49 protein-coding genes, 10 tRNA genes, 2 other RNA genes and 1 riboswitch (1 of these 62 running past the window's edge) are annotated in these 57,671 nt (G+C 49.4%); of the genes, 8 read left to right on the top strand and 53 right to left on the bottom strand.

Features of this window, described 5'->3' with window-relative positions; translation table 11 throughout:
• Positions 1–849: the 3' portion of a glycoside hydrolase family 94 protein gene (locus tag ACAN54_RS27865; RefSeq protein WP_379163470.1), read on the top strand. The gene continues 1,533 nt to the left of window position 1, outside the view; the window shows 849 of its 2,382 coding nt (coding positions 1,534–2,382); the start codon falls outside the window, past its left edge; the stop codon is at positions 847–849.
• A 322-nt stretch (positions 850–1,171) separates the two neighbouring features.
• On the opposite strand, the gene ACAN54_RS27860 is transcribed toward ACAN54_RS27865, so the two are convergent.
• The 3 genes from ACAN54_RS27860 to ssrA (ACAN54_RS29940) form a co-directional block, all read right to left on the bottom strand.
• On the bottom strand, positions 1,172–1,735 hold the full coding sequence (locus ACAN54_RS27860) for an RBBP9/YdeN family alpha/beta hydrolase (protein ID WP_379163468.1): 564 nt from the start codon (positions 1,733–1,735) through the stop codon (positions 1,172–1,174).
• Positions 1,736–2,381: 646 nt separating this feature from the next.
• Positions 2,382–5,948 (bottom strand): SIR2 family NAD-dependent protein deacylase, encoded by a 3,567-nt coding sequence (locus ACAN54_RS27855; protein WP_379163465.1) that lies wholly within the window; start codon positions 5,946–5,948, stop codon positions 2,382–2,384.
• 384 nt (positions 5,949–6,332) lie between these two features.
• Positions 6,333–6,673: a transfer-messenger RNA gene (ssrA, locus tag ACAN54_RS29940) on the bottom strand.
• Here ssrA (ACAN54_RS29940) and ACAN54_RS27850 point away from each other — a divergent pair.
• Complete coding sequence (locus tag ACAN54_RS27850; RefSeq protein ID WP_379163462.1) at positions 6,651–6,887, top strand: hypothetical protein; 237 nt, start codon at positions 6,651–6,653, stop codon at positions 6,885–6,887. The genes ssrA (ACAN54_RS29940) and ACAN54_RS27850 overlap by 23 nt on opposite strands.
• Positions 6,888–6,967: 80 nt before the next feature.
• Here ACAN54_RS27850 and ssrA (ACAN54_RS27845) read toward each other — a convergent pair.
• From ssrA (ACAN54_RS27845) to ACAN54_RS27800, 10 genes are all read right to left on the bottom strand, one after another.
• Positions 6,968–7,332, bottom strand: a transfer-messenger RNA (tmRNA) gene (gene ssrA / locus ACAN54_RS27845).
• 189 nt (positions 7,333–7,521) lie between these two features.
• Positions 7,522–8,001: an SsrA-binding protein SmpB gene (gene smpB, locus ACAN54_RS27840; protein ID WP_074088737.1), complete on the bottom strand. Its 480-nt coding sequence runs from the start codon at positions 7,999–8,001 to the stop codon at positions 7,522–7,524.
• Positions 8,002–8,192: 191 nt separating this feature from the next.
• Positions 8,193–11,072 (bottom strand): ribonuclease R, encoded by a 2,880-nt coding sequence (gene rnr / locus ACAN54_RS27835; protein WP_379163550.1) that lies wholly within the window; start codon positions 11,070–11,072, stop codon positions 8,193–8,195.
• 349 nt (positions 11,073–11,421) lie between these two features.
• On the bottom strand, positions 11,422–11,655 hold the full coding sequence (secG, locus tag ACAN54_RS27830; RefSeq protein ID WP_074088735.1) for a preprotein translocase subunit SecG: 234 nt from the start codon (positions 11,653–11,655) through the stop codon (positions 11,422–11,424).
• 178 nt (positions 11,656–11,833) lie between these two features.
• Positions 11,834–13,120 carry a phosphopyruvate hydratase gene (gene eno, locus ACAN54_RS27825; RefSeq protein ID WP_379163457.1) on the bottom strand — a complete coding sequence of 429 codons (1,287 nt, stop codon included), beginning with the start codon at positions 13,118–13,120 and terminating at the stop codon, positions 11,834–11,836.
• 58 nt (positions 13,121–13,178) lie between these two features.
• Positions 13,179–14,723 carry a 2,3-bisphosphoglycerate-independent phosphoglycerate mutase gene (gene gpmI, locus ACAN54_RS27820; protein WP_379163454.1) on the bottom strand — a complete coding sequence of 515 codons (1,545 nt, stop codon included), beginning with the start codon at positions 14,721–14,723 and terminating at the stop codon, positions 13,179–13,181.
• Positions 14,724–14,725: 2 nt separating this feature from the next.
• The gene (gene tpiA / locus ACAN54_RS27815; protein ID WP_074103415.1) at positions 14,726–15,481 is read right to left on the bottom strand and encodes a triose-phosphate isomerase; all 756 of its coding nucleotides are present in this window, start codon (positions 15,479–15,481) and stop codon (positions 14,726–14,728) included.
• Positions 15,482–15,514: 33 nt separating this feature from the next.
• Positions 15,515–16,696, bottom strand: a complete 1,182-nt coding sequence (locus ACAN54_RS27810) for a phosphoglycerate kinase (protein WP_379163451.1) — start codon at positions 16,694–16,696, stop codon at positions 15,515–15,517.
• Between the two features lie 112 nt (positions 16,697–16,808).
• A complete protein-coding gene (gap, locus tag ACAN54_RS27805) occupies positions 16,809–17,819 on the bottom strand; it encodes a type I glyceraldehyde-3-phosphate dehydrogenase (protein ID WP_379163448.1) in 1,011 nt (336 codons plus the stop codon).
• 116 nt (positions 17,820–17,935) lie between these two features.
• Positions 17,936–18,988, bottom strand: coding sequence for a sugar-binding transcriptional regulator (locus ACAN54_RS27800; RefSeq protein ID WP_379163445.1), 1,053 nt, complete (start codon positions 18,986–18,988; stop codon positions 17,936–17,938).
• A gap of 331 nt (positions 18,989–19,319) precedes the next feature.
• On the opposite strand from ACAN54_RS27800, the gene ACAN54_RS27795 reads away from it, so the two are divergent.
• Together ACAN54_RS27795 and clpP are read left to right on the top strand one after the other, a co-directional pair.
• Positions 19,320–19,394: transfer RNA gene (locus ACAN54_RS27795), tRNA-Arg, on the top strand.
• Positions 19,395–19,586: 192 nt separating this feature from the next.
• On the top strand, positions 19,587–20,183 hold the full coding sequence (gene clpP, locus ACAN54_RS27790) for an ATP-dependent Clp endopeptidase proteolytic subunit ClpP (RefSeq protein WP_379163442.1): 597 nt from the start codon (positions 19,587–19,589) through the stop codon (positions 20,181–20,183).
• A gap of 78 nt (positions 20,184–20,261) precedes the next feature.
• Here the strand turns inward: clpP and ACAN54_RS27785 are convergent, their stop codons facing one another.
• From ACAN54_RS27785 to ACAN54_RS27675, 23 genes are all read right to left on the bottom strand, one after another.
• Positions 20,262–20,900, bottom strand: coding sequence for a GDSL-type esterase/lipase family protein (locus ACAN54_RS27785; protein ID WP_379163438.1), 639 nt, complete (start codon positions 20,898–20,900; stop codon positions 20,262–20,264).
• A 130-nt stretch (positions 20,901–21,030) separates the two neighbouring features.
• Positions 21,031–22,131 (bottom strand): PdaC/SigV domain-containing protein, encoded by a 1,101-nt coding sequence (locus ACAN54_RS27780; protein WP_379163435.1) that lies wholly within the window; start codon positions 22,129–22,131, stop codon positions 21,031–21,033.
• A 232-nt stretch (positions 22,132–22,363) separates the two neighbouring features.
• Entirely contained in the window at positions 22,364–23,122 is a 759-nt protein-coding gene (locus ACAN54_RS27775; RefSeq protein WP_379163432.1) for an SIMPL domain-containing protein, read from the bottom strand.
• A 225-nt stretch (positions 23,123–23,347) separates the two neighbouring features.
• A complete protein-coding gene (locus ACAN54_RS27770) occupies positions 23,348–23,617 on the bottom strand; it encodes an HPr family phosphocarrier protein (RefSeq protein ID WP_019914358.1) in 270 nt (89 codons plus the stop codon).
• Positions 23,618–23,714: 97 nt separating this feature from the next.
• Positions 23,715–24,644 (bottom strand): DNA-binding protein WhiA, encoded by a 930-nt coding sequence (gene whiA / locus ACAN54_RS27765; RefSeq protein WP_379163547.1) that lies wholly within the window; start codon positions 24,642–24,644, stop codon positions 23,715–23,717.
• Positions 24,645–24,679: 35 nt separating this feature from the next.
• Complete coding sequence (locus ACAN54_RS27760) at positions 24,680–25,615, bottom strand: gluconeogenesis factor YvcK family protein (RefSeq protein ID WP_379163544.1); 936 nt, start codon at positions 25,613–25,615, stop codon at positions 24,680–24,682.
• Between the two features lie 56 nt (positions 25,616–25,671).
• Positions 25,672–26,571: an RNase adapter RapZ gene (rapZ, locus tag ACAN54_RS27755; RefSeq protein WP_379163429.1), complete on the bottom strand. Its 900-nt coding sequence runs from the start codon at positions 26,569–26,571 to the stop codon at positions 25,672–25,674.
• A 46-nt stretch (positions 26,572–26,617) separates the two neighbouring features.
• Positions 26,618–27,568 carry an ROK family glucokinase gene (locus ACAN54_RS27750; protein ID WP_379163426.1) on the bottom strand — a complete coding sequence of 317 codons (951 nt, stop codon included), beginning with the start codon at positions 27,566–27,568 and terminating at the stop codon, positions 26,618–26,620.
• 259 nt (positions 27,569–27,827) lie between these two features.
• The gene (locus ACAN54_RS27745) at positions 27,828–29,096 is read right to left on the bottom strand and encodes a DUF438 domain-containing protein (RefSeq protein WP_379163423.1); all 1,269 of its coding nucleotides are present in this window, start codon (positions 29,094–29,096) and stop codon (positions 27,828–27,830) included.
• 42 nt (positions 29,097–29,138) lie between these two features.
• Positions 29,139–29,366: a DUF1858 domain-containing protein gene (locus ACAN54_RS27740; protein ID WP_074107487.1), complete on the bottom strand. Its 228-nt coding sequence runs from the start codon at positions 29,364–29,366 to the stop codon at positions 29,139–29,141.
• Between the two features lie 228 nt (positions 29,367–29,594).
• A complete protein-coding gene (gene thiC, locus ACAN54_RS27735; protein ID WP_379163420.1) occupies positions 29,595–31,289 on the bottom strand; it encodes a phosphomethylpyrimidine synthase ThiC in 1,695 nt (564 codons plus the stop codon).
• A 115-nt stretch (positions 31,290–31,404) separates the two neighbouring features.
• Positions 31,405–31,511: riboswitch (TPP riboswitch) on the bottom strand.
• A 69-nt stretch (positions 31,512–31,580) separates the two neighbouring features.
• Complete coding sequence (trxB, locus tag ACAN54_RS27730) at positions 31,581–32,534, bottom strand: thioredoxin-disulfide reductase (protein ID WP_379163417.1); 954 nt, start codon at positions 32,532–32,534, stop codon at positions 31,581–31,583.
• A gap of 19 nt (positions 32,535–32,553) precedes the next feature.
• Positions 32,554–34,287: a tetratricopeptide repeat protein gene (locus tag ACAN54_RS27725; protein WP_379163414.1), complete on the bottom strand. Its 1,734-nt coding sequence runs from the start codon at positions 34,285–34,287 to the stop codon at positions 32,554–32,556.
• Between the two features lie 211 nt (positions 34,288–34,498).
• Positions 34,499–35,449, bottom strand: coding sequence for a ribose-phosphate diphosphokinase (locus ACAN54_RS27720; RefSeq protein WP_379163411.1), 951 nt, complete (start codon positions 35,447–35,449; stop codon positions 34,499–34,501).
• 23 nt (positions 35,450–35,472) lie between these two features.
• A complete protein-coding gene (gene hisJ / locus ACAN54_RS27715; RefSeq protein WP_379163408.1) occupies positions 35,473–36,300 on the bottom strand; it encodes a histidinol-phosphatase HisJ in 828 nt (275 codons plus the stop codon).
• A 15-nt stretch (positions 36,301–36,315) separates the two neighbouring features.
• Positions 36,316–37,020, bottom strand: a complete 705-nt coding sequence (gene hisIE, locus ACAN54_RS27710; RefSeq protein ID WP_379163405.1) for a bifunctional phosphoribosyl-AMP cyclohydrolase/phosphoribosyl-ATP diphosphatase HisIE — start codon at positions 37,018–37,020, stop codon at positions 36,316–36,318.
• Positions 37,017–37,775, bottom strand: coding sequence for an imidazole glycerol phosphate synthase subunit HisF (gene hisF / locus ACAN54_RS27705; RefSeq protein WP_025707066.1), 759 nt, complete (start codon positions 37,773–37,775; stop codon positions 37,017–37,019). The genes hisIE and hisF overlap by 4 nt, the downstream gene beginning before the upstream one ends.
• 38 nt (positions 37,776–37,813) lie before the next feature.
• Positions 37,814–38,548, bottom strand: coding sequence for a 1-(5-phosphoribosyl)-5-[(5-phosphoribosylamino)methylideneamino]imidazole-4-carboxamide isomerase (hisA, locus tag ACAN54_RS27700; protein ID WP_379163402.1), 735 nt, complete (start codon positions 38,546–38,548; stop codon positions 37,814–37,816).
• Between the two features lie 68 nt (positions 38,549–38,616).
• The gene (gene hisH / locus ACAN54_RS27695; RefSeq protein ID WP_379163399.1) at positions 38,617–39,240 is read right to left on the bottom strand and encodes an imidazole glycerol phosphate synthase subunit HisH; all 624 of its coding nucleotides are present in this window, start codon (positions 39,238–39,240) and stop codon (positions 38,617–38,619) included.
• A gap of 1 nt (position 39,241) precedes the next feature.
• Entirely contained in the window at positions 39,242–39,853 is a 612-nt protein-coding gene (gene hisB, locus ACAN54_RS27690) for an imidazoleglycerol-phosphate dehydratase HisB (RefSeq protein ID WP_379163396.1), read from the bottom strand.
• A complete protein-coding gene (gene hisD, locus ACAN54_RS27685) occupies positions 39,843–41,150 on the bottom strand; it encodes a histidinol dehydrogenase (protein ID WP_379163393.1) in 1,308 nt (435 codons plus the stop codon). Before hisD ends, hisB begins: the two co-directional genes overlap by 11 nt.
• Positions 41,151–41,173: 23 nt before the next feature.
• Entirely contained in the window at positions 41,174–41,830 is a 657-nt protein-coding gene (gene hisG, locus ACAN54_RS27680) for an ATP phosphoribosyltransferase (protein WP_379163390.1), read from the bottom strand.
• Between the two features lie 57 nt (positions 41,831–41,887).
• Entirely contained in the window at positions 41,888–43,105 is a 1,218-nt protein-coding gene (locus ACAN54_RS27675; RefSeq protein WP_379163387.1) for an ATP phosphoribosyltransferase regulatory subunit, read from the bottom strand.
• 354 nt (positions 43,106–43,459) lie between these two features.
• Here ACAN54_RS27675 and gnd point away from each other — a divergent pair, with 354 nt between their 5' ends.
• The 4 genes from gnd (at position 43,460) to gntK (ending at position 48,322) form a co-directional block, all read left to right on the top strand.
• Positions 43,460–44,362, top strand: coding sequence for a phosphogluconate dehydrogenase (NAD(+)-dependent, decarboxylating) (gene gnd / locus ACAN54_RS27670; RefSeq protein WP_379163384.1), 903 nt, complete (start codon positions 43,460–43,462; stop codon positions 44,360–44,362).
• Positions 44,363–44,497: 135 nt separating this feature from the next.
• Positions 44,498–45,169: a GntR family transcriptional regulator gene (locus ACAN54_RS27665; RefSeq protein WP_379163381.1), complete on the top strand. Its 672-nt coding sequence runs from the start codon at positions 44,498–44,500 to the stop codon at positions 45,167–45,169.
• A 127-nt stretch (positions 45,170–45,296) separates the two neighbouring features.
• On the top strand, positions 45,297–46,658 hold the full coding sequence (locus ACAN54_RS27660; RefSeq protein ID WP_379163378.1) for a GntT/GntP/DsdX family permease: 1,362 nt from the start codon (positions 45,297–45,299) through the stop codon (positions 46,656–46,658).
• 134 nt (positions 46,659–46,792) lie between these two features.
• Positions 46,793–48,322 carry a gluconokinase gene (gene gntK, locus ACAN54_RS27655; RefSeq protein WP_379163541.1) on the top strand — a complete coding sequence of 510 codons (1,530 nt, stop codon included), beginning with the start codon at positions 46,793–46,795 and terminating at the stop codon, positions 48,320–48,322.
• Between the two features lie 100 nt (positions 48,323–48,422).
• Here the strand turns inward: gntK and ACAN54_RS27650 are convergent, their stop codons facing one another.
• The 17 genes from ACAN54_RS27650 to ACAN54_RS27570 form a co-directional block, all read right to left on the bottom strand.
• Positions 48,423–49,574 (bottom strand): acyltransferase, encoded by a 1,152-nt coding sequence (locus ACAN54_RS27650; RefSeq protein ID WP_379163375.1) that lies wholly within the window; start codon positions 49,572–49,574, stop codon positions 48,423–48,425.
• A 115-nt stretch (positions 49,575–49,689) separates the two neighbouring features.
• Positions 49,690–50,208, bottom strand: a complete 519-nt coding sequence (locus ACAN54_RS27645; RefSeq protein WP_379163372.1) for an acyltransferase — start codon at positions 50,206–50,208, stop codon at positions 49,690–49,692.
• Positions 50,205–50,858, bottom strand: coding sequence for a pyrophosphatase PpaX (ppaX, locus tag ACAN54_RS27640; RefSeq protein ID WP_379163369.1), 654 nt, complete (start codon positions 50,856–50,858; stop codon positions 50,205–50,207). Before ppaX ends, ACAN54_RS27645 begins: the two co-directional genes overlap by 4 nt.
• A 9-nt stretch (positions 50,859–50,867) precedes the next feature.
• Complete coding sequence (lgt, locus tag ACAN54_RS27635; protein WP_379163366.1) at positions 50,868–51,899, bottom strand: prolipoprotein diacylglyceryl transferase; 1,032 nt, start codon at positions 51,897–51,899, stop codon at positions 50,868–50,870.
• 12 nt (positions 51,900–51,911) lie between these two features.
• Positions 51,912–52,850: an HPr(Ser) kinase/phosphatase gene (hprK, locus tag ACAN54_RS27630; RefSeq protein WP_379163363.1), complete on the bottom strand. Its 939-nt coding sequence runs from the start codon at positions 52,848–52,850 to the stop codon at positions 51,912–51,914.
• Positions 52,851–53,184: 334 nt separating this feature from the next.
• Positions 53,185–54,306: an ABC transporter ATP-binding protein gene (locus ACAN54_RS27625; protein WP_379163360.1), complete on the bottom strand. Its 1,122-nt coding sequence runs from the start codon at positions 54,304–54,306 to the stop codon at positions 53,185–53,187.
• Between the two features lie 109 nt (positions 54,307–54,415).
• Entirely contained in the window at positions 54,416–55,510 is a 1,095-nt protein-coding gene (locus ACAN54_RS27620) for a PucR family transcriptional regulator (protein ID WP_379163357.1), read from the bottom strand.
• Between the two features lie 99 nt (positions 55,511–55,609).
• Positions 55,610–56,560 carry an NAD(P)/FAD-dependent oxidoreductase gene (locus ACAN54_RS27615; RefSeq protein WP_379163354.1) on the bottom strand — a complete coding sequence of 317 codons (951 nt, stop codon included), beginning with the start codon at positions 56,558–56,560 and terminating at the stop codon, positions 55,610–55,612.
• A 143-nt stretch (positions 56,561–56,703) separates the two neighbouring features.
• Positions 56,704–56,776 (bottom strand) — tRNA-Lys (locus ACAN54_RS27610).
• A 20-nt stretch (positions 56,777–56,796) separates the two neighbouring features.
• Positions 56,797–56,869 (bottom strand) — tRNA-Lys (locus ACAN54_RS27605).
• Between the two features lie 7 nt (positions 56,870–56,876).
• Positions 56,877–56,962: transfer RNA gene (locus tag ACAN54_RS27600), tRNA-Tyr, on the bottom strand.
• A 6-nt stretch (positions 56,963–56,968) separates the two neighbouring features.
• A tRNA-Phe gene (locus tag ACAN54_RS27595) sits at positions 56,969–57,044 on the bottom strand.
• Between the two features lie 27 nt (positions 57,045–57,071).
• A tRNA-Asp gene (locus ACAN54_RS27590) sits at positions 57,072–57,149 on the bottom strand.
• Between the two features lie 15 nt (positions 57,150–57,164).
• Positions 57,165–57,240, bottom strand: a tRNA-Thr gene (locus ACAN54_RS27585).
• A 33-nt stretch (positions 57,241–57,273) separates the two neighbouring features.
• Positions 57,274–57,349, bottom strand: a tRNA-Val gene (locus ACAN54_RS27580).
• A gap of 9 nt (positions 57,350–57,358) precedes the next feature.
• Positions 57,359–57,435: transfer RNA gene (locus ACAN54_RS27575), tRNA-Met, on the bottom strand.
• Between the two features lie 26 nt (positions 57,436–57,461).
• A tRNA-Ser gene (locus tag ACAN54_RS27570) sits at positions 57,462–57,553 on the bottom strand.
• Between the last annotated feature and the right edge of the window lie 118 nt (positions 57,554–57,671).

Genomic DNA, 57,671 nt, shown 5'->3' with positions numbered 1-57,671 from the left:
GCACAAAATAAGAGCAAGCCTGACGACGTAGTATGGGCACAGTGCCTGCTCGATGAGCTCGATGAAAACATTCAGAAGCATGCTTGGGAGAACAATCAGTTCGTCCGCGGGTTCACCGAAGACAACTATACCATTGGGTCCTGGGAGAACGATGAGGCAAAAATTTGGCTGAACCCACAAAGCTGGTCCGTACTAAGCGGTGCCGCCCGCCCGGATCAGGCGAAGCTCTCCATGGACAAAGTGTACGAGAATCTGCGTACCGATTATGGCACCATGCTATTCTATCCGCCATTCCGGAAATATGGTTTGCCCGTAGCACTGATGGCCCTTTTCAACCCGTCAACCAAAGAAAATGCCGGCATCTTTAGCCAGCCGCAGGGATGGCTCATCCTGGCGGAGACGATGATCGGCAACGGTGAACGTGCGTTCGAGTATTTCTTGAACTGCAGCCCGGCTAGCATGAACGATAAAGCCGAAATCCGCAAACTTGAGCCTTACGTACATGGTCAGTTCGTTGAGTCTAAAGATAGTCCCTATCAAGGCCGGGCACATGTCCACTGGCTCACCGGAACTGCCTCGACCGTGATGGTCTCTCTAGTAGAGGGCATCATGGGAGTACAACCGCAGATCGATGGCCTTCGGATCAATCCGTGCGTGCCCTCCGACTGGACAGACTTCTCCATGGTGCGGGAATTCCGCGGATTGAAGCTGAACATTCAGGTGGAGAACAAGAACAACGTACAAAAAGGAGTTACCCATATCGTCATTAACGGTGAGGAAATTCAAGGTGACCTAATTCCTCTCACCAAAATGCAGGCAGAAAACACCGTACGGGTTATCATGGGGTAGCAAATTACTGAAACGCAGTTAGTGTACTATCTAGTTTTATGTTACTTATGGCTTGGTCATAAGGGGATGTAAAAGACACCTGAGGGTGTCTTTTACTTTACTCCATATGAGGCTAAGGGTGGGACGTAAAGAGCCATATTCTTCTCTCTCCACAACCGCAGGACGGGAGGTGTGAAATATCGGGTATTAACTTCTAAACCAGAATTAGATCAGTTTGGTCACTGACTTTATGAGTTCGTTTTTTACCATGATTTTTGCAATGTTGAGCTATAACCTCATAATCAGAATCACTGATCATTAAGCACCTTGTTCGTCCACTCTTTCATAGTGTAACTTGCTGGTTTAAGCACACATCGAGAATCCACGGCCATGGACCGTAGCCCGCTTCTACGTTGATGTGACCCATTTTAGGCAACATAACGCAAGGCACCCCTAAATCTAAATATTGAGAAACATCTTCTACCGAACAATAAGGGTCTGTTGAGGATAAAACAAACAGCGCCTTTTCCGCCACCGTTGCAATCTCAGCCAAGTTTTCCGGTACAGGGAAAAACGTCATCACAGGCTCATATTTCAAAAATGGCGAAGGCGGTGCTACCAGAATCGCTCGCTGAATTTTTCGTTTCGGATGTGAAGTCGCATAGTGAAACCACATAATGCACGCTAAACTGTGAGCTACAACGATTACTTCTTCCTCCTGCGGAATTTCTTCAAGAACAGAAGATAAATAGTCAAGCCAAACATCCTTATCTGGCTGATCCTTATCTGGAAAATCAGGAAAATAGACCTGTTCACCTTGCTTCACCAGCTCTTGCTGTAACCATCTTTGCCAATGATCGGGTCCACTGCCGCCGACTCCATACAAAAGAAGAAAACTTCTACTCATGATAACCATACCTCCACAATAGTCGTATAAAATTATGATTGCATTCATATTTACATGAGTACATGCTCATGACATGTACACATGTGACCTCTCCCCCAACTTAACTTTAATCCAGTCTGTGAACTAATAAATAAAGTATCCATAATTGAACAAGAAACAGCTACCGAGAACAGGATTGAGATCGGCACAATTCTCATCGCCGAAGGGAATTGTAATTATCACTGTTTAACGTGGCGGCCAAAGCCTCCCGTCTCCGTATAGGCTCAGTGAAACCCTATTAACAGTAAGCCTCAAAAACCATATCATAGTAAACTTAATAACCGCCACGTATAGTCCAAAACAAACGATAAAACGAAAAAAGACACCCTGAAAGGTGTCTTCTACTTTACTCCATATGGAGCCGAGGGGAGTCGAACCCCTGTCCGAAGATAACAGCACATAAGTTTCCACGAGTGTAGTCACAGTTCTGATGTCACCCGAGTATCGCCCCGTAACCGGCTATACGTTGGGTCAGCCTGATTATCTTCTTCAGCTCACCGCAGGAGGAGATGAGACAGCGTATCCTTCATATATTCTTAAATAATATTCGATTGTGATCAAACAAGAAAATAGCTGCGGATCATCTATTCAAATTAATACTTATATATCATTCAATAGCATTCCGAATCTCAGAGAATTCATCGGGGCTATTGTAAATACTTTCCCATTGTCTTAACACTTCAGGTATTGGTTTACTGCTAGCGCTAAGATATTTTTGAATCATTATATGTGCCAACCGAGCTGATGCAACACGGAGCTCGCCTTTCGGGACAGCCGCAACTATTGCATCAATTTCAGTAAACTTACTATCTTCCTGTAAACAATTTAGACCAGTTAGCAACGAATGTTCAATCTCAGAAGATATGGTTTCAGGGGCAAGTCGAACTACCTCATGCATCACATTGATCGCGGAAACCAAATGCTCGTTATTACGCCATAAAATCTGTTGAGCAATCAAAGTAAGTAACTGACTATTTTCTTCCTGAGTCGTAACCTCTCTCTCTTTATACTCGATCGATAGGATCGCTGTATCATATAAAGCTAGCTTTTGATAAAAGCTTCCCATAAACAGATGGTTAAGTATCGTCTTGTTAACATCGATAGTTACATTGCACTTTTTTGCCCACAAAAACTCCAAACTCGGATGAGTAAGTTGGTTCTCCCGCAATACATCTAAAATCCGCTCCATGATTTCATGTTCTACACTTGAAGGATACCATTCAGTTGAGATAAGTAACAAGCGAGTTATCGTTTTTACAAGCTGAAACATTTGTTTGCGTGCAATACTATCCGCGTTGAAGAAACTGGTCTTCCCAAAATGATGAATGAGACGATTTTGTATAGCTTCACAGATTTGCAAAAGTATAGGTATGTCCTGTATATCGAATATCTCATAAAAAACCCCGCTACTAAATTCGTCTAGCAAGGAATCGCGATCCGAAATAGAGGTCTTTCTTTCGCTCGCACGTTCCTGTAAATCGGTTATCAACAAAACTTTGATAATCTCTTGGGGGTTTATCTGATCAGGATGTGGCAGCGTTAAGCTAATCGTTCGATTAAAATTCGCTGGTGTTACAAACCCATCTTTCCAAAGCAATATGCCCAGCCGCTCGTCCTGTTCTCGCGTTAATATGCCGTTGCGTGAAAGAATGGCAAGGCGGCCAAGCGCTGATAACCGCAACTCAGAGGAAGATGTAGCTTGAACCAAAACGCTCTCCGTTCCAGGAACAGCTTCAGTAACAGGGATAGGCTTCTCAAATGGAACAGACAAAAAACTTAATGGATCAGGAAACTCGCTCACTATTCGAGTTTCCTCAGGGAGAAACGGAAACTTTAAAAAAATAGGGATGCGTTCCGATTGCTGTTCTTTTGAGAATGCACTCACCAATCTCCTGGTCAGCTTGTCTATCTTTTTATAATGCAAGCGATACTCACTCTGATAAATTTCCAGCAGAAATTGAAGTAGCTCATCAAGGACAGAAAGTGTGCACTTACAACAAAGGTGCGATAATAGCAATGGTAATACCTCTGCCGAAAACCCTGCAAAGCTTTTTGGAAAAAAACCATCGTTAGCGTGAAGTTCTCCCATCGTACGACGAAGTGCACCTAGATAACTTTGACATAGCTCGCTTGCTGTTGATGCAGCCATTTTATAGAGAGCTGATCGGGATAAAACAGCTTCAAACGCTTTCACCTCATTTGCGCGTGCGATTGTAACAACCGCCCATGCAAACGAATAAGGTGCGATTCGCTCAACTGCTCCAGTCGCAGCTTTATTTCCGCTAGTGATATTGTGAACCCGGAAAGGATGACCCGTCTCTTCACGGAAACGAAGGAAAGCATATGCGGTAATCCTGTCAGCATCTTCCTTATTAGTAAACGAATGCGTGCGTCGTCCAAAATCAAATGTAGGTTGTTCACCAACTGATTCAAAATCTTGACGAGGCACGGTCAAAAGCAACTGAAATCGTTCGTCCTCTGTAATCCAATCTGTTGTGAATCTTTTATGCATTTGACGGCGTTCGACCTCGGTATCCCGCTGTTCATTCCAAGATTGCCCATAATCCTTCTCAATAGAAATTGACTTTTCAATATGGCCTTTCAATGACATTAAAGAACTCTCATAAGAAAGCAAAAGTAGGCTCTGATCATTACTTTGAAGTTGTCGTCTTACAAGTACAAGCGAATTTTGCAGCAATTCTTGTGCTTGCAACAATTCGTTGCACTCTGCTAATAGCCCTGACTTTCGCAATACCCATTCAGGAGATTGTTCGTTAACATTCCACGCATTAAGATGAAGTTGCAAGTCTTTATAGTTAAAATTAAACATAGAAAACAAACAACGTTCGTAGGAAAAACGATTTAATTGTTCCTCTTTCATAATTACTGACTGAGACTCAATTTGCTTAAAAAGTAAGTTCCAAGCTTCAAAATCGCCACTTTCACGCAAATCACGCAATAGTGAAATTTGTATAGATATACGCATTAGTTGATCGTCAATAGAATTACCAGGGTTACGCTCCAAAATTAGCGAATAAAATCTCAGTTCCCACTGAAAGGGAGGACGTAAACACTTTTCTCGCAACCAATCATATTCGTACAAAAGTGAGAGTTCTACATTTTGCTGTTCCTTTATAACGGATTGCAACAAATCCTCTATTTCTCCTCTTAAAATCAAAGCTCGTTTCCTTGCATCGTAAGGTGGAACCAACCATCCCGGATATTCTTTACGTATCTGTTGAAGAAGTAATATAACCTTTGTAAAAGATATTTGTTCACCCTCGTGGAGACTGTAAATTCCAGGCCAGCTCGGTTGGGCTTTACGAACACTGTCCAAAAGATAATCGAGTAAACCTTCGTACTTTTCGCGGGGATTGCCATCAGCTGCAAATGAAGCAATGTTAAGAACAACTACTTTTTTGCGGTCTAAAAGTTTTCTCTGAGCATGGGGATAATCCTCATGAGAAAAAAGATAAATTTGCGGGGAATTTTCTAGCCCTAAATTATCATGAATCCATCCAACCCACTGATTAAAGTTGGGATCATCTCCCGAAAAACCGATTAAGCAAAGCGTGTTCTCGAGTAATGACTGTTGTACTGTATTAATGAATGGAGCAAACTCTCGTGGATAACGGCGATAATCTTCAGAAGTAATGATAAAAGGTCGATGAGAAGGAAAAGTTCCGTGCAGCTTAACAATGCGAGGAGCATCTGAACTGGAAACCAAGTCTTCTTTACAGTTGATAATATTGAACCGTTTACTTGTGATTTCTTGGCTGGCGCGCTCGAGTAGAGTGTCATAGTTAGTGGTAAATACATCTCTCCAAGGTAGATTAAGCAACTTCGTATGTAGTATAGAGGGGCTATACTGGGCATCAGGTATCCGAGAAACCAGCAGTTGATTTAATACAGAACGTCCATAAGCAGCTTCTACCTGTTCTGCGAGTGTGAGTGGACTAAGGTATTGGGCAGCTTCTGGCTTACATAAATATATTTTTTCATAAAATGTGTCTGCAAGTTCATTCCATGTGGGGAATGTAGGTGCAAAAAGCGATCCACTATCAGCATTTCTACTAAATCCGGCTCCTACGAGTACTGCACAACGATTCGCCTTCAGACTTTCGGCGATTTGTTTAAGATATTGTTCTAACTCTGTTGATGTTTTCTCCGCCATAACACTCTCTCCCCTAGTGTGGTTTTATTTAGGACTAGAACTGCTAAAAGGTCAGGTTCCTCAGTCTTTGGTACCCTTTTTATGTTTGACTCTAAAGAATTCGCTCAGAAATAAATCCTGTTAAATCAAGCTCTTTCGAAGCTAATGATCATCAATACATTCTAATATTTTATCATGTTCCCCAATATTTCCAAGTTAGTTGTTTACTTAAAAAGCATCGTGGTGAAACCATATCTGTTGTATACCGTCCTACAATTTAATAGATGTATTAAATTATTAGGAAAGCTAAGCTTTAAAACTGATTCTTTCTCCTGCTCGATACGAGCATACTAAAACAAAAAAGACACCCTGAAAGGTGTCTACACTGATACTCCATATGGACCCGAGGGGAGTCGAACCCCTGTCCGAAGATAACGGCACATAAGCTTCTACGAGTGTAGTCACAGTTTTGATGTCACCCGAGTATCGCCCCGTAACCGGCTATACGTTGGGTCAGCCTGATTGTCTTCTTCAGCTCACCCCAGGCGGAGATGAGACAGCGTATTCCACTATTAGTTAGCCCCTAGCCTTGTCACACGGACGATGCAGAGTAGAAGCACGCACACAGGTTCTTCAGTGGATTCACAAATGATATATCTTTATAGGGCGACTATTGTTTATTTCATGCTAATGCTTGGTTTGCAATGTACATGGGAGAAGGAGTTGGAAAGCGAACTGAATGCAATGCATCATTTGTATCAAAAAGATCTAACCACATTTGCTCGAAGTTATGCGTCCGATGATGTATTGTTCCATGAAATCAGCACAGGTCAATATTACCTTGTGCATCTGACTTGGAATCAGAACAAGAACGAGAGATTCCCGCAATTCAGTGTCTTTTCCTCGTTTGATGATTTTATTCAATACTGCGAAGCTACCTTTCAGTTCATTGAAGATTGATTAAACTTAGAGGGTGATCACCTCTATGAATAGAGAACAAAACAAAAAGACACCCCTAAAGGTGTCTTCACTGATACTCCATATGGAGCCGAGGGGAGTCGAACCCCTGTCCGAAGATAACGGCACATAAGTTTCTACGAGTGTAGTTACAGTTTTGATGTCACCCGAGTATCGCCCCGTAACCGGCTATACGTTGGGTCAGCCTGATTATCTTCTTCTGCTGACCCCAGGCGGAGACCAGACAGCGTATCCCACTACTTGTTAGCCCCTATCCCTGTCACATGGGCGATGCAGGGTAGAAGCACGCACACAGGTTATTAAGCTGCGAAAGCGTAGTTGTTTTGTTGTTTGCCGTTTAATAGGCTTTAGCGTTGATGAAGCGGACGCGTCCCCACTACTCGCTGCTCATGCTCGAACTACCCCCGTCGAATCCAAGAACGGCCCCTCATTAGAAAAGGGCGCTTCGGATCAAGCGGATCTTCTAGCAAGAGAGATCCAGGCAGCCTCTGTCTAGAGGACTGTCACGAAGCAAAAATCTTACTTACACAGTATAGCACATTTATCAACACTTTAACACGTGGGTTAAAGGAATTGAAGGGTAGATCTGGAACTCCAGGAAGCGCAGCACATCGGCTTATCTGGCGATCTTTTGTTTCTCACGCAGCGCACGTGCGATATCGCGTTGAGCGTCTTTTTTGGCGGCGGTGTCGCGTTTGTCGTATTGCTTCTTCCCTTTACCCAGGCCGATCAATAGCTTCGCGTAACCATTGCGCACATACACCTTCAGCGGCACTATCGAGTAGCCATCCTGTTTGGACAAACCGAGCAGCTTGCTGATCTGCACCTTATGCATGAGCAGCTTGCGTGTGCGGGTCGGGTCTGTCGGGTTGTTGCGGTTCCCCTGTTCAAATGGGCTGATGTGCATGTTATGCACGTGAATCTCGCCGTTTCGAATGGTGGCAAAAGCATCGCCAATGTTAGCACGGCCATTACGCAGTGACTTGATTTCCGTACCGGTCAGTACCAAGCCAGCTTCATAAGTGTCCTCGATAAAATAATCATGGGAAGCTTTTTTGTTCTGGGCGAGCACTTTCCCGTCTGCTTTTTTACCCATGAAAGTCACTCCTTGAATCGAATTTCCCGTTTGCACGGAGTCAAACGTCAGATCTATATTGTATCAAAAGCAATTACGCTAACGCAAGGAAGGATGATCCTCTCCTGTACTGAACCACTGGAAATATCCATCCCTGCCAGCAAAAAGGCGCTGCTTCCTCACACGGAAAGCAGCGCCATATCGTACCCAGCTTACTCTTGCGGTTTTTTCTTCTTCTTGCGGCGGCCGCTGCCTTCAGGACTTCCGCCCTTGTCGCTCTGCTCCACGTTGCCCGGAGTCACGGAAGGGCTTATGAAGACCCCGCCCTTCTTCTTCTTGCGGCGGCTCTTGCCTTCGCCGCCGCTGCTGCGGCCTCCGGCCGCTGGCCCGCTGCCGAGGTCCTCACGGCTGCGGAACCGCGTGCTGGCGTCCACGCCGCGCAGCTCGCTGCCCTGCTCTGCACCGCCAGCTGGGGCGCCGTAGCCGCCCTTGCCGGAGCCGAAGCCGAAGCTGATGCCGCGTCCCCCGGCACCGCCTCCGGCCTCTCCGCCGCGGCCTCGCCCGCCGCTGCGGTCCCGCTCACGCGGCGCGCTGGCCCCGCCAGCCTCGCCGCGGTTCAAGGCCGCGAACGCCCGGCGCGCGGCCTCTGCAGGCCCGCCGCCGCGCTTGCCGCGTCCGCCAGCCGGCGCACCGCCGCTGGCCTCTGCCGCTGCGCGCGGCTCTTCTCCGGCGCGTGCTACCGCGCCGGGCTTGCCCTTGCCGGCGTGTGCTGCGCCGCCGGTTTTACCCTTGCCCGCGCCGCCAGCGCTGCCGGGCTTGCCTTTACCGCCGGTGCGGCCCTTGCCGCCGCCGGCTTTGCCACCAGGCGGCTTGGCGAAGCCGCCGCCACCGTTCCCGCGGCCGCCTTTGCCGCCGCGGCCGCCGCCATAGCTGCGGTGCTCGCCCGCCGCGCGTGGCTTCATGTCGACCAGCTCGAAATCGATCGTATGGTCATCCATATTAACCTTGGCGACACGGATCTTCACCTCGTCACCGATGCGGAACACCTTGGAGGTCCGCTCGCCGATGAGCGCCATATGGGCTTCGTCGAAGTGGTAGTAATCATCGCTGAGCGCGCTAAGGCGGATCAGGCCTTCGACGGTATTCTCCAGCTCGATGAACATACCGAAGCTGGTAACACTGCTGACCATGGCATCGAACTCCTCGCCGACCTTGTCCTGCATGTACTCCGCTTTCTTCAGCTGTTCTGTATCCCGCTCAGCTTCAACGGCTACACGCTCGCGTTCTGAGGATTGCTGGGCAATATCCGGCATCCGACTGGCTAGGTATTCATGACGTTTCTCTGTAAGCGCCCCGCCATTCTCGATGACCTCACGCATGACACGGTGAATGACAAGGTCCGGATAACGACGGATCGGCGACGTGAAGTGGGAGTAGAATTCTGCTGCCAGCCCAAAGTGGCCGGTGCTCTCCGCATCATATTTCGCCTGCTTCATAGAGCGCAGCATCATGGTACTGATGACGGTCTGCTCCTTCGTCCCTTGAATCTGCTCCAGCAGATCCTGCAGGGCGCGGGGGTGTACCGAATTGCCCCGGCCTTTGACATGATAGCCAAAGTTCGCTGCGAAGGCCATGAAGTTCTGAAGCTTCTCCGGGTCCGGGTCTTCGTGAATCCGGTAGAGGAACGGCACCTTCAGCCAGTGGAAATGCTCAGCCACAGTCTCGTTGGCCGCCAGCATGAATTCCTCGATAATCTGTTCGGCCACGGAACGCTCGCGTTTTACGATATCTATGGCCTTGCCGCTCTCATCGACAATAATCTTGCTCTCTTCAAAATCGAAATCAACTGCACCGCGGCGCATCCGGGCATCGCGCAGCTTCATCGCCAGCTCTTTCATCAGTCGGAAGTCGTCAATCAGCGGAGCATAGCGCTCCAGCAGCTCGGGGTCTTCGTCCTCGACGATTTTGCGGACATCAGAATACGTCATTCTTTCTTTGGTGCGGATTACGCTTGTAAAGACATCATGCTTCACGACCTTCATATGCTCGTCGAACTCCATCTCACAGGACATCGTCAGCCGATCCACCTTGGGATTCAAACTGCAGATCCCGTTCGACAGACGATGAGGCAGCATTGGAATTACCCGGTCGACCAGATACACGCTGCAGCCGCGGTCATATGCTTCTTTATCCAGCTCAGAGCCTTCGCGTACGTAATAACCAACGTCAGCGATATGCACGCCCAGCTTGTAATGTCCATTCTCCAGACAAGACACGTTTACTGCATCATCCAAATCTTTGGCGTCCGCACCATCGATGGTAACGATGTTCAGCCCGCGCAGATCCCGGCGTCCCTGCTGAACGATCTCATCCTCCGTAATCGAATCCGGGGCCTGCTCCGCTTCATGCATCACTTCACCCGGGAAGGCCTCCGGCAGCTGGTGCTTGCGGATCACTGACAGAATATCCACTCCCGGGTCATCCTTATGCCCGAGAATCTCAATAATTTCTCCCTCAGCCGCTGCTCGGCCTTCCGGGTAATTCACAATGCGGACTACGACCTTTTCACCGTCAACCGCCCCTTTGAAGGACTGCTTCGGAATAAAAATATCCCGGTTAATCCGCTTGTCATCCGGCAGCACAAAGCCATAGGTTTCCAGACTCTGGAACACACCTACGGTCTGCAGCACCCCTCTTTTGACGATCCGTACGACTTCACCTTCCATCCGCCCGCCAGACGGACTACGCGATGTAATGCGAACCAGCACGATATCACCGTTCATCGCACCCTTCAGATCATTGGCATTGATATAGATATCGGGATGATCGCGGTCATCCGGGATGAGAAAAGCAAACCCCTTCGCGTGTGCCTGCACACGTCCTCGCACCATATCCATACGCTCCGGTACCCCATAGCGGGCATTGCGGGTCAGGATCATTCTTCCGTCTTGCTCCAATGAGAGCAGTAAATCTTCGAATGCTTTGAACGCCTCGCTCTCCTCAATGGCGAAATGACTCACCAGTTCATCATAAGTGAGTGGTTTATAAGCGGTCTCCCGCATGAAATCCAATAATTGTTCCTGTGTTATCAAATTAGTCACCTCGGCCCTCCGCAGCATTCGTGTGCTGCTGGCATATGTATGTCTTGTCCTGTATTGCCTGTGCGTATCCCAGTAAATTTTACCTTTATATACTCATACCCTAGTATACACGAAATCAATCCCCGGCATCCCTTTTATGATCAACCGATGGTTCAAGCAATAGAAAATTCCATCATCGAAAAACCGTATCTTTCAAAACAACCCCGCAAAGTTAAACCTGGGCATTGAAGCATACTCAGGTACTTTGCGGGGCCCCTTTAGACATATACAATCTAAGCTCCATACAAAAAAGCCTCCGCTCCATTCCATAAGAACAGGGCGAAAGCTTGTTGTTAGCAATCTAGTCAACCAGAACGGCCACAAGGATCGACATAATGAAGAATCCCGCTGCCAGTCCAACCGTTACGCGTTGCAGTACTAGCTCCATACCACGCGCTTTGGTCTTACCAAAGAGATGCTCAGCACCGCCGGAGATGGCACCGGAAAGACCTGCGCTTTTCCCCTTTTGCAGAAGAACGACCGCAATCAGACCGACGGAAAAAATCAGGAGCACTACTTTCAAAAAGATATCCATTCACTTCCACCTCCTACGTCCAAGCATCACTATCTATGCTAATTTTAAATTTCACGAATTCATAAACAGCATTTTTATTTTATCATAGGAGAGATTCGAATACAACTGATTGAGAGCAGATAGGCAAAAAAAGCCTGCCGGGTTCGGCAGGCTCTGTATTTATTTTTCTCAAAAGAAATTATCTTTTGAGGTTGTAGAAGGATTTCAGGCCGTTGTATTGAGCCAATTCGCCCAGTTCGTCTTCAATGCGAAGCAATTGGTTGTATTTAGCAACACGGTCTGTACGGGAAGGAGCACCTGTTTTGATCTGACCTGCGTTAGTTGCAACTGCGATGTCAGCGATTGTGCTATCTTCGGATTCACCGGAACGGTGAGAGATAACTGCTGTGTAACCAGCACGTTTAGCCATTTCGATAGCATCGAAGGTTTCAGTCAATGTACCAATTTGGTTAACCTTAACCAGGATGGAGTTACCGATACCTTTTTCGATACCTGTAGCAAGACGCTCAGTGTTAGTAACGAACAAGTCGTCACCAACCAATTGGACTTTATCGCCCAATTTTTCAGTAAGCAATTTCCAACCTTCCCAGTCGTCTTCGGACATACCGTCTTCGATGGTGATGATAGGATACTTCTCAACCCATGAAGCCAGAAGGTCAACATACTCAGCGGAAGTGTAAGATTTACCTTCGCCAGCAAGTGTGTATTTACCATCTTTGTAGAACTCGGTGGAAGCAACGTCCATACCCAGGAATACGTCAACACCTGGTTTGTAGCCGGCTTTTTCGATAGCTTCGATGATTGTAGTGATTGCTTCTTCGTTCGAACCAAGGTTCGGTGCGAAACCACCTTCGTCACCTACAGCAGTGTTCAGGCCTTTGGACTGTAGTACGGATTTCAGGTTGTGGAAGATTTCTGCACCTGTACGAAGAGCTTCTTTGAAGCTTGGAGCACCTACAGGAAGAACCATGAACTCTTGTACGTCGATGTTGTTGTCAGCATGTTCACCACCGTTGATGATGTTCATCATTGGTACTGGAAGAGTTTTAGCATTGAATCCGCCCAGGTATACGTACAAAGGAATATCCAAAGCTGTTGCAGCTGCGCGAGCTACGGCCATAGATACTGCCAGGATTGCGTTAGCGCCCAGCTTGCCTTTGTTAGGAGTTCCGTCCAAAGTGATCATCAGTTTGTCGATGCCCACTTGGTCAAGAGCGTCCATACCGATTACTTCTGGAGCGATAATTTCATTTACGTTCTCAACAGCTTTCAGAACACCTTTACCCATGTAACGGGATTTGTCGCCATCACGAAGCTCTACAGCTTCATGAGCGCCAGTGGAAGCGCCGGAAGGAACGATAGCGCGGCCTTTAGCGCCGGATTCCAGATAAACATCAACCTCTACAGTCGGGTTACCGCGGGAGTCAAGGACTTCGCGTGCATATACGTCAGAAATAATAGTCATGTAAGTTAATCTCCTTTTAAATATGGTTTTGGTATTCATTAATTACTTAAGGTATTACTTATTTGCGGCTGGCAATCATGGACTGTCCGGTCATTTCCGCAGGCTGCGGAAGTCCCATCAGGTCCAGAATAGTCGGTGCCACATCTGCGAGAATACCGGATTCGCGCAGTACAACATTTTCGGTGGTTACAATGAAAGGAACCGGGTTGGTGGTATGTGCCGTGAACGGACGACCATTCTCGTCAAACACCATATCCGCATTACCGTGGTCGGCAATGATGATTGCAACGCCACCTTTGGCTACGACTGCATCCACAACCTTACCCACACATTCATCCGTTACCTCTACTGCCTTGATGGTTGGCTCCAGCATGCCGGAGTGTCCTACCATGTCAGGATTGGCAAAGTTCAGGATAATGGCATCTTGTCTGTCTGCTTCGATCTCCGCTACGCAGGCCGCCGCCACTTCGTATGCGCTCATCTCAGGCTTAAGATCATAGGTTGCCACTTTTGGGGAGTTGATCAGAATACGGGTTTCGCCAGGAAGCTCTTCGTCGCGTCCACCGCTGAAGAAGAAGGTTACGTGCGGATACTTCTCAGTTTCCGCGATACGCAGCTGCTTCTTATTCTGCTGTACGAGCACTTCACCCAGCGTATTGTCCAGGTTCTTCGGCGAATACGCCACATAACCTTGAACCGTTTCGCTGAAAGTAGTCAAACATACAAAATGCAGGTTCTGCGGGAACAATGGACCCCGGTCGAAACCGCGGAAATCTGAATTCGTGAATACCTGGGACAGCTGAATGGCACGGTCCGGGCGGAAGTTGAGGAACACGACGGAATCGCCGCTCTCTACAGTCGCTGTCGGTTTGCCTTCGCTGTCTACAATTACACTAGGTTCAACAAATTCGTCATACACAGAATTCTGGTAAGATCCAGTGATTGCCTGCAGAGCATCAGTGTATTGGGGGCCTTCGCCATAGACCATAGCGCGGTAAGCCTTCTCTACACGTTCCCAGCGTTTGTCACGGTCCATCGCGAAATAACGTCCGGATACCGTAGCAATCTTGCCTACGCCTACTTCCTCAATCTTCGCGATCAGATCCTGAATGAACTTTTGTCCACTGTCAGGAGGTACATCGCGGCCATCCATGAAAGCATGGATATACACTTCGTGCATATCTTCTTTTTTGGCCAGATCGAGCATAGCAAACAAATGTTTGATATGGCTATGCACCCCACCGTCGGATACAAGCGCATACAGGTGAAGCTTCTTGCCAGTTGACTTAGCGCTTCTTACAGCTGCAACCAGTGTTTCGTTCTCAAAAAATTCCCCGTCACGGATCGACTTGTCGATACGGGTCAGGTCCTGATATACAATCCGGCCGGCACCGATGTTAAGGTGACCCACTTCGGAGTTCCCCATCTGTCCTTCCGGCAGTCCCACAGCTTCGCCGCAAGCGGTAAGCGTGGTGTTCGGATACTGTTTCAGGTAACGGTCATAGTTCGGCTTGTTGGCTTGGGCAACAGCATTGCCTTCAGTCGTGTTGCGCAGACCGAAACCATCCATGATGATCAAAGCAACCGGTTTTGGTGCTGACATCCTTACTTCGCCCCCTCAACCAATGAAACAAACGAAGCAGGCTGCAGACTGGCACCGCCGACGAGCGCGCCGTCGATGTCACTTTGACTCATGTACTCCGTAACATTCTCAGGCTTCACACTACCGCCGTATTGAATACGCACGGCTTCAGCAGTCGCTTCATCGTACAGGTCTTTTACAAGTGTACGGATGTAGGCGATAACTTCATTAGCATCCTGGGAAGTAGACGATTTGCCTGTGCCGATAGCCCAGATTGGCTCATAAGCAATAACTACACTTGCAGCCTGTTCCGCACTAAGGCCGGCAAAAGCGCCTTCGGTCTGAACTTTGCATACGTCTTTTGTCTGGTTAGCTTCGCGCTCTTCAAGCTTTTCGCCTACACAGACAATTGGAGTGATGCCGTGGCGGAATGCCGCATGCATCTTCTTGTTCACGATTTCGTCTGTTTCGCCAAAGTATGCACGGCGTTCAGAGTGACCGATGATTACATAATCTACGCCAAGGTCTTTCAGCATTACGCCGCTGATTTCGCCTGTGTAGGCTCCGTTATCTTCAAAGTGCAGGTTCTGTGCACCAATCTTGATGCTGGTACCCTTGGCCGCTGCAACCAGTGCCGGCAGATTCGTGAATGGTGCGCAGATTACAGTTTCTACGCCTTTCACTTCTGCCTGGCCTTTGACTTCAGCGAAAAAGCCTTCCGCTTCGGAAACTGTTTTGAACATCTTCCAGTTACCGGCGATAATAGGTGTTCTGCTCATAGTAATGGATTGCCTCCTTCTACCTTCTACGTCTTACTTGTCGTTCAGTGCTTCTACACCAGGAAGAGCCTTGCCTTCCATGAACTCGAGTGATGCGCCGCCGCCAGTGGAGATGTGATCCATCTGATCAGCCAGGTGGAATTTCTCAGCAGCCGCTGCGGAATCACCACCACCGATAACAGTGTAGCCTTCGGTAGTTGCGCAAGCCTTAGCTACGGCAATTGTACCTTCAGCAAAGATGTCAATTTCGAATACGCCCATAGGTCCGTTCCAAACCACCAGCTTGGAGTTTTTGATAATATCGGCATAAATCTCACGGGTCTTCGGACCGATGTCCAGACCTTCCCAGCCTGCAGGAATATCCGTTACATCTACAACCTTGGTGTTGGCATCTGCACCGAACTTGTCAGCGACTACAACGTCAACCGGAAGCACGAAGTTTTTACCCAGCTTTTTGGCTTTCTCGATGAATCCAAGTGCCGCATCGATTTTATCGTTGTCGACCAGGGAATTCCCAATTTCGTAACCTTGAGCTTTGGTGAACGTGTAAGAAAGGCCGCCGCCGATCAGAACATTGTCAGCCAGATTCAGAAGGTTATCGATAACGTCGATTTTGTCTTTAACTTTAGAACCACCGATAATGGCGGTGAAAGGACGTTCAGGGTTCGACAGAGCTTTACCCAGTACGGACAGTTCTTTCTCCATCAAAAGACCGGATACGGCCGGCAAGAAGTGAGCGATACCTTCAGTGGAAGCATGCGCACGGTGAGCTGCACCGAATGCGTCGTTGACGAACAGATCAGCCAGTTCTGCGAACTGCTTAGCCAGTTCAGGATCGTTCTTTTCTTCGCCCGGGTAGAAACGGACATTTTCAAGCACAAGCACATCGCCATCGTTCATTTCAGCGATCTTTGCCTTTACTGCATCGCCGATAGCTTCGTCAGCTTTTGCTACTGGTTTGCCAAGCAGCTCTGACAGACGTACAGCAGCCGTTGTCAAACGCATGGAATCAACAAATTGGCCTTTAGGACGGCCCATGTGGCTGGCCAGAATGACCTTTGCACCGTTCTCAATCAGGTATTTAATCGTTGGAAGGGTTTCGCGGATACGGGTATCATCAGTGATCTTGCCGTCTTCCACTGGCACGTTGAAATCTACACGTACGAATACGCGCTTGCCTTTTACTTCTACATCACGGACACTTTTTTTGTTCATGATTAAATTTCCTCCACACCCAAAATTGGTACAACCACGAATTCATTTAGAAAGAGCGGAAACAAGGAACTTCTGTTTCCGCTCTATAGATACTGCTTATGGGAAATCGGTATTATTTAGCCAGCTTAGCGAAGTGTTCCAAAGTGCGAACGAGCTGTGCAGTGTAGGACATTTCGTTGTCGTACCAAGCAACAGTTTTAACCAGTTGTTTGTCGCCAACAGTCAGAACCTTAGTCTGTGTAGCATCGAACAGGGAACCGAAAGTCATACCTTTGATATCGGAAGATACGATTTCATCTTCAGTGTAGCCATAAGTGTCTGGATCGGAAGCGGCTTTCATAGCTGCATTCAGTTCTTCAACAGTAACATTCTTTTCAAGAACAGTAACGAGCTCAGTCAGGGAACCAGTAGCAACAGGCACACGTTGTGCAGCGCCGTCCAGTTTGCCTTTCAGTGCTGGGATTACCAGACCGATTGCTTTTGCAGCACCGGTAGTGTTAGGGATGATGTTCTCAGCAGCAGCGCGGGCGCGTCTGAAGTCGCCTTTAGCGTGTGGAGCATCAAGTGTGTTCTGGTCGCCAGTGTAAGCGTGGATAGTAGTCATCAGGCCTTCAACGATTCCGAACTTGTCGTTCAGAACTTTTGCCATAGGAGCCAGGCAGTTAGTTGTGCAAGATGCACCGGAGATTACAGTTTCAGTACCATCAAGGATGTCATGGTTAACGTTGTAAACAACAGTTTTCATGTCGCCTGTAGCTGGAGCGGAGATAACTACTTTCTTAGCTCCACCTTTAAGGTGCTTTTCAGCTGCTTCTTTAGTTGTGAAGAAACCTGTGCATTCCAGAACGATATCTACGCCCAGGTCGCCCCAAGGAAGTTCTTCAGGATTGCGGTTCGCAAGAACCTTAACTTCTTTACCGTTAACTTTGAAGAAGCCGTCATGTACTTCAACGTCCCCTTGGAATTTACCTTGAGTTGTATCATATTTAAGCAAATGAGCAAGCATCTTAGCGTCAGTCAAGTCATTGATTGCTACCACTTCGATACCTTCTACATTTTGAATACGGCGGAATGCAAGGCGTCCAATACGTCCAAAACCGTTAATACCAACTTTTACACTCATTGAATAGTTCCTCCTAGATTTCGTTTTATTTATTCAAGACAGGCCGTGAGGCTCGTCAAGACAACAATGTTAAGTATAATGCATAAACCCTTTGCTTGCTTCCCATATTGTGGAATTTATAGGACTGCCTGGACCTGATTGTCAATTTCTTTACCAATTTCGATAGCCGCCGCCTCATCGGTAACGAGTATATCCTCCTGCCCGAAACGGAGCATCGCATGGATGGCTTTGGACTTTCGTTTGCCTCCGGCGATACCGACAACGACTTCCGTGCGGATAATATCCTCTAGGCGGAGCCCCATAGTCAGCATAGTATGAACAACCTGACCTTCTTCATTGAAATAATAGCCGAACGATTCGGCAACCGCCCCTTCTCCCTGGATTTCTGAGACTGTAGCCTCATCCAGCTTACGGCGGCGGGTCATTTCAATGGCATCCCCAATACCATGCACAATAATTCGCGACCTGCGGATAATTTGTACAATCTCCCCAATGTTCGCATCGAGCCCCAGGGACTGGTAAGCATCCTCACTAAGTAAATCAGGCACATGCAGAAGGCGGTAATTAGCCCCCATCCGTTTGGCCATCTTTGAAGCAATCGTGTTGGCCTGAATCTCCATGCTCTCACCCAATCCCCCGCGCGCCGGGACAACCCAAGCGTTCTTATAGGAAGGAGATAACGGAGGTGTGAGCTGATCAGCCATTTCAGCAAGCGTTGAACCACCCGTCACAGCAATGGTATCATCCGACCGCAGTACACCAAGCAATGCTTTGGCGCCCGCGCGTCCGAGCTCACGCTTCGTGAATGGCGAGGTTTCGCAATCACCAGGGACCACAATAACTTTGTTCAGACCATACGTTGTACGAATTTTCTCTTCCAGATCATCCAGGCCAAACAGGCTCTTGGCGATTGGCTCCAGCAGGTCAAGCAGTCTGCGCCCCGCATCGCTTACGCGCATGCCTACGCTCTCGATCTCAATGAGCCCTTGCGATTTCAGAAGATCCGTCTCGGCGCGCAGCACCCGCTCAGTCATATCGAGCGAAGCGGCAAGCGTTCTGCGCCCAATAATATCGGACAGCATGATCTGATGTAGAATCGTGTAACGTCTCTTAAGGGTTTCCATGAGATCAGGCAGAAGCTGCTTTTGGATTTCTAATAAATTACGCATGCTTTCACTCCTGCAACTTCGTCTTCCTCTTATTCCCTTGTTCATGGTCTTAAAATGTCCCGGGTTAACTTTTTAAGTCCCACCCATATTCTACCCAAATATTACGCGGAGTGCAAGTCTTCCGTGAGTATAATTCTCAACCTCTTTTCATCTTATACATCTGGTGGGTAATGGAAAGTGCTGAAAGTCCCGTGACCCTAAGATAAAAGCCCAGGCTGCCGAATATCCACGCACGTTTGCGGCTGACAATGGAGAAGAAAACAAAGATATTTTGCAGCAACATGATTAGCCGTTGCATTTACAGCCTAAATGGATTATAATAATTTCTGTTGCGCCCGTGGTCCAATGGATATGACGTAGGCCTCCGAAGCCTGAGATCCAAGTTCGATTCTTGGCGGGCGCGCCATTAATTTCATCTTTGTACATAATTTAGCAGCTGTACCTATACTACTTAACCAAAGAGCCACTTGTTGGCTCTTTTTTTATTAACTAAGTTTGACTTTCTTTGACTTTTTGTTTGAATTTGTTTATCATGTGGTTAATACGGTAACAGTAAAAATGAACACATTCGAAGAACCAATTCAAGGAGGTTTTCCACGTGAGTTATATTCCTATGGTAGTAGAACAGAGCAACCGCGGTGAGCGCGCTTATGACATCTATTCCCGCCTGCTGAAGGACCGCATCATTTTCCTCGGAACGGAGGTTAATGACGTGGTAGCCAATTCCATCATCGCACAAATGCTCTTCCTGGCTGCCGAGGATCCGGATAAGGATATTCACCTGTATGTGAACAGCCCTGGCGGTTCCATCACAGCCGGAATGGCTATATTTGATACAATGCAATATATTAAGCCGGATGTCTCCACCATCTGTGTGGGCATGGCCGCTTCCATGGGGGCTTTCCTGCTGAATGCCGGTGCCAAAGGCAAACGATTTGCACTGCCGAACAGTGAAATTATGATCCACCAGCCGCTGGGTGGAGCGCAGGGGCAGGCTACAGACATCGAAATCCGTGCCCGCCGTATCCTTAAGCTTCGCGACAAACTGAACCGTATCTTGTCCGAACGTACTGGCCAACCGCTGGAGCGTATCGAAAAGGATACAGACCGCGACTACTTCATGAGTGCTGCTGATGCAGCTGAATATGGTATCGTCGATAAAGTTATCGAGAAGACGCTGCCTACCGGCGTATAATTCAGAAGAACATACAAAGAGGCTGCCTGGACCATTATGGTCTGAGCAGCCTCTTTTGCATTATATAGTAGCAGTTTGTTACCGCAGCCGGCCGTAACCTAAGGCATCCAGCTTTCCGGCAATTATACGGTAGCCTCTGCCGTTTGGATGCACATGGTCCAGTGACAGCAATCCATACTCATTGCCGGCGAACTCATGATAGATGGAGGCAAACCCGCATACACTGCTGCTATAGCCCGCTACATAGCCGTTAAACTGCCTTACCCAGTCTGTAGCTTCCGTGAACTGAGGATAAGGATTATAAAGTCCAACCATCCGGATGATAAAGGGGCGGCGGCTGCCGTTCTTGAGCTGCCAGAGAGAACCCATAATCCCGCTGAAATTTCTTTTGCACTCACGAAGTGCCCGTTCCAGCGCTGGAGACAGGTCACCTGGACGAAAGGAGACGGCTTTGGCTGCCTTAATCAGGTCGTTCCCGCCTATGGACAATGTAATTATATCTGCATCCCGGATCGCTTGGCGCATTATGGGTGCACTGCCTAGACGCTGCCCCAATGCATCCGTAGTTAGACCATTGATGCCAAGGTTGGCTGCGCCAACTGGTGCACGGAGCCGGCTCTCTGCCATTTTGCGGTATACATGTACAAAACCGTTGCCCGGAAGAGCTCCGAATCCGGTTGTCAGGGAATCGCCAATGGCTGTGTACAGATAACTCATTTCCTTCCCCCCTCTTCATAAGCTAGTTTCTCCTATAGCTTATGAATGTGAGAAGCGCCTGGTCACGGAAAGGTATCCCTACACGACATTAGCGGAGCGGGTTAATCTACTCTTTTATAGTAGACTATCCTTATTTCAGCCCAGCGAATGGGCTGCTTCCATCCGGAAGAAGCTCCTTGAAGGTGAACTCATACTCTGGGAACCCGGAAGCGTAGGCTGTGTATTCGTAGAGCTGGAAGAATACGGCCAACCTCCCGTCCTTCACATAAAAATTCTTCTCTGTATTCAGGCCCGTGAACCCTCCCAGGTAACCGCCCTCTGCCTTAATGAGCTTGGATAACTTCGCATTAAGCTCCTTTTTATAATTTGGGTTGGCTTTCAGCAAATCCCCGATCAGGAGGCGCTTGCCGTCCTTCAGTGAGAATGTGAACGCATTGCGGTAAGTCATCCCGTGAGCACCCCCAAGATAGCTATACTGGTTCGTGATCAGACTGAGTATGCCGTCCTGGTTGTAGGTGATCACATAACCCCCGTCGAATTCATACGGCCGGTCGTCCGAGGATTTATTCGCAATCTCCTTCTCCGCGCCAGCTGCAAACTTGGTGAAGGTCTGCTTTATCGTGTCATTAATCGTCTGCTGGGCCTTGGCATTCGCCAGACCACTGATTTGCGGGTAATCCAGTTTGATGGGTGCATCTTCACGGTCCTTGACGATACTCTCCGTCTTAATGGTGATGGCATTTTGCGCTTTGCTGATGACATTCAGCCTACCTGTAGACGCACTCCAATCACCTTTATACCCCAGAAAATCATTCAGCAGATCTAATGGAACAAACAGACGATTGTTGATGTTCACGGCTTGATATTCATTAATATAAAAGTTATTCACCGAAATTGAAATCTCGTAATCGGTAACAGATAGCTTAACCTTCGATATTCCTTTGCCAATCGTATAAGCTTGTTCTGTCTTATCGTAGGTTAGCTGCATCCCCAGAGAATCCCGTAAAAACGTCACCGGGACCCAAACTTTCCCCTCACGGACAATGCCGGTCTGCGGCGTGATTTTGCCGTTCACCTTCAGCACTACTAGCGAATGTTCTGGATTGGTCTGAACCGTAGCCGAAGCTGCCTGACTCGTCTCTGCCGGCAAAAGCCCTCCGCTTAGCAGAATCCCCGCCGCCATGATCCCTGCGCCCCACACATGGGCTTGTTTCTTCTTGATGTTCTTCATATGATTATCCCCTTCCGCTAGCCTCATTTCCACTCTTCCCATTATAGAGACATCAGGAGCAGCCATTGTTACAAAGCCCTTTACAATTTCTTAAGCTTCGATGGGCTTTTCAGAGCTCCTTATTACATTTCTTTAAACAAAATGAGAGATTTCCACAACCATTTCCCTCAAAAATAAAAAAGGCACTGTTCCCACTGTAGCCAGCAGAAAAAGTGCCTCTTGAGCAAACAAACTATTTCAGCTCATACATTACGCTAAGCTGCGTCGAAACCTTTACTTCCCCCGGTTCAACGGAAGTGCCGCCAGCAGTATCTGCTGCTGCTTTGGACATCACCGCATTCTCCATGTAGACCACAGGATTGTTGCCGTCATCATTCTGCGTGACTGTAACGACCTGGCCCAGACTGCGTTTGGCTGCTTTGGCAATAGCACCAGCTTTTACATCGGCATTGGCCATGGCCTTCTCAATCACCTGCGCTTCGAATGCAGACGGATCTTCAATAGCAAATTGTGCATTCCCAATGTTGTTCGCTCCTGCAGTAGAAACAGCATCCAGTAACTGTCCAACCTTGGCCAGATCACGATAGGTTACCTTCAGCGTATGCTGCGCAATGTAGCCTTTAATCTGCTGACCATCTTTTTCAGTATAGCTGTAGTTCGGTTGTACGCTGAATTGAGTGCTCTGAATGTCTTTATCTGCAATGCCCCAGGTGGTTTTCAGCAGTGCGGTAATCTTGGCTATTTTTGCTCCATTGGTTTTTTGAGCCTCTTCAGCCGTTGCCGCAGTAGTGTTGACCCCGATGGACAGATAGACAACGTCCGGTTTGATGGAAAGTTCTCCTTTACCGATCACATTGACGACGTTTTTCTGCACTTCATCGGCGGCGTAAGCCTTTTCAGGACCCTGGAATGCTCCGCTCAAAGCCATCCCCCCCATCATCAAACTCCCTGCCAGCATTACTACTCCAAGCTTTTTGCTCCATGTATTCATGTCTGCTATCCCCTTTCGCTATTTGTAATTGTTGTTGGTACTCTCTAGACGATGCAGCTTGGCAAAAGTTGCATATTACCTCATTGGATAAGAAAGAAATTATACAAGACTGCCAGAACACCTATCTATACCCTTATCCTTTTCAATGCACATCTATACACAGACAATAAAAAAAGCCCCGGAGGGCTTTTAGTCATGCCATTAAAAAGTAAGGCCTTGCAACAATTACTGGTTCTCAAGCTCTTCTTTGCTAACAAGACTTGTCAAAGCGGTTACAGCTTGGTCCGCATCGGCGCCGTCCGCGCTGATATAAATCTCCGTGCCGGAACTGATCGCCAGGCTCATAATACCCATGATGCTTTTAGCGTTCACTTTTTTATCGTCTTTTTCCACGAAAATCTCCGACGAGAATTTGTTTGCTTCTTGCACGAACAATGCTGCCGGCCGAGCGTGAAGCCCCGTCTTCAACCGTACAACTACCGGGTGCTTTGTCATGAAACGCTTACCCCCTATTTGAGATCTGCCCAAAAATTTCACATTAATTTTATAATATTATATCATTATAACCGCAACCACACTAGAAAAAAAATAATCAGCCGCCCCGGACCTTATCAGCCAGCTCGTCAATTTTGCGCAAACGGTGATTTACTCCTGATTTACTGACTGTGCCCTTCAGCATTTCGCCAACTTCCTTAAGGTTAATGTCCGGGTGTGCCAGTCTGATCTCGGCTACTTCGCGCAGCTTATCCGGCAGACTATCCAGTCCCATCTCCCGCTGCAGCAGCTTGATATTCTCGATCTGCCGTACTGCGGCGCTTATGGTTTTGTTCAGGTTAGCCGTCTCGCAGTTGACGATCCGGTTCACGGAATTACGCATGTCACGCATAATCCGCACGTCCTCGAACTTGAACAATGCTTGATGTGCGCCGATCAGACTCAGAAACTCGATGATCTTCTCGCCTTCCTTGATGTACAGGATGAAGCCTTTTTTGCGTTCAATACAACGGGCATTAAGGTGAAACTCACCTGCCAGATCCACCAGTGCCTTGCAGTGCTCCTCATACATCGAAGCAATCTCCAGATGATAAGACGATCCTTCCGGATTGTTAACCGATCCGCCAGCCATAAATGCCCCGCGAAGGTACGCACGTTTGCAGCAGTTCTTGCCGACAATTTCTTCGTCAATCCCATCTGTGAAGATGAAGCCTTCGGACACAATCCGGAGATCCTTGAGAATTTCTTGAACACGGTTTGGAATCCGCACGATATAGACGTTATTCTTCTTCAAACGCATTTTTTTACGCACGAGCAGCTCGATATGGACTTGGTAATATTTCTTAAGTAAAGAATATACCCGCCTTGCAATCGCGGCGTTCTCCGTCGAAATGTCGAGGACTACCTTTTTGCTTGAAAGCTGCACGGAACCGTTCATCCGGATCAGCGCGGACATCTCTGCTTTCTCGCAGCAAGGCTGGCTCTCCACCATCGTCAGCTCTTTTTTGGTAAGGGCCGCAAAAGACAAGGGGCTCACCTCTTTCATGTTCCTACAAAATAGACTTATCTGGAAATCCAGTCTTTCACAAGCTGGTAAATATGATGACTAAGCTTATCTGTATCATGCCTCAGATAGGTCTTGAATAATACCAGCTTATCGGCAATCACTTTGTAGCCGTTACCATCCACCACATCAAGATCAAGCTGGACAGGCCGGGCACCCTTTTCTGCATACTTCAACTGTACCTGCTCGGGAATCTCGCCATCGTTCACGATCACATAATCGAACAAATGAAGTCCTATGTGGTCATAGACGGCCTGAAGGTGGTCACTAACTGTATAGTTGTCCGTTTCACCAGGCTGGGTCATCACGTTGCAGACAAAGATTTTGATCGCATCCGAAGCCACAACGGCCTCTGCCAGCTTAGGCACCAGCAAATTTGGCAGGATACTCGTGTATAGGCTGCCGGGTCCACATAGAATTGCATCGGCATTACGTATCGCCTCCAGTGCCTCCGGCAGCGGCTCTACATTAGCTGGTTCCAGGGAGATTCTTTTGATGACCCCTCTAGCTTCAGGGATTTTGGACTCACCTGTGATTATAGAGCCATCAGCCATCTCAGCGTGCAGCACTACCGCCTCACCCGCAGCAGGCAGCACGCGTCCGCGCACGGCGAATAACCGGCTCAGCTCCCGGACGGCAGTGACAAAATCACCGGAAATGTCCGTAAGCGCCGCCAGAATCAGATTGCCCAGGCTATGCCCGGCCAAGCCTTCGCCACTGCTGAAGCGGTATCTCATAATCTGGGCCATGAGCGGTTCTACATCAGCCATTGCTGTCAATACGTTGCGGATATCACCAGGGGGTGGCATTTGCAGTTCACTTCGGAGTATGCCAGAGCTCCCCCCGTCATCCGCAACAGTAACTATCGCTGTAATATCAAGCGGCTTTTCCTTCAAACCGCGAAGCATAACAGACAATCCCGTACCTCCACCCATAACGACGATACGTGGACGCTGTCCTTGTTCTTCAGCCACTATTGACCCCTTCTCTCTTAATGCCGGTCACGTTCAGAGTCCCGGTGGCTGACGGCTACAGACTCCGTCTCGCTAACCCCCAGCATCTTGCCCAGGTATTCGGATATTGCTACAGAGCGGTGTTTGCCACCCGTACAGCCAATACCGATAATAATCTGGGATTTGCCTTCTTTCCGGTACTGCGGTATCAGGAAATGAAGCATATCCAGCAGTTTGGTCAGAAACGTCTGTGTCTCTGGCCATTTCATAACATAATCGTAAACCTCGCTATCTTGACCCGTCTTTGGCCGCAAATGATCCACATAATGAGGATTCGGCAAAAAACGGACATCAAATACCAGGTCTGCGTCGATCGGAATTCCGTATTTGAAGCCAAACGAAGTGATATTAACAGAAAGTGTGCTTTTACCTAAATGGGAAAAACGTGATACGATCTTCTCCTTTAGCTGGACGGGCTTCATGCTGCTGGTGTCCAGACATAAGGTGGCAGAGTTCTTCAACTCCTCCAGCATCTGACGTTCCAGGCGGATACCATCTAGCGGCATGCCTTTAGGTGCCAGCGGATGATGCCGCCGGCTCTCCTTGTAACGCTGTACCAGTACAGAATCCGTTGCATCCAGAAAGAGAATCTCAAAACCGATCGTAGACTCGTCTTTGATATAGGACAATGATTCCGACAAAGCGGTGAAGAACTCTCTCCCGCGCAAATCGATAACAAGCGCTACTTTGGCGATTTTCCCTTTGGATTGCTCAATCAGCTCAGCAAATTTGGGAATCAGCACCGGCGGCAAATTATCCACACAGAAAAACCCGAGATCCTCCAGACTCTGTACAGCAATCGTCTTGCCTGCACCTGACATGCCCGTAATAATGATCAGGGTGGCACCACCGGGCGGTGATTGTTCCAGTTCGGTCATCAAAGCGCCCCCTCCCTATAAATAGTATATGAATAATTCCATCTGCTTAAGAACGCAGCAAAAGACCTGCAGCGCCAATAATACCCGCATCATTACCGAGCTCGGCCGGAACGATGGTCACTCCGGTCTGCAGCGGAGCCGGGGCCAGCTTTGCGAATACGCGTCGAACCTCTTCAAACAGAATATCTCCGGCTTTGGAGACCCCGCCCCCAACGATGAACACCTCTGGATTCAGTACCGCTGCGACAGCAGCCATGGATTTGCCCAGATAGAACGCAGCACGGTTCACAATCCGCAAAGCAACTTCATCTCCGGCTTTGGCGGCATCAAATACCTCTTTGGCGGCAATTTTCTCCACCATGGACAGGGAAGTGCGGTCGCCGCGGCTAACAGCATCATTTGCCATACGAATAATACCGGTTGCAGAGGAAACGGTCTCCAGACAACCCATGTTGCCGCAGCCGCATTGGATAGCTTCCAGATCAGGCACTACAGAAATATGACCAAGCTCGCCCGCAAGTCCGGCAAATCCTTGATACACTTTGCCATTAATAATGATTCCGCCGCCGACACCTGTGCCCAGCGTGTAGCAAACACAGTTCTCTACACCACGTCCCGCTCCGCTCCAGGCCTCGCCCAGCGCAGCCACATTCGCATCATTGTCTATTTTGACGGGCTTGTTCAAACGACCCTCCAGAATGGCACGGATCGGCACATCTCTAAAACCTATGTTAGGCGCAAGAATGATGATTCCTTCACGAATATTCGTAAACCCGGCCAGGCCCGCTCCTACACCGGCAAGCTGATCCCAAGAGTACGGGGATTCTTCCACAATCTGACGCACATACTTTTCGATATTATCGATGACAGCATCGACGCCATCGGCTGTCCCCGTAGGTCCCTCAAAGGTATGCAGCAGGTTCCCCTCGGCATTGCAGATTCCAACCTTAATCGTGGTTCCACCTAAATCCACGCCAACGTAGATACTTTCAGACATGTAACAAGCCACCTTTTTCTATGCTAAAATAGTTAATCCTACGTACCCACTATAATAGAAGGTATCCCTGCGGTCAAGGAAAGGCGGTACACCCGGCTATATGAAGAGTCTTGTATTTTTTTATGACAAAAAGTGCGGCTTTAAGAGAATCTGAAAAATTCCTGTTTTTATGAAAAAGGCCTCTTGCCTATGCGGCAAGGGGCGGATCAATCAGCATAAATTCAAGGCGGTGGACGGAGGGTAGTACGAATGTAGACAGCTACTCCGACAAAATCCGTTTCTGACCCTCCAACGCGCGGATCGGGGCAATGTTCTGGGTGAATTCAAGGGTGCCCATGTAACGGCCCGCTTCGTCACGTACTGCGAAATAACGGATGTAGATAAATTTATCCTTTATGGCAATCCAGAAATCCTCGGCGTCTTTGCGGCCTGCCTTGAAATCCTCCAGCAGCTTCTCAACGACATGCACGCTTTGCGGCGGATGGCAGTTCTGCACCGTGCGGCCAATAACAGCCTTAGTGCGGGCGAAGATCCGTTCTTTGCCATGGGAGAAGTAACGAACGACATCATTTTCATCGATAAATGTCAGATCAACAGGCAGATGATTCAGCACGGTTTCCAGCTGATGCAGAGACAACAGGCCCGTCTCGAAGCGGATAAAGCCTTGAGGTGATAAGCCTTCTTTTCCATCTTCTGTGCCTTGCGCAACTGCCCCCTCCGGCTCTGCAGCACGCTCAGGAATCCACTCCCGCTCCGGCGCAGTCAGGCAGAAGCCAATTTCATCGCTTTCGCGGGCGATTTTGACCCATTCATCTTCAGTCAGTTTATCAAGCGCCATCGGCAGCAAAATATTTTCTTCCTTAAAGATCATTTCATTTACTTCCTGGATAATGTTCGTAAGCAGAGCTCCAACCTCTGCCGCTTCCCCGTTGTACGCACTGAGCGCAGCCTTGGCTTGTTTGATCATGCCGCGGATCCCATCATCCACTCCCCACATCACTTTGGTTGGGCCATAAATACCGTATTTCTCAAGGTAAGGGAACAGCAGATTTTCTTTGCGGCTGTAGTGCTTGTCGAGATCAAGCAGCAGGCTCAGATCCTCCAGCAGCTTGAAGATCATCTCTTCGCTGTCGTTTCTTTGGAATTTATCGGCATGCAGCTGCATACGGAAGTTCACCAGCCGTTCAATCTCACGGTTCTCCAGCTTGAAGGTGTGGACGGGATGTCCCGGCTGTTCCTCCGGCTTGGCAGAACGGTGAATTTCCTGGATCGATCCTTTGAAAATGGCCGTGTGCACAGAGCACAGGCGCTGTACCTCAGTTACAGGAATCCCTTCCTCCGTCATCAGGGAATGCTCCATCGCAGAAATTTCCTCTACCGTGACATCACCTACCGCTTCTGCAAAACGCGCCTTGACTTCCTCTACACTTTTACCGGCATGCAGCTCCTTAATAATCTCCTTAAGCATGGCTTGGCGGCGTGTCTGCTGAGGAATATCCATTTCACGGTTGTTAATCAGTTCACTCATCGTTCTCTCTCCTTCTCCATTCCATCTGTTAATCTCAGCACTCTATTCAATAATCTCGAAGCCATGGCTCTGAAATGCCAGCCGGACGGTTTCGCGATCCATTTTCTTCATTGTGATTCCTTTCGACAAGGTCATGAACCGGCCCGCCGTCTGCAGCATGCCAGGCTTAGTTATATCGCGGAAACCCAGCTCAACCATAATGTCTATGGCTTCCGGATAACGGCTGACCAGCTCGAATATGGACTCATCCATGTTAAGGTGTTTGCTCATTGCACTCTCCTCCTGCAGCTTGGCATTCTACCAATTGATAACCTTTCTCAACAACAGCTTAGCATAGGGCACAGGGCCGAAGAGTGATTGCAGTCACTAAATTTTAAAGTAGTTGTAGAAGGACAAAGATAATTCATAACGTGAAGCGGATAACCTCTTATCTTCAGAAAAAAAGCTGTCCCCTTACGCCTCGCAGCGCGGGAACAGCCTTATGTGGTCCGGCTTGGGTTATAGCATTTTGCTTAGCCTGGACGAATTACGGATATCATGCGAAATACGCATACTGCAGAATTTGGGCCCGCACATGGAACAGAAGTGCGCTGTTTTGGCACCCTCGGCTGGAAGAGTCTCATCATGGTACTCCAGCGCCCGCTCCGGGTCCAGCGAAAGGTGGAACTGGTCACGCCAGCGGAACTCGAACCGCGCCTTCGACAGGGCATTGTCCCGATCCTGCGCACCTGGATGGCCTTTGGCCAGATCTGCAGCATGTGCGGCGATTTTGTAGGTAACGACTCCTTCGCGTACATCATTTTTGTTAGGCAATCCCAGGTGTTCCTTAGGCGTGACGTAGCACAGCATCGCTGTCCCGAACCAGCCGATCATCGCCGCACCAATCGCAGAAGTAATATGGTCATAACCTGGTGCAATATCCGTGGTTAAAGGACCCAGTGTATAAAAAGGGGCTTCTTGGCAGAGCTCCAGCTGCTTATCCATATTCTCCTTGATCTTGTGCATTGGCACATGTCCCGGACCTTCGACCATTACCTGAACATCGTGTTTCCAGGCGATGGCTGTCAACTCTCCAAGCGTCTCCAGTTCAGCGAACTGTGCCTCGTCATTGGCATCGGCAATGGAGCCCGGACGCAGTCCGTCCCCCAGGGAGAAGGCCACATCATAAGTCTTCATAATCTCGCAAATCTCTTCAAAATGTGTATATAAAAAGTTCTCTTGTTGATGTGCAAGGCACCAGGCCGCCATAATAGAGCCGCCACGTGAGACAATTCCGGTCGTTCTTCCGGCAGTAAGCGGAATATAACGCTTCAGCACCCCGGCATGAATGGTGAAGTAATCCACACCCTGCTCCGCCTGTTCGATCAGCGTGTCCCGGTACAACTCCCAGGTCAGATCCTCGGCGATTCCTTTTACTTTCTCCAGTGCCTGATAAATGGGTACGGTGCCGATCGGTACCGGTGAATTGCGGATAATCCATTCGCGGGTGGCATGAATTTTCGCACCGGTAGATAGATCCATAATCGTATCCGCACCCCAGCGGGTAGCCCATCTCATCTTCTCCACTTCCTCTTCAATGGAAGAAGAGACAGCGGAATTCCCGATGTTCGCGTTGATCTTAACCAGGAAGTTACGGCCTATGATCATTGGTTCACTCTCGGGATGGTTGATATTGGCCGGGATAATCGCGCGGCCGGCAGCGACCTCATCCCTTACAAATTCAGGCCGTGTATTCTCCCGAATCGCGATATACTCCATTTCCGGTGTAATCATCCCCAGCCGTGCATAGTGGAGCTGGGTGACATTACAGCCCTTACGTGCTCTTAAGGGATTCCGCCGCAAGCCGGTGAACCCTTCCGCCGACGTTCCGTCTGCAGCCAATCCGTAATCTCCAGGTTGAACGGCTCTCCCGGCGTATTCCTCTGAATCCCCACGTTCCACAATCCAGCTTAAGCGGTGCGCCGGCAGGCCCTTACGTACATCGGTCTGTGCAGCAGCATCCGTGTAAATCCCACTAGTATCATAGACACGCAGCGGCTCATTATCCTCTTCCCCCGCAACCCCTTCGGTACGGCTGAGACGGATCTCACGCATCGGAACCTGAATATCCGGGCGCGAGCCCTCTACATACACCTTACGGCTTGCGGGGAATCCCGAAAGATCGACTTGTTCCTTTTTTGATGAATCTGACATTCTTATCTCCTCCTCAACGCTCTGTGAGCCATTTTAGATAAGATCAGCACGCAGCAAAAAGCCGCTCCACCTGGAGCGGCTTTATTCACGAACAGCCAATAAGGCTGTGCTCAAAAAAGGTCCGGCTCCACTTTCCTACGCTGGTATGATCCAGATCAGGTTCAAGGGTCCGGGAATTCAATTTCCCCGTCTCAGCCCATTCAGGCTCCCCTAGTGGGTATCTATCTAATTAAATACAATCTACGCTAGCAGGTATTTATTGTCAACCAAAAATTCGCTTAGTCCGCTCCGTTACTTATCCAGCGTTTCGCTCCAATCATGCACCATAGTGCCTTCCAGATACTTCTCAGCATCCATAGCGGCCATACAGCCGGTTCCTGCAGCCGAAATCGCCTGCCGGTAACGCGTATCCTGAACATCCCCACAAGCGAATACGCCTGGAATGTTAGTTTCTGTTGTTCCTGGATTCACCACGATGTAGCCGTTGGCATCTGTAGTAATCTGACCGCCGAGGAATGCCGTATTCGGTGTGTGGCCGATAGCAACAAATACGCCATCTGCTTCCACGAGCTCCTCAAGACCCGTATCATTATTGCGGACCGTTAGTCCCTTCACCCCGGTATCCCCGACGGTAACTTCAAGCGGCGTGCGGTTCAGTGCCCAGGCCACCTTGCTGTTCTCACGCGCCCTGTCCTGCATAATCTTCGAGGCGCGCAGCTCCGGACGGCGGTGGACCAGGGTTACGCTGGAAGCGAATCGAGTGAGAAAGCTGGCTTCCTCCATCGCGGAGTCGCCGCCGCCGACCACAACAATCTTTTTGCCGCGGAAGAAGAATCCATCGCAGGTTGCACAGGTACTAACCCCGCGTCCGACATTCTCCTGCTCTCCCGGTATGCCGAGGTACCTTGCGGAAGCACCGGTTGATATAATCACCGACTCTGCTTCCAGCACACCCAGTCCATCTACGGTTACTTTGAAGGGGCGCTGCGAGAAATCCACAGCATCCACCCAGCCGTTCTTAAATTGAGCCCCAAAGCGTTCAGCCTGCTTACGCATGTTATCCATCAGATCCGGACCTAAAATACCTTCTGGAAAACCTGGAAAGTTCTCTACCTCTGTCGTCGTAGTCAATTGTCCTCCTGGCTGCAATCCTTCAATAACAAGGGGGCTGAGGTTGGCACGTGCCAGATAAATCGCAGCAGTCAATCCTGCCGGACCTGTTCCGATTACAATTGTTTTGTACATTAGCAAGTCCTCCTTAGGGTCAGATATTTTCCGTAAATGGCGGCAAAACGTCTGCTGCCGCCCCATCCTGCGTTAACCCGCATGCTTGATCAATACGCCGGGCATACCGGCTTACCGTCGAGACGGAAACGCCGTAGCGCTGGGCAGCCTCACGGTAGGTAACCGGATGACCATGCAGTTTGGCGGTTAAATACTCCAGAGCTGCACACCAGCCCTCCGCATGCCGGAACAAAGGAACATCCGGGTAGAGGCGGGCTATGAAATGCTTCCAGAGGAGCTCGGCATCCTTCTTCTGCGCAGTATCAAATCTGCGGTCCTGCACAGCAGCCATATGATCCAAAATCCGTTGCCAGTCCTCTTTCCACTCTGGCGGTCCTTTATGGCCTGACACAACAGAGTCCTGCACAGCCCTCTGGATTCCGCCTTCCTCCGAACTGCCGCCGATCAGACGCTGCAGACTGAGAAGCGCAGCCTCCTGAAGCGGTTCTTGCTCCGATACTGTCTTCAATACTTCAGACATTTCATCATCTTCAATCCAGTGGAGCGCTTCGGTCACCTGAAGCTTCGTATTGGCATCACCATAACGCAGCGCCCAGAAGAATGATGCACGCAGCAACGGATTATTCTGCAGTTCCTCAGTGAAGCTGTCCGTATTGTTCTTCCACTGCTTCAACTGTTCCTGAAAGGGCAGCTGATAATTATAGCTTATCTGAGACAGTTGCCGGCCCTCTGCTTGTGCCAGCTGCATCTGGGACAGGAAAAATTTCGGAACTGCTGATTCCGGGTCCAGTCTGGCGGCCATTTGCCAGCAGCGTATAGCCTCATTATGGAGCCCGCTGTTGCTGGCCGCGGCCGCGCAATAATGGTATAAACCGGCATCACCGCCGACCTCTTCATCCTTCAGCAGACGGCGAAAATGTCCGTATGCTGTTTTGTGCTTGCCCAATATGCCCATCGTAGTTGCCATTTTGAATACATGCTCCTGATGAAAAGGCACAGTCGCTTCAAGCATACGCACCAAGCCTGCAAGTTGGTCCTGATCGCCGGCATATTGCAGAAATATAGCCATATTGCAGAGTGCATGCAGGTTACCCGGGTCCTGCTTCAGCACTTCGCCAAGGCATTCCTTGGCTTTGGCGAAGCGGCCCATATAAAAATAGGCAAGAGCCAGATTGTTATGTGCCGCCAGGAAGTCCGGGATGTTCTGGACAATCTCTTCAAGCAGCTTGACCGCTTGCGGAAATTTCCCTTCCTCCAAAAGACTCCGGGCTCTGTCATGCTCCACCACACCCTCCCGACTGCGGATCCGGACTAGCGGAGCGGGACGGTTCAGCTCATACTGCAGCAGTTCCATCAGCTCTTCGGACTCGGCCAGGAACTCACCGCTTGCATCCTCCTGAAGATAGGTGACCAGACTGCGTTCCGCCTCTTCAAAGCTTTCCATATTCGCATAGTTATTAGCCATATAGAAGTGGCATTCTGTCATAGAGGGGTCAATTTCCTCCAGAACATGAGTCAAGATTTCATTAGACGCCTCGTACTTCCCCATCTCCGATAATATACCCGCCATATTACAATGATTCACCGGGTTTTCCGGCTCATATTCAACAGCTTTGCTAAAATTCTTCAATGCCTTATCATATTGAAAGCGGTCCAATGACCGTACGGCTCTTTCAAAGAAAAAATTGGCATCCAGAGTGACGGGAATTACGTTAGCATTCACCGCATTATTCTCTGAAGTTCTATCAATCATGGAAGCAAGGCACCTCCCTTTGTAAGCTTCCTTATCCACACAAAAATAGGAGAGCGGCAGCAAACGCCTGCCCGGGCTCCCACCTCAGTGCCGTCGTTTCCATTTTTGGTCCCGACTGTCTTCACACAGTATAACACATGTGACAGGGGGATTCTCAAGATTGGAAGGAGCTCACCAGGAGGAAAAAGCCTCAAACAAAAAAACGCAGGAATTAAATCCCCGCGTCTCTGAACAGCTTATCAATTGAACCGCCTTCAATAATAATGCGTGTAGCTTCAGCCAGCATAGGTGCTACTGAAAGTACAGTGAACCGGCTGGAATGATCATCCGGCAACGCAATGGAATCGGTAACGACAATTTCTTCTATATTGGGATGAACCATACGGCTTAGAGCATCTCCTGAAAAGAGTCCATGGGTGGCACACACGATACTGTTCTTCGCCCCCCGCTCCTTCAGGCCTTCCACCACATTTACAATCGTGGTCCCCGTATCGATCAGATCTTCAATAATGATAGGCGTCCGTCCTTCTACATCTCCAATCACATGCGTAATCACGGATTCGTTGTGAGCCGGGCGCTTCTTGATCATGATAGCAAATGGTGAATCCAGACGGCTGGCCAGCTTCTCTGCCATGGAGGCACGTCCTGCATCTGGAGACACAACAACCAGGTCGGACAAGCCTTTAACCTTCAGATATCCGCTGATCAGATCAAGGGCTGTCAAGTGATCTACCGGAATGTTGAAAAACCCCTGAATAGCCGCCGCATGCAGGTCAATGGTGATTACGCGCGTTGCCCCTGCGGTTGTAAGCACATCCGCCACCATCTTGGCTGATATCGGCTCGCGCGGCGCAGACTTGCGCTCCTGTCTGGCGTAACCGTAGTAAGGTACAATAATATTAACCGTTCTTGCTGATGCCCGCTTAGCTGCATCGATCATGACAAGCAGCTCTACGAACAGCTCATTAATAGGATGAGCGAGGGATTGCACCAAAAATACGTCACAGTTCCGGATGCTCTCTTCATAATGCACATAAATTTCGCCGCTCTTGAAGCGGGTCAGCTTAATCTGGCCCAGCGGTGCGCCCAGACGCTCCGCAATATCAGCGGCCAGCTTCGGATTCGACGAACCGGAAAAAATACGTAATTGATGATGATGCATAGTACCCTCCTGGGGATCAAAATTTATAGTTCAAACGGAACCAATGTACGAACACGATTCTCAAACACAGCCAATTCGCGGAAACCCGTGCGCCACAGCAAGCTGCGGGCTTCCGGCAAACCGTCTCCCAGCTTCAATGGGTCGTGGGCGTCAGAGCCTAAGGTAAGCGGGATGTCCAGCTCGAGTGCCTGCTGCAGCACATGCTCAGCGGGAAACATCTCTGCGCAGGGCTTGGTAAGCCCCGAAGCATTAAGCTCCATCGCCATGCCGCTGCCTGCTATCGCCCTAAGCGTCTCCAGCTCCATCGCCCTCACCTCGGCCTGCCCCTCCGGTGTCTGCGGACCGTATCCAAACCGTTTGATAACATCCATATGTCCTATAATATCATATAATCCCGATAACGCCGACTTCCTTACAGCATCATAATAACGGCGGTAGACCTCCATCACATCCCGGCCTTCCCAGCCGTGAGTCTGGCGAAAATCCGTAATGTCCCATTCGCCGAGAAAATGTACTGAACCGATCAAATAGTCCCAGGGATACGGTGCCAAAAGCTCACGGATCTGCTCCTCATAACCTTCGATATAATCGGCTTCCAGTCCTACACGCAGCTCAATCCGTCCACGGTAACGCTCTTTCAGGCTCAGGCATTCATCCACGTAGCGGGGCAGCTCGGATAGCGGCATCGCCATCTCTGGATAGTAGTTCTCCGGGTCCACATGAATAAGCGGCAGGTGATCGGACAAACCGAGATGCTCCAGCCCGAGTTCAATCCCCCGCTGTACATATTGTTCAAGGGTTCCAACCGCATGTCCGCAGCGTTCATGGTGGGTATGGTAATCAATACGCATGCTGAAGGCTCCCTCCTAATCGCGGCGCGGCCGTTCATGGCGGGCGCTCAGTTCCTCCATAATCTCATCCAGCGGAAGCTTGCGCTCCTGCAGCAGCACCAGCAGATGGTAGATCAAATCACTGACTTCAAGCCGCAGCTCGGCATTGTCTTTATTTTTGGCGGCGATAATCGTTTCTGAGGCCTCTTCGCCCACCTTTTTCAGGATTTTATCAACCCCTTTATCGAACAGGTAGGTTGTATACGCACCTTCCGGCCGTTCAGCTTCCCGCTCGGCAATTACCCGTTCCAGTTCGCCAAGAACTGCAAAACGCACACTGTCGCTCAGCGCTTGCCGATCCGTAGCTGCTGCTGACGGATGGCTCAGTGGAAGCTCGCGGAAGAAACAGGAGGTTTCGCCTGTATGGCAAGCTGGTCCCTCCGGTACAACCTTCACCAGCAGCGTGTCGCTGTCGCAGTCATAATGGATGGAGGTAATCGCCTGGGTATTACCGGAGGTCCCGCCTTTATGCCACAGCTCGCTGCGTGAACGGCTCCAGAACCAAGTCTGTCCGCTCTCCAGCGACAGCTGAAGTGATTCTTTATTCATATAGGCAAACATTAGCACTTCCAGGCTGTTCGCGTCCTGCACTACAGCAGGGAGCAGTCCAGCTTCATTCCAGCGGATGCCCTCTAATACTTCCTTTTGGCTCTGGGCGGTTATTTGCTCTGCTTCGCTCATCGGATCTCTACCCCTTTTTGCTTCAGATCTGCTTTTAAATCATGAATGGCAATTTCTTTATAGTGAAAAATCGTCGCGGCCAGTCCAGCGTCGGCCTTGCCTTCCGTAAATACATCATAAAAATGCTCCATCTTCCCCGCTCCCCCGGAAGCAATCACAGGAATGGTAAGAAGGTCGCTGACCGCAGCGGTCAGCTTCAGATCGAAGCCGTCCTTAGTGCCGTCTGCATCCATGCTGGTCAGCAGAATCTCACCTGCTCCCAGCTTCTCAGCCTCCTTGGCCCAGGCCAGCGCGCGGATTCCTGTAGGCTTGCGCCCGCCGTGCGTGTATACTTCCCATTCGCCCCAAGCCTCATTATATTTGGCATCCATCGCCACTACAATGCACTGGGCGCCGAAACGCCGGGCTCCTTCGAGAATAAGCTGCGGATTGTTGACCGCTGCTGTATTGATGCCGATTTTGTCCGCACCCGCACGCAGGATGCGCTTCATATCCTCCGGAGTAGAGATTCCTCCACCCACTGTAAAGGGAATGGCGATTTCCCCTGCGGTCTGCCGCACAACTTCAACCATTGTGGCCCGTCCCTCCACAGAGGCGGAAATATCCAGAAACACAAGCTCATCGGCACCTTCCCGGTCATACAATGCCGCCAGCTCTACCGGATCCCCGGCATCGCGCAGATTCACAAAGTTCACGCCTTTGACTACCCGCCCGTCCTTTACATCCAGACAGGGAATGATACGTTTGGCTAACATGGAATCCCCCCTTTCCTTGGCTTTCGAGTGAAAACCTTTTATTTCCCGTTCAGAGCCTGTAAAGCTTCGGATAGATCTATATTGCCAGTATATAACGCTTTGCCGACTATCGCACCGCCAATGCCGCTGCCGCTATGTACGCTAAGGCGCAAGAGGTCGTCCAGACTTGTGACCCCGCCCGAGGCGATCACGGTTTTACCGCTGCTAGCGGCCATGGACAAGATACCCTCAATATTCGGACCCTGCATCATACCGTCACGTGAGATGTCGGTATATATGAACGTTTCGGCGCCTTTGGCTGCAAGCTCTTTGGCCAGATCCTCTGCACGAACCTCGGAAGTGTTCAGCCAGCCATGTGTAGCCACATAACCGCCCCGGGCATCGATGCCGATCGCAACCTTGTCGCCGTATTTGGCGAGCACTGCCTCAGTGAAGGCATGGTCATTAATCGCCGCTGTTCCGATAATGACACGGCTGACGCCGAGACCCAGCAGCTTCTCCACATCCGCAATCGTGCGGAGGCCTCCGCCTACCTGGACAGGGACACCCGCATTTTTGGCGATCGCCCCGATGATCGTATCATTAACAGGATGTCCGGCCTTGGCTCCGTCCAAATCCACGAGATGAATAAATTTCCCGCCCTGCTCTTCCCATGATCTGGCTACCTTCAGCGGACTGTCGTTATATATCGTTTCTTGGTTGTAATCCCCCTGTTGCAGTCTGACACATTTCCCATCCCGGATATCAATCGCCGGATATACGATAAAAGACATGAGGTCTCCCACTTTCGCTACAATATAGTTATTTAGAGAGTTGCATAATTTCAATATACAGAGCGGGCTTATTCCCGCTTACCCTTCAGTTGCAGGAAATTACCCAGCAGCTTCATTCCCAGCTCTCCGCTTTTCTCCGGATGAAACTGCATGCCGAATACATTCTCCCGGCCAACAATAGCCGTAACCGGATGCCCGTAATCTGTGATGGCGAGCAGGTCGCTCTGCTGAGCCATGACAGCATGGAATGAGTGAACAAAATACACATGACCCGCTTCAAGATCCTTGAACAAAGGACTCTGCGGCTGTAGGAATTCTAGCTTGTTCCAGCCCATATGCGGAACTTTGTAGCCCTCGCGCGGCGCAAATCGGACCACCGAACCCTGCAGAAGATCAAGCCCTTCATGAGTGCCGTACTCTTCGCCGCTGCTGAACAGAAGCTGCATTCCCAGGCATATCCCCAGCACCGGCTGACCCGAAGATGCGGCTTTTTTGACCACAGTATCCAGCCCGGTCTCCCGCAGATGCTCCATCGCATCGCCGAATGCACCGACACCCGGCAGAATGACGCTATCGGCAGCCAGAATCTCTCCGGCTTCACCCGTCACAAGACATTGATACCCGAGTCGTTCCACCGCCTTGCTGACACTATGCAGATTGCCCATGCCGTAGTCGACGATAGCAACGGTCATTCTACAGCACTCCCTTCGTGGAAGGCACACCCTTCACGCGCGGATCAATCAGCGTCGCTTCATCCAGCGCCCGGCCCAGCGCCTTGAATATAGCCTCGATCATGTGGTGGGTATTCGAGCCATAGTGCACAATCACATGCAGCGTAATCCGCGCCTCCAGGGCAAATTTCCACAGAAATTCATGCACCAGCTCTGTGGAGAAGCTCCCAACCTGCTGCGATGGATACGTAGCACGATACTCAAAATGCGGACGGTTACTGATATCGATAACCACCTGAGCCAGTGCCTCATCCATAGGGATGAAGACATTGGCGTAGCGCTTGATGCCTTTTTTGTCACCCAGCGCCTCACGAAGCGCCTGTCCCAGACAAATACCGATGTCCTCCACGGTATGGTGATCGTCAATGTCAATGTCGCCCCGCGCCTGCACGGACAGATCAAACTGGCCATGCTTCGTAAATAAATCCAGCATATGATTCAGAAACGGCACGTCCGTCTCCAGCTCTGAAACCCCGCTGCCATCCACGGCCAGAGAGAGCTTGATATCCGTTTCATTAGTTGTACGGCTTAGCCCCGCTTGGCGCACGGCCTGGTTCTCATTATTATTTTCCATTTCCGTCTCCACCCTTCGCTTCCATCTGCAATCTGACTTCTATCGCACGCGCATGGCCTTCCAGCCCCTCGCGGCGGGCCAGCTCGATAATTGTAGCCCCGTCCTTCAGCAATGCTTCCTTACTATAATAGATCAGGCTTGATTTTTTAATGAAATCATCCACATCAACCGGTGACGAGAACCGTGCTGTGCCATTGGTCGGAATAATATGATTCGGGCCGGCAAAATAATCCCCGACCGGCTCCGAGCTGTACGGGCCCAGGAAAATCGCTCCGGCATTCTCGATGCTGCCGAGCAGACCCATCGGGTCCCCCGTTACAATCTCCAGATGCTCGGGTGCAAGCCGGTTCACCACATCGACTCCCTCTGTCAGCGACTCGACAACGATGATCGCACCGTAATTATCTACCGAGGCGCGCGCGATGGCCTCGCGCGGAAGTTCTTGCAGCTGCCGTTCTACTTCGGCAGCAACGGCGTCCGCCAAGCGCTGCGATGGCGTAACCAAGATGGCCGAGGCCATCTCGTCATGCTCGGCCTGCGAGAGCAGGTCGGCCGCGACGTAGGCGGCCTCAGCAGTATCGTCGGCGAGCACGACGATCTCGCTCGGTCCGGCGATGCTGTCGATATCGACAGCGCCGTAGACCTCGCGTTTGGCCAGGGCCACGTAGATGTTCCCTGGCCCGCAGATCTTATCGACCGGCACGATAGACTCCGTGCCGAAGGCTAGTGCGGCGATCGCCTGCGCGCCGCCCACGCGGTAGATCTCGTTCACGCCGGCTTCGGCGGCGGCAACGAGAATGTAAGGATCTATGCCCTCCGTGCCGCCAGTCGACGGCGGAGTGACCATCACAATCTCCGGCACTCCGGCAATCTGAGCCGGAATCACGTTCATCAGCACCGAGGACGGATAGGCTGCCTTGCCGCCGGGAACATATACGCCCACCCGCTTCAGCGGGCGGATGATCTGGCCGAGGATCGTGCCGTCCGGCTGCAGATCCATCCAGGAATTGCGTTTCTGCCGCGCATGAAACGCCCGGATGTTGGCTGCAGCAGCGCGGATCGCAGTTACAAAAGACTCCTCCACCCTGCCGTATGCAGCCTGGAGCTCCTCTGCCGTCACCCGCAGCTGTGCTGCAGTAAGTGCAGCGCCGTCGAACCGCTCCGTATAGCGGAGCAGGGCCGCGTCGCCCTCTTTTTTAATATCGGCCACAATTTCCTTCACGGCCTTATTCTGCTCAGGCGTTCCGTACTCTACTTCACGCTGAAGCTTAAAATCCTTGCTCGATTGAACCTTCACCGCTGCTTCCCCCTTTTACATCCTTAGCGTTCTACTCCACCCGTTGCTGCTCCCGTTCCGGTGATAACCGCCTGGAGGCGATCGCACAGCTGCTGGATCTCTTCATTCTTCATGCGGTAACTTACTCGGTTGGCCACAAGGCGGCTTGTGATCTCAAAGATGCTCTTCATCTCCACCAGCCCATTATCCTTCAGCGTCTGCCCGGTCTCCACCATATCCACAATACGGTCAGCAAGGCCGATTAGCGGCGCAAGCTCAATGGAACCATTCAGCTTCACCACTTCTACCTGCTGCCCCTGTTCGCGAAAATAACGTGAAGCCACATTCGGGTATTTCGTCGCCACCCGCTGCTGAATACCCGGCTGCCAGTTCGGCAGACCGATAATTGACATCCGGCAGCGCGCGATCCCCAGATCCAGCAGCTCGTAGACATCACGATTTTCCTCCAAAAGCACATCTTTACCGACAATTCCAATATCCGCTACACCATATTCTACATATGTAGGAACATCCACCGGTTTGGCCAGGATAAATTCCATTCCCGCTTCCGGCAATGAAATCACCAGCTTGCGCGACTCTTCACCATCGGGTGGAATCGGCAGTCCCGCTTGACGGAACAGCTCCGCCGCTTTATTGTAGATCCGGCCTTTCGGCATGGCCACCTTCAATATCTGCGCCATAATCATTGACCTCCGTCTCCATATCTTTGCCTATACACCTGTATATTAAGTTAACCCTCAGCCATGCTCACTAACAAAAGAAACGAATGTATAAATCTCTCCGTATGACTCGCCTTCCGCTTCAACCACATTCGGGTCCAGGCGCTTCACTACCTTCAGATCACTAGCCTCATTGGCCAGCCGCGTCACCACAACATGTCCTTCAGCCCGCAGCCGTGCTGCTTCCTCCAGGCCTTCCTTGCGCCGGAGCGCGTCATACTGGATCAGAATCGGAAGCTCTTCCTCTTCCGGCACGCCGGTTACTCCGTCCAGAATACGGTTCGTCTTCAAGGAGAATCCGGTGGACGGAATAGGCCGCCCAAATTGCTGCAGCAGATTGTCATAACGGCCACCACTGCACACCGGGAATCCAAGCTCCGAGGCATAGCCTTCGAATGTCATCCCCGTATAATAGGAGAAGTCTCCAATCATCGTCAGATCAATCAGCACATGCTGGGAGACTCCGTAAGACACCAGTACCTCCCATACCTTACATAGATGCTCAATGGAGGTGCGGGCCAGCGGATGGTTGCTGAGTTCCAGAGCCTGACTGCAGATTTCCTTGCCACCCCGCAGCCGTAGCAGTCCGTCCAGTTCACTCTTCTGCGCCTCGGTCAGCGAAAGCTGGCGAAGCGTCTCTCGGAAGGCCACATAATCACGGTTTAGCAAATGATTCTTCAGTTCCTCCTGTGCTTCCGGAAGACCGTCCACCGCTTCTTGAAACAGGCCGTCTAGGAAGCCGACATGCCCCATGGCGATTTTGAAGGACTTTACCCCCGCCGCCTGCAGCGAGGAAATCGCCAGCGCTACAACCTCGGCATCGGCCTCCGGTGAATCATCCCCGACAAGCTCTACTCCGGTCTGGAAGAATTCTGCTTCCCGCCCCGCTTCTTCCTCAATGGCCCGGAATACATTGGCGTGATAGGACAGGCGGAGAGGCAACGGCTCGTCTTTTAACAGTGAAGAAACCACACGCGCCACCGGTGCGGTCATCTCCGAACGCAGCACTAGTGCCTGCCCGCGGTTGTTAAGTAATTTATAGAGCTTCTGGTCCGAAGTGGAGCTAGCCACCCCGACCGTATCGTAATATTCCAAAGTAGGCGTAATCATCTGCCGGTATCCCCAGCGGCTCATGCAGTGCAGCACATCATTTTCGATCTTGCGCAGTTTGGCCACTGCACGCGGGAGATAATCACGTACGCCGGCCGGCTTCTCGAATCCCTTTGGTTTGGACATCTTCATTGGTCACCTCGTCAGATATCATCAATAAGTAAGTGTAAACACTTTACTATGGTACAGTGGTAGTAAAGTAAAGCAGTGGCAATATCGTATCACGGACTATCCCTTACGTCAATTGAAGCTTTGATATAAGAATAGCATAATTGTTTACATATAGAGTAAGTTCAGATTTTTATATGCTGCAGCCAGCCATTCTTCCTATGTGTGTGTCAACCAGAGCCCATTCACCACAATATAAACCGCTTACAAATTTACTCTTTACAAATGATTAACCACAGTAGTATGATACAAACAAAGTTGTATACAAGTACACAAGATAGTCTAAAATAATCTGCCAAGGAGTGGACAACAATGAAAGTGGGTATGATTGGATTAGGCAAGATGGGTTTTAACCTGGCGTTGAACCTGCTGAACCATGGGCATGACCTTGTGGTAAGCGATATCAACCCGCAAATGGGACTTGAATTAGCAGAACGGGGTGCACTTGCCGCTGAATCCCTGGAGGAAGTAGTAGCGAACCTTGAGCATCCGCGAATGATCTGGGTTATGGTCCCTGCCGGAGAGATTGTAAGTGGAGTGATTGATACTCTGGCCGGGTTGCTGGAGGCGGGGGATATTATTATCGACGGCGGTAATTCCCATTATAAGGAGTCTATCGCGCGTTCAGAGAAGCTTAGAGAACAAGGCATCTATTTGTTTGATACAGGCACATCCGGCGGAACAGAAGGGGCTGAGCATGGAGCCTGCTTTATGGTTGGCGGTGATCCCGAAGTATTCCCGGCTATTGAGCCCCTGTTCCGTGATCTCGCGGTTGAACGCGGTTACCTATATGCAGGGGAAAGCGGCAGCGGTCATTTTCTCAAAATGATTCATAATGGTATTGAGTATGGAATGATGCAGTCCATTGCCGAGGGCTTTGAGCTGCTGGAGAAAAGTAATTTTGACTTCAACTATGAACAGGTCGCCCAGCTGTGGTCGAATGGCTCCGTAATCCGCGGTTGGCTCATGGAACTTGCGCAGAGCGCTTTTGCCAAAGATTCGAAGCTCTCTGGGATACGCGGAGTGATGCAAAGCTCAGGTGAAGGGAAATGGACAGTACAAACCGCTCTTGACCTTGAAGCCAGCACACCGGTTATTGCCCTCTCACTTCTGATGCGTTACCGTTCCCTCGAGGAAGATACTTTCCACGGTAAGGTGGTCGCCGCGCTCCGCAATGAATTTGGCGGTCATGCTGTTGTGCGGGAGGATCAATAGAATCAATTTGCAACTTGATCTCCGTGCTGGAAGGTAAGCATGTTAAACTGATGGAACCGTGAAGACATTGTATGCTAAAATTAATGAAATCCCAGGTTTTAGCTTACAACTAATCACATAGAGGAGTCGTTTTTCATGCATTATCCTGTTACTTGGCTGCAAGGAGCCTCTCTCGGAGAATCCATTGCCTGTGAACTCAGGCTTCAGATTATTAATGAAAAAATAAAGCCAGGCGAGGTGCTCTCCGAGAACCGGATTGCTGCAGATTTTGGCACCAGCCGTTCTCCTGTTCGGGAAGCGCTTAAATCATTGTCGGGCGAAGGCTTAATTCGTCTGCAAAGAATGGGAGCCGTTGTTGTGGGCCTGAATATCCGGGACGTTGAAGAGTTGTATGATGTACGGTACCTTATCGAGAGCTTTGCCCAGCAAAGACTTGCCGTTAATATACAGGATACGCTGATCCAACAGCTTGAACAGGCCATCGACAAAATGAAGCTGGCTGTTAAACACAATGATTATGTTGAGTTTGCGCTTCAGGACTTTTCCTTTCACGAAGCTATTGTTACAGAAGCCCATCATACCCGGATTCTTCATTTGTGGAACAGCATCCGCTATATCGTGATGACTGTCATTCTGATTACTACCGAAAAGGGCTTTGCCCTTGGAGAAGAACGGATGAACTGGGTAGCAGATAAACACCGGACGGTTATAGAGGGGCTTCGTTCTGGCGATCCCGGAACCATTCATAAGGTAGTCCAGGAGTATTTCGCCGACTCCGGAGAAACGCTTATCCGCAGCCTACCGTAGGGCATCCTTTTTTCAGCAAAGGCCTGCCTTTGTTTCGATCATCTTGTCGACAAGTATACTAATGAATCATTTTTATTGAAAGCGCTCAATATAGACTTGAAGCCAACAAAGGGAGGTCCCGTTAACTATGGAAAATTTATTCGGACTCAGTCATAATGCGACACTGCTCGTCTGGACGTTGCTTGTCATTGTTTTTCTGGTTATGCTTATCGCCAGATATAAATGGAACCCTTTCGTCACACTCCTTATTTCTGCCTTAACCCTTGGCCTGCTCGCAGGGATGGAGTATCCGGCTTTGATCAAGTCCATAACCGGAGGTCTTGGCGGAACACTGGGCACGATAGCGATCGTCATCGGCCTTGGTACGATGCTGGGGAAAATGATGGCCGAATCCGGAGGCGCGGAGCGAATTGCAAATACGCTGGTAGACCGGTTCGGAGAAAAGAGAGTTCATTGGGCTATGATGCTGGTTGGGTTTGTTGTAGGGATTCCCGTATTTTTTGAAGTTGGCTTAATCCTGCTTATCCCAGTGGTCTTTATGGTAGCACGTAAAACAAAAATGCCTCTCCTGCAAATTGGAATCCCGATTCTAGCCGGCTTGTCGACGGTCCACGGACTGGTTCCGCCACATCCGGCGCCTATGATTGCTATTGGGGCCTACGGTGCAAATTTGGGTAAAACGATTTTATATTCAGTTATTGTAGGTCTGCCTACGGCAATTATTGCGGGACCGTTATTCGGTAAATTTATAGGCAAACGGATAAATGTAGAGCCTCCCCGGGAGCTGGCTGAGCAATTTGCTGCAAAAAGCGTCCGGGAACTCCCGGGATTCGGAATTACCCTATTAACCATTCTGCTGCCTGTTATATTGATGCTAATGGGGTCTGTAGCTGATATTATAGATCCTGAGGCCACTAATGCTTTTACACCCTTTGCGAAATTTATTGGGCATGAGATCATTGCCCTGCTCATTGCAGCCGTCTTTTCCTTCTTCTCGCTGGGTTTTGCACGCGGCTTCAAGAAAGATGAAATCTCACGCTTCACAAGTGAATGTCTGGCACCCACAGCTTCTATTATTCTGATCATTGGAGGCGGTGGAGCATTCAAGCAAGTCTTAATCGACAGCGGCGTAGGCGGGGCCATTGCCGCGCTGGCTACACAAACCCATGTGAATATTATTTTGTTCGCGTGGCTGATTGCTGCCTTGATTCGTGTGGCAACCGGTTCAGCCACTGTAGCCATGACAACAGCCGCCGGAATTGTCGCGCCGGTACTTGCCGTAACGCCTGGCGTAAACATCGAACTTGCAGTGCTTGCTACGGGTGCCGGCTCTCTGGTGCTCTCCCATGTGAATGATGCCGGCTTCTGGATGATCAAGGAATTCCTCGGCATGTCTGTAGTGCAGACCTTGAAATCATGGACGGTGATGGAGACCATTCTGTCAGTGGTCGGTTTAACTTTCATCATGATTCTAAGCATCTTTGTCTAAGGCTCTAATGATATCTTATAATTCTTACATCTCCAGAATATCCGAAAAGCGGGACGGGGCGGCTGAAACTTTCAGTCCGGCCCGATTTCCGCATTTCCACTAGAAAGAAGGTCTGACGATTGAGCATATCCTACATGATTGGCGTCGATATTGGAACTACTAGCACCAAAGCTGTTCTCTTTGAGGAAAATGGGAAAATTGCCGCACAAGCTAGTCTCGGCTATCCGCTCCACACGCCTTCGCCTTCAGTAGCAGAGCAGGATCCCGAGCAAATATTACATGCCGTAATCCATACAGTCCAGACGGTCATGAAAGACAGCGCCATCCCCCCGGAGTCTGTCCTGTTTCTTTCGTTCAGCTCCGCCATGCACAGTGTGATTGCTGTTGACAGTACCGGTAGTCCCTTAACCGCCTGTATCACCTGGGCGGATAACCGCAGCGCTGCTTATGCCACTCGTCTGCGGGACGAACTGGACGGACATGAACTGTATCTGCGCACCGGAACACCCATCCATCCCATGTCTCCGATCACCAAGCTGATGTGGCTGGGAGAGGAGCAGCCGGAGCTATTCCGCCAGACGTACAAATTCATCTCCATTAAGGAATACATCTTCGCCAAGCTTTTCGGTGAATATGTCATTGACCATTCTATTGCTTCCTCCACAGGCATGTTCAATTTAGAACAGCTGGAATGGGATGAGGAGGCGCTGCGTATTGCCGGTATTACTACAAAGCAGCTCTCCAAGCCTGTACCCACAACTCAGGTTATGCAGGGTCTGCTGCCAGGTTGGGCCGAAAAGCTAGGTGTGTTGCCTTCCACACCTTTTATAGTTGGAGCCAGTGACGGTGTCCTCTCCAATCTCGGAGTTGGTGCCATTAAACCTGGGGTCGTTGCGGCCACGATTGGAACCAGCGGGGCCATCCGCACGGTTGTCGACCGGCCGCTTACCGATCCTAAGGGTCGGATCTTCTGTTACGCCCTGACTGAGAAGCACTGGGTCATTGGCGGACCGGTGAACAACGGAGGAATGCTTTTCCGCTGGGTTCGTGATGAATTCGCTGCCTCCGAGGTGGAGACAGCGAAACGTCTCGGCATTGACCCCTATGAGGTGTTAACACGTATTGCAGAGCAGGTTCCGCCAGGCAGTAATGGCCTTCTCTTCCATCCTTATCTTACCGGAGAACGTGCACCGCTATGGAATCCGGATGCCCGGGGTTCCTTTTTTGGCCTAACAATGAATCACCATAAAGAGCACATGATCCGTTCTGTTCTGGAAGGTATCATTTTCAACATGTATACTGTACTGCTGGCTATGGAGGAGCAGATCGGACAACCGGTCAAGATTCATGCCACTGGAGGTTTTGCCCGCTCATCTCTATGGCGGCAGATGATGGCTGATATTTTTGATCAGGAGGTTATCATTCCCGAAAGCTTCGAAAGCTCCTGTCTTGGTGCGGTCGTGCTTGGCCTTTACGCCACCGGACGCATTGACTCCTTTGATGTTGTTTTCCAAATGATCGGCTCTACCCACCGCCATCATCCAGTTCCGGAGCATGCCAAAGTCTATAAACAACTGCTGCCTATTTTTATTTCGGTATTCCGCAGCCTGGAAGGCCAGTATCAGGCCATCGCCGATTTTCAGCGGGAGCAAGCCGGAGAATAATACCTTTCTTCGCCATTTTCTTCATATACCAAATAAAGCGTCGACAAATCGCAGGAAGCGAACGTCGGCGCTTTATTTTAGAGTATTGAAATAATGGCTGCTACATGGATACATTTTTCTGCGGCATCTTCGGTCCAGAACCGAATACAATCCAGGCAGGCTTCACATAGCGGAAGACGAGAGCAACCAAGAGCCACGAACCCAGCAAGGCTACAAGCCAACCCCCGGCAATGGCCGCCATATACGCAAGCGAACCTCCGTGAAACGGAATTTTTCTGTATAGGAACAGTAGTGCCGGATGTAGCAGATAGATCCCAAAGGAACAGGCACCGATAGAGATCAGCAGACGGCTCAGCAGACGGCGGCCTGTCCCATATAGCAGGAACGACAGCTGCAGAAGCACAATACAGGATAGCAGCGCATGCAGATTGGAGAAACCTTCATACCATAGACTGTTAATTACTGTTTTTTTCGTATAGTTATTGAACCAAAGCTCTACATGAATCACTCCTGCGGCAGCCCATAGTAACCAGAGCGCAACCCACCCCGGACCTTTACCGGAACGCCATCCCTCACGCGAGAGGATCAGCCATTTTTTCAATGAGCCATAGTAGACGGCAATCGCTGCCCCCAGCAGGAAATAGGAGAAGTAAGTAATGGCCAAACTCCCCTTGGACAGATGCCAGTACCCGTGATTAGTCATGTATTTGTTAAGCAGCACGAATCCCCATTGCAACAGCAGCCCCAATACCGGAGCCCAGGCAGCGAGACGCCGGACCTTTTGCAGGCACCACAACATCAGCGGGAACAGCACATAGAACTGGATAATAATAATGATGTAGTACAGATGCGTATACGCCGTCCCCGTCAGCAGATACTTGCCCAGTTTACGGGCCATTTCATCTGCAGGCATCCCCCAGGTATGACCGGCAGTCATTTTTAGAATAAAGTACATAAGTGAAAAGACAATATAGGGCAATATAATATATATTAGCCTGCGGCTATAAAATTTCCCCAGCGTTTTCCCGCTTAGCGGGCGGTCAATATAATTGTAGAACAACACAAATCCGCTCAGAAAAATAAATGAAGGTACCGCGAATTGGCTGAACTTGTTAATGAATAAAAACGGATGGAACATCGAGGTATCCAAAGTCTCTGCAAGTGTGCGTGAAGTGGCATGTATTGCGATCACCGCAAATATCGCAACTGCCCGAAATATATCCAGCTGCGGGATTCTTTCCTTTTGTCCCATTTTATTTCCTCCTGTGAACTTGCACCCCAGGTGCCTTATCTAATTTTCACAACAAAACCCCGCAGTTCCTGCGTAAGTGCACGCAACCTGATACTGCAGGGCCATATTTTTTCCATTAATTATCCTCGAGTACTTCTGCGGTATTCATCTCGGCCGACGACCGTAGCACCCGCAAAGGATTACCTCCAACAAACGAACCCGCTGCAACATCCTTATGCACTACCGAACCTGCCGCTACAACCGCTCCATCCCCGATAGTTACACCAGGCAGAATTGTAGTATTGGCGCCGATCAACACATTTTCACCAATAATAACTTCGCCCAAGCGGTACTCCTTGATCAGGTATTCATGTGCAAGAATGGTTGTGTTGTAGCCGATCACGGAATTCTCACCCACTGTAATCTTCTCCGGGAAAAACACATCAACCATAGCCATCAATCCAAACGCTGTGTGCTTGCCAACCTTCATACCCAGAACACTGCGGTATATCCAGTTCTTAAGCGGTAGGTACGGACAATAACGGGCAATCTGTATAAAAATAAAATTGCGTACACCCTTCCAGGGGTTAACCGTGCGATAAATGTACCAAAGGGAGTTATGTCCTTCCACGGGGTAGCGGGTTACTCTTCTCACCGTCTCATCGACCCCTGATCCACAATATCAAAGATATCCTTCATATCATGAATGATGTAGTCAGGTCCATATTTCCGTAACGTCTCTTCACCTTTGAGCGACCAGGCTACTCCAGCTGCAATAACACCTGCTGCCTTGGCTGATTGAATATCAACCACACTGTCACCAACCATCAGTGTTTTTTGCGGGTCAACTCCCAGATTGCTGACAGCCATTAGAACCGGCTCCGGGTGTGGTTTGGGCTGAACTACATCGCTTACGGTAACAATCGTCTCCATATACTTCAGCAGATCGAACATCTCCAGCGCCTTGATCGTGGTTGGACGGATCTTGGTCGTTACAATACCCAGTTTGATGCCGCGGCGTGACAATTCTTCCATCGTTTCATTCACACGGGGAAAAGAACCAATCAGCTCGTCATGGTGGGCATTGTTATAGGCTCGGTAGGCAAGCTCCAGCACACTGGTATCATCGAGACCAGAAAAAACTCTCATCTGCTGCTGAAGCGTGGTTCCCATATGGGGAATAATCTGCTCCCGGGTTAAGGGGGGAAGATTATTCTCTCTCAGTGCATGCATGAATGAGTTGATAATCAGTTCGTTTGTATTTACAATGGTTCCGTCCAGATCAAATAGTACACATTCTATCATTAGTTTCTACTACTCCTCCGATACTTTATCCGGTGTCTTGTCCGGTTCCGGCTGTCTAGCCGGTGGAGCACTATGCGGCGTGTGTACCGCACTTTCCGGAACTATCGTATCTGCGGCAGTGGCCTTAGTACTGACAATAGGATCAGAGTAATGATCCTTGGGTTTACCCGTTACCCGTCGGACAATGATTATAATTATAGCCGCTAGTATGGTCAGCAGTGCCAGCAGCTGCGAGCTGCGGATGTTCCCATAAGCTGGATCGAGATATCCTTGTTCAAAACCAAACCACTTCATTGGTGCCCACAATCCATTCAGGAAAGATGCAAGCCCGCTACTTCCTTGAAACCCCAAACTGTCTGTACGAAGCGCCTCGATGAAGAAGCGGCCGATCGAATACCAAATGAAATACGTCAGGAAAATTTCACCTGCACGTACGAACTTTTGCCGGCGGAGCACCAGCAGGAGTAGGATACCCACCAGACTCCAGAGGGATTCATACAAGAAAGTCGGGTGATGAAAAGCATCTCCTATGTACATCTGGTTCACAATGAAATCAGGAAGATGCAGCTTATTGCGAAGGAAGGACTCTTCCACAACGCCACCATACGCTTCCTGGTTCACGAAATTGCCCCAGCGTCCGATCATCTGACCTGCGAGCAGTCCGGGTGCGCAAATATCAATAATCCGCCAGAAGGGATACCCTTTATAGCGGAAATAAATGATGCCGCAAATAATCGCGCCGATCAGAGCACCATAAATAGCGATCCCGCCATTCCAGATTTTGAAGACATCTGCAAAGTTATCCTTATAATCCTCCCATTTGAACGCTACATAATAAATCCGGGCACCAATGATGGCCGAAGGCAATCCAAGAAGCAGCATATCCATGAAGAATTCCTGTGAAATGTTGAAGCGTTTACCTTCCTGGATCGCCAGAAGTAATCCAACCAACGCACCTACACCAAGTATTAATCCATACCAGTGAACCGGCAGAGAACCGATGGAGAAGACAATCGGATCAATCGCTAATGTAAAAAACATACTCTCACACTCCTAGTCCAAATCATCCATGTCTTCCGATATGGTTGCAGTAAGCTTATTCGTAAATTGCAGAGCCGCATTAAAGCCCATCTGCTTCAAACGATAGTTCATTGCTGCCACCTCTATAATAACCGCAAGGTTACGTCCAGGACGCACTGGAATTGTTACAAGGGGTACATCCGTATCAATAATTCTGGTCGTTTCTTCGTCCAGTCCAAGCCGGTCATACTGCTTGTCCTGCTGCCAGGCTTCTAACCGGATCACAAGTGTAATCCGTTTATGGTTACGAATAGCTCCCGCACCAAACAGTGTCATCACATTGATGATCCCAACACCGCGGATTTCCAACAGATGGCGGATAAGCTCCGGTGCCGTACCATGAAGCTGATTATCCGAGGTCTGGCGGATTTCTACCGCATCATCGGCAATCAAACGGTGTCCGCGTTTTACGAGCTCAAGCGCTGTCTCACTTTTACCGATACCACTGCTGCCGGTAATTAGCATGCCCACACCATACACATCACACAGAACACCATGGATCGTGGCAGTAGGAGCCAGTCTTCCTTCCAAAAAGCTGGTCAGTCTGCTGGAAAATATGGTTGTCGCCATCGAACTGCGCAGCACCGGCAGTCCCTTTTCATTGCTTATGTCGATAAGCTCTTGAGGCACATCAAGCGCTCTCGTAATCACAATACACGGTGTATTATCATTACAGATCCCGCGAATCCGGCTCTTACGCTCTTCATCCGGTAGCATGGAGAAAAAAGCCAGCTCGGTCTTTCCCAGAAGCTGAACGCGTTCCTCCGGATAATATTCAAAATAACCGGCCATTTCAAGTCCCGGACGATTCAAATCATCCACGGTAATAGGTCTTTTCAGACCCTCATGTCCGGAAACTACCTCTAACTGAAAATGCTGCACCAATTCAGATACTTTTACCTTCTTAGCCATGTGTGTCCGTCCTTTCGTCACCAGCGGTGTGATCCGCTCGTCCCGCATTTGGTTAATCCTAATTCCTATTCCAGCCGCAGGTAATTCTCCTGCTATCTTAATGGATAACGTCTATGAATGCAATCTTAACAGCCGCTGTTTCGCCCGTATGAGCGCTAATATAAATCCGACTTTTATAAATAGCAGTATGTAAATATAAACAGCCCCACTCGGTGGGGCACAGGCTTCGGTCCAAATTCAAGGTCTATAGAGAAAAATCCATTCATAAAATCGGACATATTTATTAAAAAAGCCGCCTTCTCAGGCGGCTTATTTCAAGCAGGTCTTACTATTATTATCCGAGCAAAATGTTAAGTTCGGATTCTTTATCGAAGAGGTGAATTTTGTTCATATCAATGGCCAATTTTGGCTTGCTGCCTTCACGAGTAGTGGAGCGTCCATCTACACGTGCAATTACAGTGTTAGCGCCAAGACCGCTCAAGTAGAGGAGCATTTCATGACCAAGGTTTTCAGTAACATCAACCATCGAAGTGAAGATTGTGTTCGGTGAAGCTTCCAGGAATACTGGCTCTTCATGAATATCTTCTGGACGAACGCCCATTATTACTTCTTTGCCGATGTAGCCTTTGTTGCGAAGCAGAGTAGCTTTGCCGCCTGGAACTTCAACATCAAGGTTCTCAGCACGGAAGCGTACAGCGCCACCAACGTCAGACAATGTGCCGTTGATAAAGTTCATTGTAGGGGAACCAATGAATCCGGCTACGAACAGGTTCGTAGGCTCGTTATACAGCTCTTCAGGAGAAGCAGCCTGTTGGATAATACCATCGTACATAACTACGATACGGTCACCCATTGTCATAGCTTCTGTCTGGTCATGGGTTACATAGATACAAGTGGTTTCAAGGCGTTTAACCAGCTTAGTGATTTCCGCACGCATTTGACCACGAAGTTTAGCATCCAAGTTGGAGAGAGGCTCATCCATCAAGAAGACTTGCGGATCACGTACGATAGCGCGTCCCAGTGCGACACGTTGGCGTTGACCACCGGACAATGCTTTTGGTTTGCGATCCAGCAAATGTTCGATATCGAGAATTTTCGCAGCTTCGCGAACTTTCTTGTCGATTTCTTCTTTTTTCACTTTACGCAGTTTCAAACCAAATGCCATGTTTTGATACACGCTCATGTGCGGGTACAAGGCGTAAGATTGGAATACCATCGCGATATCACGGTCTTTTGGAGCTACATCATTAACTACACGATCACCAATGTACATTTTACCTTCGGAAATTTCTTCCAGACCGGCAATCATACGCAAAGTTGTGGATTTACCGCAACCGGAAGGTCCAACCAGTACCAAGAATTCCTTATCTTTAATATCAAGATTGATATCGATTACTGTCGCTTTATCGGAACCCGGGTATTTTTTGAAAATATGCTCTAAACGAACGCCTGCCATTGTATTTCCCCCTCGAGTTTATTATTTGGATAAAAAATAAATCGCTTTCTTGTATATTTATCTTACCCCAGACATGCCGCGCTGGCTATTTGTAACGTTCACAAAAAACCTATTTTCTTTTCGTCACTTTATACAATAACATGGCTAACTTCACAATAGCGGCATCTCCAAAGCTCCGGACATCGGCTCCGGTCTCCTGTTTAATCTTATCCAGCCTGTAGAGCAGCGTATTCCGGTGGATATACAGCTTTTTAGCCGTTTCACTGACATTGCAGTCCATCTCAAAGAAAGTCTCCAGCGTCAGCAGCATCTCCCTGTCAGCCAGCACAGAGGTATAATCACCGATCTGTCCAAGCAGCTGACGGCGGCGCTCATCCGGAATACTATTTACCAGCCGTTCCATATGAAGCTCCCAGGGAAGATGAATATAGTCTCCAACCTGAAAAACACGGCCCAAGATAATCGTTTCCCTCAGCAAAGCTACTGACCCAGTCAATCCCTTCACAGGAATAATGGCTGGTGCTACTGCCAGGTGAAAAACTCCCACCCACTCGCTGGCAATCAGTTCATGCAGTCCCATACAAGTCTGAGCCAGCAGATCCTCAGCACTCTCTTCTTCATCTTCTTTATCATCCCCGCCGGTGAGCAGTTCCTTACGGGCTAATATTAACCATTCTTTCTCCTGAAGTGGAATAAGCAGAATTTCATTCTCAAAATAACTTCGCAGTAGCTTCATCAGTGAGCGGTAGGTCACTTGCGGGTTATGAACATTTTCGCTGACTAGCAGGAATGGGATCATCTCCCCCACCAGCCGTCCCTTTAAAGTCATCTCATCAGGGATTTCCGCATCATTCTTTTCCTGCTCTAACTGAGTATTTAACCAGACGCTGAGCTGGCGGGCTTCCAGTTCGCCTTCTTCTTTGAGTCCTGTAGCCTTTAGGGCTATAGCAAAATTCCGTGCAGCATAATTGACCAATTGTACTTCTAAAGGAGTCAGGCCCTCCAGCTCCAGCCAAATTGCCGTTATTCTTCCTTCATTCTCGTACAATGGAACCCATAAATGTCCCTCGTGAAACACTGGCTGTTCCTGTTCATCTGTGCCTATGCCAAAAAGGGAAGCCGAATGCTGCCTCCCAAGCTGTTTGATTCCGGTTTTCTTTCCGGTGAGTTGCTCCAACTTTTGACGCAAAATCTCACTATCCATCGTCACCATACTCCACCACTTTTGCTCTTTTCGCCTATTTTATCACATTTGTGGACAATATGCGCCTCAGCAAAAACGGTGTAGTGATCAGCAAAAATATCATTTGGCGTGGATGTGCCGCTTTTTCGCTGGTGGCAAAGTGACAGGGTTTAACTTTCGTAATTCCTTATGCATCCAGATACCTGCGATTGCCCCTTCTCCCATGGCTACTGTAGCCTGCTCAGCATGTACCGCCACATCCCCTGCCACCCATACATGCTCCACATCTGTCATCAAGGAGCGTCTATTCGCCTCAATATGCTTATTTTTATGAAGGGAAATTCCTAAGTTCCCCGCAAGCTCAGAATGTACCGGATTATGACCAAAGGCAATAAATCCACGTTCTGCCGGAATTGTTATTTCATTTGTCAACGTTACACCTTGTATCCTCCCATCATCCACCGTTTCCACTCTCACCACGGGCTGTTCTATATATACGATATCTTCATCAATCATCCGATCCATACTCTCTTTAGATACCGGGAACATCTCATGGTTGACATACGTTAGATCTCCAGTACGTTCGCGTAAAATAAAAGCCATCTGAGCTCCTGCATCCCCCGAGCCTATCAACACTGTCTGCCGATCCTGAATCTCATAACCGTCACAATCCGGGCAGACATAAACGGTTTTACCAAGTGTAGGGATCAATCCGGGCAGTTCAGGAAAACGGTCCATAACCCCTGTTGCCAATAGCAGCAGTTTACATTGGTAGGTCTGGCCATGCTCTCCTTGCAATAAAAAATAACCATCCGGCTTCTCAGCTTTTACAATTTTATCTGTTTTGAATTCTACCCCTGTACTTTCTGCCTGTTTCCGCCCTCTGGCCCGTATTTCCTCTCCTGATATCCCATCTGGCCACCCCAAAATATTGTGATAGCTTCTGCAAAATTTGGACCTTCCATCTCCGGCATCTACCACAAGCACACGGTGAGCAGAGTAACGGCCTAATTGAATGGCTGCCTGAAGACCCGCAAACCCGCCTCCTACAATAATAGCATCATATATCATGGATATTCCCTCATTTCTGCTTACGTTATAACCATATACTTAAACGGAGACAGAAAACTTAAACTCCCCTCAGTACATTATCATCAAAAATTCTGAAAACACAAAAAAGCCACCACCTAAAGGTGATGACTTTCAGATTGGAATGAGCCATGAAGGACTCGAACCTTCGACACCCTGATTAAAAGTCAGGTGCTCTACCAACTGAGCTAATGGCTCATAAAACNTTCAGATTGGAATGAGCCATGAAGGACTCGAACCTTCGACACCCTGATTAAAAGTCAGGTGCTCTACCAACTGAGCTAATGGCTCATAAAACTGGTGGAGGCTGATGGATTCGAACCACCGAACACGTACGTGAGCAGATTTACAGTCTGATGCGTTTGGCCACTTCGCTAAGCCTCCACAATATGGTGGCGCGGGAGGGAATCGAACCCCCGACACAAGGATTTTCAGTCCTTTGCTCTACCGACTGAGCTACCGAGCCATATAAACAAGCTTCAAAATAAAAAAATGGCGGAACCGACGGGATTCGAACCCGCGATCTCCTGCGTGACAGGCAGGCATGTTAGGCCAACTACACCACGGTTCCGCATTTTATAGAAAATGGTGCCGGCGAGAGGACTTGAACCCCCAACCTACTGATTACAAGTCAGTTGCTCTACCAGTTGAGCTACACCGGCACGGTGTAAAACCTGAATCCAAAAAGATAAAAATGGTGGAGGCTGAGGGGTTCGAACCCCCGACCCTCTGCTTGTAAGGCAGATGCTCTCCCAGCTGAGCTAAGCCTCCAGGTATGTATGGTAGCGGCAGAGGGGATCGAACCCCCGACCTCACGGGTATGAACCGTACGCTCTAGCCAGCTGAGCTACGCCGCCACAATAACATGGTAATGGATTTGAAATGGCGGAGAGAGAGGGATTCGAACCCTCGCACCGCTTACGCAGTCTAACCCCTTAGCAGAGGGTCCCCTTATAGCCACTTGGGTATCTCTCCAATTGATATAGCCATGTAAATCCATACAGGAAATTGATTCCTGAAAACTGAATCCGAAACGAATCTGCGTTTTATTTCTTGGATAAGCCCTCGACCGATTAGTATTGGTCAGCTCCAT

Source organism: Paenibacillus diazotrophicus, assembly GCF_042610465.1.
The sequence above is the reverse complement of the archived record's forward strand: the minus strand, read 5'-3'. Positions and strand labels throughout refer to the sequence as shown.

Excerpts from the sequence above, each read along its gene's own strand:
- hisB (WP_379163396.1), bottom strand. The coding sequence starts at position 39,853 with ATGGAAAATAATAATGAGAACCAGGCCGTGCGCCAAGCGGGGCTAAGC.
- hprK (WP_379163363.1), bottom strand. The coding sequence starts at position 52,850 with ATGGCTAAGAAGGTAAAAGTATCTGAATTGGTGCAGCATTTTCAGTTA.
- hisIE (WP_379163405.1), bottom strand. The coding sequence starts at position 37,020 with ATGAGCGAAGCAGAGCAAATAACCGCCCAGAGCCAAAAGGAAGTATTA.
- ACAN54_RS27625 (WP_379163360.1), bottom strand. The coding sequence starts at position 54,306 with ATGGCAGGCGTTCGTTTAGAGCATATTTTCAAAAAATACCCGGGTTCC.
- ACAN54_RS27800 (WP_379163445.1), bottom strand. The coding sequence starts at position 18,988 with ATGCGTAATTTATTAGAAATCCAAAAGCAGCTTCTGCCTGATCTCATG.
- rapZ (WP_379163429.1), bottom strand. The coding sequence starts at position 26,571 with ATGACCGAACTGGAACAATCACCGCCCGGTGGTGCCACCCTGATCATT.
- gnd (WP_379163384.1), top strand. The coding sequence starts at position 43,460 with ATGAAAGTGGGTATGATTGGATTAGGCAAGATGGGTTTTAACCTGGCG.
- ACAN54_RS27720 (WP_379163411.1), bottom strand. The coding sequence starts at position 35,449 with ATGCATCATCATCAATTACGTATTTTTTCCGGTTCGTCGAATCCGAAG.
- ACAN54_RS27650 (WP_379163375.1), bottom strand. The coding sequence starts at position 49,574 with ATGGGACAAAAGGAAAGAATCCCGCAGCTGGATATATTTCGGGCAGTT.
- ACAN54_RS27855 (WP_379163465.1), bottom strand. The coding sequence starts at position 5,948 with ATGGCGGAGAAAACATCAACAGAGTTAGAACAATATCTTAAACAAATC.
- ACAN54_RS27750 (WP_379163426.1), bottom strand. The coding sequence starts at position 27,568 with ATGTCTGAAAGTATCTACGTTGGCGTGGATTTAGGTGGAACCACGATT.
- ACAN54_RS27760 (WP_379163544.1), bottom strand. The coding sequence starts at position 25,615 with ATGGGTGGAGGTACGGGATTGTCTGTTATGCTTCGCGGTTTGAAGGAA.
- hisF (WP_025707066.1), bottom strand. The coding sequence starts at position 37,775 with ATGTTAGCCAAACGTATCATTCCCTGTCTGGATGTAAAGGACGGGCGG.
- ACAN54_RS27725 (WP_379163414.1), bottom strand. The coding sequence starts at position 34,287 with ATGATTGATAGAACTTCAGAGAATAATGCGGTGAATGCTAACGTAATT.
- ACAN54_RS27780 (WP_379163435.1), bottom strand. The coding sequence starts at position 22,131 with ATGAAGAACATCAAGAAGAAACAAGCCCATGTGTGGGGCGCAGGGATC.
- hisJ (WP_379163408.1), bottom strand. The coding sequence starts at position 36,300 with ATGCGTATTGATTACCATACCCACCATGAACGCTGCGGACATGCGGTT.
- ACAN54_RS27665 (WP_379163381.1), top strand. The coding sequence starts at position 44,498 with ATGCATTATCCTGTTACTTGGCTGCAAGGAGCCTCTCTCGGAGAATCC.
- gap (WP_379163448.1), bottom strand. The coding sequence starts at position 17,819 with ATGAGTGTAAAAGTTGGTATTAACGGTTTTGGACGTATTGGACGCCTT.
- ACAN54_RS27745 (WP_379163423.1), bottom strand. The coding sequence starts at position 29,096 with ATGAGTGAACTGATTAACAACCGTGAAATGGATATTCCTCAGCAGACA.
- ACAN54_RS27775 (WP_379163432.1), bottom strand. The coding sequence starts at position 23,122 with ATGAATACATGGAGCAAAAAGCTTGGAGTAGTAATGCTGGCAGGGAGT.
- eno (WP_379163457.1), bottom strand. The coding sequence starts at position 13,120 with ATGACTATTATTTCTGACGTATATGCACGCGAAGTCCTTGACTCCCGC.
- ACAN54_RS27770 (WP_019914358.1), bottom strand. The coding sequence starts at position 23,617 with ATGACAAAGCACCCGGTAGTTGTACGGTTGAAGACGGGGCTTCACGCT.
- ACAN54_RS27810 (WP_379163451.1), bottom strand. The coding sequence starts at position 16,696 with ATGAACAAAAAAAGTGTCCGTGATGTAGAAGTAAAAGGCAAGCGCGTA.
- ACAN54_RS27660 (WP_379163378.1), top strand. The coding sequence starts at position 45,297 with ATGGAAAATTTATTCGGACTCAGTCATAATGCGACACTGCTCGTCTGG.
- lgt (WP_379163366.1), bottom strand. The coding sequence starts at position 51,899 with ATGTTTTTTACATTAGCGATTGATCCGATTGTCTTCTCCATCGGTTCT.
- gpmI (WP_379163454.1), bottom strand. The coding sequence starts at position 14,723 with ATGTCAGCACCAAAACCGGTTGCTTTGATCATCATGGATGGTTTCGGT.
- gntK (WP_379163541.1), top strand. The coding sequence starts at position 46,793 with ATGATTGGCGTCGATATTGGAACTACTAGCACCAAAGCTGTTCTCTTT.
- ACAN54_RS27675 (WP_379163387.1), bottom strand. The coding sequence starts at position 43,105 with ATGTCCAAACCAAAGGGATTCGAGAAGCCGGCCGGCGTACGTGATTAT.
- ACAN54_RS27860 (WP_379163468.1), bottom strand. The coding sequence starts at position 1,735 with ATGAGTAGAAGTTTTCTTCTTTTGTATGGAGTCGGCGGCAGTGGACCC.
- secG (WP_074088735.1), bottom strand. The coding sequence starts at position 11,655 with ATGGATATCTTTTTGAAAGTAGTGCTCCTGATTTTTTCCGTCGGTCTG.
- ACAN54_RS27785 (WP_379163438.1), bottom strand. The coding sequence starts at position 20,900 with ATGAGTTATCTGTACACAGCCATTGGCGATTCCCTGACAACCGGATTC.
- trxB (WP_379163417.1), bottom strand. The coding sequence starts at position 32,534 with ATGTACAAAACAATTGTAATCGGAACAGGTCCGGCAGGATTGACTGCT.
- ppaX (WP_379163369.1), bottom strand. The coding sequence starts at position 50,858 with ATGATAGAATGTGTACTATTTGATCTGGACGGAACCATTGTAAATACA.
- ACAN54_RS27620 (WP_379163357.1), bottom strand. The coding sequence starts at position 55,510 with ATGGATAGTGAGATTTTGCGTCAAAAGTTGGAGCAACTCACCGGAAAG.
- hisH (WP_379163399.1), bottom strand. The coding sequence starts at position 39,240 with ATGACCGTTGCTATCGTCGACTACGGCATGGGCAATCTGCATAGTGTC.
- hisA (WP_379163402.1), bottom strand. The coding sequence starts at position 38,548 with ATGTCTTTTATCGTATATCCGGCGATTGATATCCGGGATGGGAAATGT.
- thiC (WP_379163420.1), bottom strand. The coding sequence starts at position 31,289 with ATGTCAGATTCATCAAAAAAGGAACAAGTCGATCTTTCGGGATTCCCC.
- ACAN54_RS27615 (WP_379163354.1), bottom strand. The coding sequence starts at position 56,560 with ATGATATATGATGCTATTATTGTAGGAGGCGGGTTTGCGGGTCTTCAG.
- tpiA (WP_074103415.1), bottom strand. The coding sequence starts at position 15,481 with ATGAGCAGAACACCTATTATCGCCGGTAACTGGAAGATGTTCAAAACA.
- ACAN54_RS27740 (WP_074107487.1), bottom strand. The coding sequence starts at position 29,366 with ATGAGCAAACACCTTAACATGGATGAGTCCATATTCGAGCTGGTCAGC.
- smpB (WP_074088737.1), bottom strand. The coding sequence starts at position 8,001 with ATGGGTAAAAAAGCAGACGGGAAAGTGCTCGCCCAGAACAAAAAAGCT.
- hisG (WP_379163390.1), bottom strand. The coding sequence starts at position 41,830 with ATGGCGCAGATATTGAAGGTGGCCATGCCGAAAGGCCGGATCTACAAT.